Consider the following 57,671-nt stretch of genomic DNA (forward strand, 5'->3'; position numbering starts at 1 on the left):
CTTTGATTGTGATAGATTGTTTGAAATCTTTGGTCTTTATAGAGCCATTTATACGTCTATATGATTTAGACTGATAAGAACTTCTCTTTCTGTCCAATGTCTTTTATCAGTTGCCCAGTCCTAACAAGCCCTGATAGATAGCTGCAGTGAGCTGTGCTTCGTCAAGTGTGCTACCCCAAGCAACGGGTTGCATACCTTTCCACCGTTCGTTGATGAAGTCGTGGAGATCGGTTAATGTTTTCTCTGCCTCATCTCCTGCATCACACATTACACCAGCAGCACGACAAGCACAGAGTTCTCCTTGACAGGTTCCCATGCCCACTCGGGTACGGCGGCGCAGGTTGAGGAGGTCGTGGACGTGCAACTTTTCCATTGCATATTTTACTTCACCGACACTCACTTCCTCACATTCGCAAACTAAGGAGCGGTCTTCTACGCTTTGAGTGGATATCTCTTGAACACGATAGCCTTGTCTACCTTTAGCCGCATTGTGTGCTGTTGAATACGTATGATGTTTGCTGTCTGTGTCTTTTCCTTCGCTTCCCGGAAGAGGGCGGTTAGCTGTTTGACAAACAGCTTTTATATCTAATTTCTTGCAAGCCAAGTCGGTTGCTATTTCAGCCATGAGTCGGTAGGTCATCATCTTACCACCTGTAATCGTGATAAGTCCTGCCAATCCATCTCGTTTCTCATGGTCTAAGCAGATGATTCCACGGCTGATACTGCGCCCTGATGGGTCATTATCGGCTGCAACAAGTGGTCTAACGCCAGCATAAGCACGTAGGATACGAGTTGTCGCAAGGCTCGGAGCAAGTTTCTCTCCCTCCTTTATCAATATGTCTACCTCTTCTTGTGTAATCTTTAGGTCGTCAATTGTGTCATAAGCTACGCGGTCGCTGGTGGTTCCAATGACGCATACAGCATCGTCTGGAACGAGGATATCAGCGTTTGCAGGCTTACGGCAACGATTGATAACCATGTTGTTAACGCGATGACCGAAGATGAGAAGCGTACCTTTCGCAGGAAACATATTAACCTTGATACCTGCCATCTTGACAATGTCATGTCCCCAAATGCCAGCTGCATTGATAACGATACGACTGTGAACTTCGCTTTCTTCGCCGGTATGATTATTGCGGAGGCGAACGCCTTCCACACGACCATTGCTTAAAACGAGTCCTACCACCTGCTGATAGGTTAGAATATCAGCTCCATGACGACGAGCATCAAGGACATTAGCCGTCGTAAGATGGAAGGGATCAATGGAAGCATCTGGCACTCGCACAGCGCCAATCAAGTCGGGATTGACTGATGGCTCTATGCGACGCGCTTCTTCAGGTGAAATAATGTTAGCACTTATGCCTGCTTCTTGGCAGGACTCTACGAATGTTTTCTGGTATTGTATGTCGTCTTCTGGCAGCGTAATAAACAGTCCATCAGTTGCTTCTATGCAATGATGAGCAATCCGACGGAGTATCATATTCTCTTTGATGCACTCTGAAGCTGACTCTGGGTCGGTCACTGCATAGCGTGCTCCGCTGTGGAGTAAGCCATGATTGCGACCTGTAGCACCATTGCTGAAGTCATATTTCTCTACAAGAAGCACACGCAGCCCACGCATAGCACAGTCGCGTGCAGTGCCTGCGCCTGTAACACCTCCTCCGATGATAATCACATCGTAATCCTTGTTTAATACTCTGCTCATTGTATAGGTAGTTCTAATCGGTCAAAAGTTATTTGCGAAGTTTCGTAACGAAAGTTTGGTTAAGTGTGCAAGCTGTCGTTCAAAATCTTTTGTATTTCATTCCGCAGCAAAGTTATATAAAATAGATGAAAGTTCCAAAAAGTCTTAACAACTTTTATATCTTTTATTTCGTTTGGAAAGATAATCGCTTTCGTTTTATTATCTTTTAGTTTCTTTGTTATGATGTTTTTGCTAAAGCTAAACACTCTTTTCTTCTGATTAAGTTTGTAGATAATGTTTTGAAAAATCATTACATAATTTCGTGTAAAACATCTATAAGTAAGGATAAAAACACTTGTAAAAAGTGGGTTTGTAACCAACAGGGAATCAGTTAGTTATAAAGTAGTAAAAGAAAAGGTGCTTAATAAGACTTCAAAAGGGCGTTAGTTGGACTTCAAAAGGGCACCTTTTGCAAGCCTATCGGGCGTCTTTTAGAAGCCAAAAGAGCATGTATTCAAAATCATGATGTGAAAAAATAGGACAAAATAATAAGCAATTAGTCCAATTGGACCAATTAGCCTAATTAGCCTAATTAGGCTAATTAGGCTAATAGGAATAAGTTGTTTGTAGAGGATAATATCAATATAGTATCTATTTGCATTTCTTGTATAGCTTACAAATGTATTGTAAGCTCTTTTAAAACATTCTATAGGTACTACTTATACAATGTTTTGTTTGTCACATATTATATTTTTTATTATCTTTGCAGCATGAAGTTACGAAAAGAGTGTAATTTATTGGAAATGAGCATTGGGTAATCGCTCATAATAGTAATAGGTTACGAATTAGTTAGTTATCTACTGCATTATTCTTCTGTGCGTTGCGTAACCTTCAAAGAACTCTTCGTATGCAAAAGTAACAATAAAACGGGAGATTTAGAAATGAATCTCCTGATTTTTTCTTCTCACACAAGTTTTTCCGTAAAAGCGATTTTATCCGTCAGCACACCATCGCCCAAAAAGATTTTGAACGAACGTGTGCCGACTGCCGCATAAGCGGAGAAAAGGGCTTTGCCTCACGCCTAAACAATAGTTTAGACTGATGAGACAAGGCCCCTTTCTTTTGTGCTTATGCCAAAGAGGTGCTTTTACGGGGTTTTGACGATTTTTCTTTTTTCGTTGTCCTTTTGAGCCGGAAGCGGAAAGCCGTGTATGACCGCACATTCCATAAATGGAACAAGCCGTCACTCACGGCAGACAAACCGGGAAGAATGATTTTATCCATCCGACCAAACACGTTTGGCCAAACAGATAAAAACATACTTCCTTGCCGATGGTTTGCTCGGTTTCACGCTACCGGCTATGTTCTTTTCTGTTGGGGATGTCTTTTTCACGGATTTCTCTTTTGAAGTTTTCCTGTCTAATCTGCCTCCACTTCCGTTTACCTCCATTTTCGCGCCTTTCAGTGAGCCGCATCAGGCAGTCATTTTCGTGCTGGGTGCAAAGGTAACTCCGGGATTGTACGGGAAAGCAAGGTCAAGCCTCCTGTTTTCTGGAAAAATCTCCAGCCTTTCGGGTAGTATTTTTCCGAAAAACCTTGCATTCCCTAATCCCTACCTTTTTAAGCACCCGAAACGAAAACGACCGATGCGACAGAAAGACGCATTAAAAAAAATGTCGGATAAACGAGAAGCAGATAAGATAGTTTGAAACTCAACTCCCTCAGCTCTTGAATCCGCATTAAAAAACAAAAAATCAAAAACAAAACGGATATGAGAACGGCAATAGCAACAAAATTCGTGGCATGGGAAGTACCAAGTTTGGAGAACCTGCAAGGCAGCAAGGTGTACGGACTTCGCACCAAACTGAACAATGGTGAGAAATTGAGCCGAGAGGAAAAGGATTGGCTTACACGCAACGTGAACAGCAACACCTATTTCAAGAGCGCAGTACCCTTGCAAGGTTGGATGTTTGACTTTTCCGACATTCTCCGAACCTACATTGTAAAGCAGTATGGACATTGGGCGGAATACAAGGCTACCGACAAGACCGCACTCCGCAGTTTCCTATACGGCAGGATAGACAGCATCGTGGAACTTAACAAATGATACGGCTATGACAGCAACGGTAAATTTCAGACAAATGGCGCAATACATAGGGCTTGCGATATGCACCCTAATCATGCGCACCGCCTTTTGGGTGTCCGGCATCCTTTGGTACATCGTCAGAGAGATAATAAACGGAGTGTTCCGAGTGGCAATAGGGGTAATCGTGGCTATTCTTTCCGTTATCCTGTTCTTCGGCTTCATTCTTTGGTTATTCACCCTTTAATCCCTACCGACATGGCAAAGAGAAGAAGCAAGACAGTGGAGCAACAATGCAGATACTACGAGGTGGGCAACATCTTCGAGTACATGGTGGAAACATACCTCAACGGCAATATGTCCGTGTTCCGTGGACTCTACCACGAACTGAACAAGGACGCACGGAAGGACTTTATAGACTTCCTATTGAGCGAGGTTGAGCCGATTTATTGGAGGGAGATTTTGAAACATACTATTTGACAACTCATAAAAACGACAGCGATATGAAAGGAACAGACCATTTCAAGAGAACGATACAGATGTATTTGGAACAACGTGCGGAGGAAGACACGCTCTTTGCGAAGAACTACCGCAATCCAGCCAAGAACATTGACGATTGCGTAACCTACATTCTGAACTATGTGCAGAAAAGCGGTTGTAACGGCTTCACGGACGGAGAGATATACGGACAAGCAGTACACTACTATGACGAGAACGAGATTGAGGTGGGCAAGCCTATCCAATGCCAAGTGGCGGTGAACCACATTGTGGAACTCACGGCAGAGGAAAAAGCAGAAGCACGTCAGCAGGCAGTCCGCAGATACCAAGACGAGGAACTCCGCAAGTTGCAGAACCGCACCAAGCCGACAAAGGCGAAAACAGAAACCCAAGTTCAACCCTCATTATTTGATTTTGGCTTATGAAACCGAGAAACAAATTTGAAAAAGCAGTTCTTGCCCAAAGCAAGAAACTACGCCCGATAACCCCGATACAGATAAATTGGGCATTCCGTAATTGCGTGGAGCATTATGCACACCGCTTGCCGAAAGGTCGTACCACTTGTATGGATTGCGGTCATAGTTGGGTAATGACGGAGCAGACCGAGCATTGTACGTGTCCCGAATGTGGAGCAAGTTTGAAAGTCTGCCTCACCTATCAGCGCAAGGTAAGACAAAAGCAGTATTTCACAACCCTTACCACAAGCGGAGAATACCAAGTGCTACGAATGTTCTTGCTTGTCGTGGGTATGGAGAAAGGGGTTAATGCCAAGTCCTATGCCCTTGAAATCGGGCAGTATTGGTGGAATGAACAAGGGCGTAAGGCTGTTGTTGCCATTCCACGCACATTGGGATGCTACATCGACACGTTCTCATTCGCTTCTCCTTTTGCTATCCGCAATGACAATGAAGCGTACCGCCATATCTCATATTCCCCGATATATCCAAGATATAAGGTGTTGCCGACGCTCCGCAGAAACGGCTTTAACGGCAATTTCCACGACATTGTACCCACCAAACTAATACCGGCATTATTGTCGGACAGCCGTGCGGAAACGCTGTTGAAGGCAGGGCAATATCCCATGTTGCGCTACTATCTGTACCACTCTTTCAATATTGGAGAGTATTGGGCTTCAATCAAGATATGTATCCGCAACGGCTATACTATTGAGGACGGCTCAATGTGGCGTGACACCATAGACCTCCTGCGTCATTTCGGCAAGGACACAAACAGCCCGAAATACGTTTGCCCTGCCGACCTCAAAGTTGAACACGACAAGTTGGTGGCAAAGCGCAACCTGCAAAGGAAACATGAGCGGACTGAACAGCAACGCAGGAAAGCGATTGAGGACGAGAAACAATATCTGAAAGCTAAGGGCATATTCTTCGGACTTGCCTTTACCGACAGCCTTATTTGCGTCAAAGTCATAGAGAGCGTGGAAGAAATGGCAGAGGAAGGAAGGACGATGCACCATTGTGTGGGCGGTTACCACAAACGAAAAGACTCCCTTATCCTATCCGCCACCATTGACGGAAAACGAATTGAAACGATAGAGGTGTCACTAAAAACTTTTGAGGTGGTGCAGTGTCGTGGCGTATGCAACGAGAACTCCGAATACCACGACCGCATCATCGCCCTTGTGAACAAGAACGCCAACCTTATCCGCCAGCGGATGAAAGCGGCATAATATCGACATCTAACAACTAACATTATGGAAGTAAGATTTGAAAGCATGGTTTTCCTATGGGATGATAAAATCCCCACGATGTTCCTTGAATTTATGAACCTCCTCACTCTTTGTCAGAGTGAGGAGCAATTAAGGGCGAGCGTCAAGGACTTTGCCGAGAAACACGAACTTGACAAGTTCTTCCTTTACGGCTTCGGCTCTCATCATTTCTACCTGCACCAACGCTACACGAGCGACCCCGAAATGGTGATGCAACACAGAGTGCTGTCTGTACATTTCTAATCATCTAAATAACAACGACTATGGCAACAAAATGACAATTAACGGAGTAAGCACCTGCCAATCGGCAGGAACGGAGAACTACGAGAAATTCCAAACGGGTATCGACAGACGCAAACGCACCCTTGTGCAATACGACTACCGCCACACGGACGGGGAACTTTTCTCTTGTGTCAAACCCACATTAGACGAATGTCGAGCCGCACGGGACAAGTGGCTAACGGCAAAGGAAAGGAAGGAGGAGAAGCGATGAACGAAGCAGGCTACCAAACGCTGATAGTCAAATTCAGCGAACCCATTACGGCATTGGACGGCATCTTTGACGATGCCGAAGCGTGGGGAGTTGATACCCTAAAGGGGTGGATAGACAGCTATGAAAGCAGCCGTTTCACTGCCATTGACAGCCATACGGCAGTCATCACGAGCGAGTATAGCATGGAATGTCTGAAAGAGTGGCTGGAAAAATGCACACCCATAACCGAGAAAACAGAATTTTGAACATTGGGGCGGTGTCCGCACCGCCCGAACCATAAACCTAAAAGACAACGGATATGATAGCAAAGACAATTTTAGAGCAGATTGGCGGCAGACGCTTTGCCGCCATGACGGGAAGCAAAGACTTCACAGACATGGGCAACGGCTTGCGCATGAGCCTTGCGAGGAACAAGACCAGTGCCAACCGCCTTGACATCATCTATGACGGAGGGGCAGACCTATACAATATGCGTTTCTACCGCAAGACGTTCAGCAAAAAGACATTCGAGAGCAGGACGAAGGACATTGAAACGCACGAGGGGATATATTGCGATATGCTGGAGGAAATGTTCACGATGGTAACGGGACTTTACACCCGCTTTTGAGGGGTGGGCGGCAAAAGCCGCCTACTTTCTTTCATGAGCATGATGGCGGATAAGAAAGTAGGCAAAGAAACCTTTGTACCAATCTACGATAGTATTCACAAAAACAAGTTTTAATCATGGAAACAATCAGACAGAACGGAAAAACCATCTTGTACAGCAACGACGGCATAAGCATAAAGATGGTTTTCAAGAACCTTACGGGCAGGAATTTTCAAGGTCAGGAATATACAGACTATATCCGGCATATCGCAATCGGCAGCATGGGATTTTCACCCGGTATCATAGAGCATTGCAGGGACGGTGAGGTTGCAGGCAAAGGGACAATCCCGAATGTATGAAAACTGAAACTCCGATGAAGTTGGCGGCTTCATCGGAGTTTCTTTCGTCAGACACTTATTCTTTATGGTACATACAGCAGCGCAAACTCAGCCTTCCTTCGTTTGAGCAGCATGGCGTGGCGTTTCCCCTTATAGTTACAGAAAGCGATATACTCCCGGTAGATGTTCCTGTCACCCGCCTCCAGCTTTCGGATTAGCGTGCTTTTGGGTATCTTCCCACTCCCCAAAAGACGGTACGGACCGACATTGTAGGCGAGCGTGGCAAGCAGAAGCGAATCCTTCCCGAACTGCTGGAACATCGCGCAGAACTTCCGCAGGTCTTTTCGCAGAAGCGCGTCCGCCTGCCGCTTCGTCATGGTGCGTGCCGAATACCTTTCCCCCGGCTGCAACCGATGTCCATATCCTACATACGGGTGATGTTTTTCCGAATGCCAGCCCTCAAAATACTTCGTGCATCGCACCGCCCTCTCAAATGGTGGCAGCCGGTAGATAGCCGCCTGCCCGTCCGTTCCCTCATGGCGTCTGTTCCGTGCGGACACGGAACAGACCGCCAGAAGCGAACAGAGGATAGCCATGAATACACGCATCATCGTGTAAAGGGCTTGAAGTTCCCGATGGGGACAACAGTGATAACCCCGTCATCCTTCACGTTTCGGTTGTTGAAGTCAAATTCCAACTCATAGGAGTTGCCGAAATTGTCCTCCACTACCACGATGAAGTTGTGCGCCTCGTCACCTTGCGCCGTGTAGTACAGCCGGAACTTCTCGTTTTCGAGCAGGTAGCGGTCATTGGGCAGGAAAGTGATGCCGTTGTCCATTTTCAGTGTGCCCTCACCCTCGAACTGGAAATACCGGATGGTATAGAGGGTATTGGCGAAATCGCCCGTTTTCTTCAGCTCACAGCGGATTTCCACCGTCTGCCCCTTTGTGACCTTGTTCGGCACGGGCATGGTTTCCACCGTGAAGGGATAGGATTGCTGGATGTCCATATCGTCGTCGCACGATACGAATGTGAATGACACTGCGGCGAACAGGCAGAGTGCCAACGCCTTGAAGATTGATGTTCTCTTGTTCTTGTTGTTCAGTATGTTCATTATTCTTTGATTTTTAGATTGTTGTTCTTTTGTTGTTTTCTTGATACTTGTTGCAGGTACTCGTTCAAGTCCTTGCAGCCTTGATAGATGCCGGAACGGTCTGTCACCTTTCCTCCGTAGCGTGTCCGCAGGGCTTCCATTGCCCTGCGTCCGGCTTCGTCTCGGTCGAGGTAACAGTCGATGCGCTCGTACCCGTCCAGATGTTTCAAAGCCTTTTCCACGTTGGCGACGGAGTTCAGCACAAGGCAGTCACCCGTTGCCAAACCGAGCGTGACGGCGGACAGGAAGTCCATAAAGCCCTCGAACACGCTGCACACGTCCGCCGGGATGTCCCCCGCCTTGACCAGCGACACGTCCTTTGGTGGTACGCAACCCTTGAAACGGCGGCTTCGGGTTTCATAGCCGCCCGACACGTTCGGAAAGCCGACGGCAAAGTACCGCTTACCACGCACGCCGTAGTTCAGGCGGCAGCAGTGGCGGGATGCAACGGCATAAGGGATGCCTCTTTCCTTCAAATACTCCGTCAGCGGAGAGCGGAGCAGCGGGACGGCTTCCACTCCCTCAAAGGCAGGTTCGGACGGTTCCGGCAGGTACAACGGCTTTTCTGCTGCGGCAAGCGGCATACGGGCGGTTTCCGCTATGAATCTCGCCTGCGCCATGAAATCCCCGCTTCGGGTAAACTCCCCGACAAGCGTGAAGATGTCGCCGCCCTTGCCCAAGCCGAAGTCGTACCAGAGCTGTTTCGCCACGTTCACACGGAAGGAGGGCGTGCGTTCACTGCGGTATGGCGCACGATACCACAGCTCGTTTCCGCTCCTTCGGACAGGCTCATGTCCCAGCCGTGCGAGAAAGTCCGCAATGGGTATCTGCCTCATATTCTCAATGTCCGTCCGTTCCATGCGACGTGTCAGTTGATGATTATCTTGACGCCCGCCCCGAACTGCGTATGGAACTTCCGTGTGTCGCCACCCCACAGCAGGCGCTCCCGGAGGTTGGCGAGCAGGGCGATACGGTCAGCCACGTAAAACTCCACATCGAGCGTCAGCGCACCGCCGTAGATGAAGGCGTCCCGGTCATGGAGCGTGGAGCCGTCATGCAGCACTTTCTCGCCCCAATTCACCGACTCATATCCGGCGAGAGCCGAAGCCCCCGCATAGACGAACACTATTTTACGGGCGTCGGAGAGTATCTTGAAATAATAACCGCCCTCCGCCGTGAACTGCGCCACAGGTATGGCGGTATCCTTGTACGGGTTGTTCTTCAAGAGGTATTCGCCACCGAACACCCACTTGTTACCGTTCTTCGTGTAGGTGGAGAGAGCCGCCCCGAAACTGTAACCGCCATTGTTGCCACTTAAACGCATACCGTCCACAAGGTTAGCTCTCAATTCGATGCCCTGCATCTTCGGCAGGCATCGCTGGGCGTGCGCCTGCCCCGTGAACAGGGCAAGCGACACGATGATTATTGCGATGTACTTTCTCATGGTCAGCGCACTTGAAGTTCGTTGATGGTATTGGCACGTACCAAGTCCTCGTTTTCAATCACGAAAGACTGGTGACGCCCCCCGTTCTTCTCGTTGAGTTCCACCACGAGGCATTTGTCGTCGGGAATGGTGAACTTCGCCATCGTGAATACCGTGCGCTCGCTCTTCTTGCCCGGCACGAGTGTGGCGTAATTCTGCGCACGGAGCGGCAGGATAATCTGCTCCTGCACGGCGGTACGCTTCGCCACCTTCTTGTCCACGATTTTCCATGTGATGTAGTCCACATCGAAAGGCACGTTGCTCTGGTTCTTTATCTCCGTGTGGAAATAGAGTAACCCATTATGCGTGTAGATACCTTTCAGCAGGTACTGGATGCCGAATCGCTTGCAGCCGATGTGCTTCACCTCACGCTTGTTCTGCTTGTGGATGGACTTCATGATAAGGCGCACCAGCATCGGGCTTTCGCTGCCCAGTTCCTTCAGGTAGATTTCCTGCGCGTTGTTCGGGCGGTTCACCTTCTCGCCGTCATGGATGAAGTCGCACATCTCCACGTTGAGAAGCAGCGGTTCGGAGGCGTACTTCACGTTAAAAGTATAGAAACTCCCGTCCTCCGTGATTACCGACATATTGGTTTCGTTCGGGAAGTTACGCACGGTAGCTTTCACGCGGATGACGTTCTCCGCTCCGTCGGCTTTACCCGCAATCAGGTCGGGCGAGCCTAAATCGACGTAGCGCACCTCCGAGGGGAAAATGACGTGGACGGTCTTGTCGTAGGTCACTTCCAATCCGTGCGGGGGAACCATGCGGTCGAAGGTCAGCTTCTTTGTCAGCCCGTGATACAGATCGCCGTCCGCCTCCTTCTGCGGATAGACCTCCTTTGTCAAGGTCGGTTGTTGGCTTTGCCTTCCTCCTCCTTGCGAGGCATAGTCAAGCGAGCTTGTCTCTGCTCTCGCTTCGTTCGTCGGTTCACTTCCGTTGTTCTCTCCAACGGTTACGTTCTCCTGCGCGTTGGCAGTTATGATGCCCATAGCGAGGGCAAACATGATGATTACTTTTTTCATTCTACTTTGGATTTTAGTGGTAAATAAAAATTTGGTTGTTGTTTTTTTAGTCGTTGATTGTTATTGTTTTCAATCTCTGTCCTGATATAGCATGACCTTGTATCCGGATTTCAGATGCACCTTGACGGTACGCATCTTCTTGGCGATATACTGGCTCGTGCCTTGTATCAGCCCCTTGCCCAAGTCGGAGGCGAGCTGCGCCCCTGCGTTGGTGGAGATATTAATGCTGCTGCCCAGCGAGCCGCCCATGTTGGCGGCAACCTCCCTGACGGCGTTCATCTCCATCGAGTTTGGAATGAAGATGCCGGGCTGTCCGTCCGTGTCATACACCGCCAGTTCTACCGGGATAATCGTACCTGCGTACTCCAGCGAAGTAATTTCAATATCGAGTCGTTCGCCCTGAATCTTTGCCGTGCCTACCACCACTGCATTGCGGGGTATGATTTTGTCCGCCACTGCCATCGGCTCCAGCAGCCGTAATCTTACCGCCTGCCCGTCAGTCACACTCTGCGCCCCATAGACACACGCCGATATGGTGTTCCTGTCCGATACAGTCGTGACACCCACCGCCGTATTGAAACTGCGGTTGCGCTCCTGCGAGAAGGAGGCGACAAACTCAGCGTTGCTCATCGGCTGTGAGAGCGAAGATACCACCTGATGCGTTACCTGCCTGACAGGTGCAGCCGTGTTCTTTCCGGCTTTCTGCACGGGGTAAGGCTCTGCCGCCTGTCCGACAGGTGGCTGTGTGCCGTTCTGCCCGCCCATGTACTTCGCCGCCAGTTCATAGGACTTCTCCATGAGTGCCACTTGGTCATCCATAGCGGATGCCTTGCCTTTCTCGGTTTCCAGTTCCGATTCCAGCGAGGCGATACGCTCTAACAGTTCGTCCATTTCCGCGTTGTCGTTCTTCGGCTGCTCATAGAAGTTGCCGAGCGTGGTATTGAGGTCGCGGTAGGCAGCTGCGGAGGATTGGATGGTTTTCGGAGCGGATGATTTTGCTGTTGCATCTTCCGCATTTCCGGGATTAGCAAGGTCGAAGTCCCTGCCGCCGTCCGTTTCCGCCACCTCGCGGTCGAACATATCGCCCAGTTCCTGCATGGCGCGGCTGCGGTTCTCCTGCCGTTCCTCCATTGCTCCCTGTTCGTAGGCTTTCGCCTTGTCGCCGATGATCTGGCGGTTCGCCTTGTCAGCGTCGGGCATTTCGATGTTGTAACCACCCGTTCCCGGTTGCTGCTCCTTGTCGGAAGACGGGGCGAATATCAGCCACATAGCACCGATGAATACCAGCACTATAGCGGGCAGCACTATCATTTTCTGACGTTTCAGCCTTTGGGCTTCGGTCAGCGGCTTGCGCTCCTTCTTCGGTTTCCCGTTGTCGGGAGCCGCCTTGTTCTCGTTTTTAGGTTCATTCTTCGTCTGTTCCATATAAATAAGGTATTACATTATGATTGTTGTCCGGCTTTATGGACAGTTCCACCTGTCCGGCATGGTCTGTTACCATCCGGCTGCCGTCATTCCTGCCGATTTCATAGACGGCTTTGCCGAAGGTGTAGAGGGCAAGCACCGCAAAGGCGGCGAGCATCGCCAGCACGATGCGCCTGCGTGTCTTCGGGGGCAAACCGTCCAGATAGCCTTTGAGCCTTGCCACCAGCATTTTCTTTTTGTCGTGGAGCTTCCAGTACGCACGCCAAAATGATTTTTTGATTTTCTTCATGTCCGTTTACCTTTTGATGGTTTGTAAATCCTTGTTCTCGATGATGGTGAATCCCTCGATGGTGAAACCGTTGGGATTGTCGTCCGAACGGGACGAGTTCAAGAGGCGGCACGTAGTCACGAGGCTGCGCTCGGTGACGTTGCTCTGCCGGATGATCTTCTGCGTGGCGTAGGTCACGGCACGGTAGGGATAGCCGTTGAAATCGCACACCACGCTGTCCACCTTCAACACCTGATTGATGTTCCCGGCGATGATGCGGTTGTAGTACCCCTTCTCGGCAAAGTCCGAATAGTAGTTGTACACGCTTTTGTCCGCTAATAGCAGGGCGCGTTTCACGTTATGCTCTATCGCGCTCTTTTCGGGTGAGAGCGTGAAGAACAGCTCGTGGAAACGGCGCACGTGTTCCCTCGCTTCTGCCGGACGGTTCTGCGACAAGTCTTGCGAGAGAGCCAGCATCAGCGACTTGCCGTTGTCCAGCACGTAAATCTTTTCCCGTTGCCGCTCCGCGAAGCGGTAGGAACTCCACACGCTCCATACCGTTATTACGGCACACAACGAGAGGAAGACGATACCGAACAGGCGTATCTGCCTGAACGATGATTCGATGTTTTTAAGTGACTTAAATTCCATTGTTGTTTATTCGTTTTTAATTGTCAGTTGATTATTTCAGCAGCTTCCCGACACGTCCGACCACGTTTCCTGCGGCTGCGCCCGCCACGCTGCCCGCCATACTTCCGGCTCGTCCTGCCGTCTGGTTCACGTTGCGACCGTAGCTTCCCATGCCTCCGGCTTGGATAATCCAGCCTGCTACCGTGGGGATGGTGAAGTAACCAATGATGCCGATTATCATGAAGACGATGTACACCCCGTCGCTCGAATCCAGCGAGAAGTTCGGGTCAGCCTGCATCCGTTCGATGTCGCTTTGCAGCATCAGCACTTGTATCTTCGCCAGTATGGTGCTGAACATATCCGACACGGGCAGCCACAGATAGACCTGTATGTAGCGGCATATCCACTGTGTAAGCGTGCTTTGGAAGCCGTCCCACACCGATATGGCGAAGGCTATCGGACCGAGTATCGCCAGCACCACGAGGAAGAACGTGCGGATGGTGTCTATCACGAGGGCGGCGGCTTGGAACATCAGTTCCAGTATCTCGCGGAAGAAGTCGCGGATGCCCTTCTTCATGTTGTACATCCCGCGCTCGATGTACATCCCCGCCATCGTCACCATGTCGCCGGGCGACCAGCCCAGTTCTTCCAGTTGTTTGTCAAACTCCTCATTTGACACGAGGTAGGCGGTTTCGGGATTGCGCATCATCGCTTCGTACTCCAGTTTGTCCTTCTGCTCACGGTATCGGTTCATGTCCAGCGTTTCCGCCTCCAGCATCTTTGCCGTACCCTGCACGACGGGCGACATGATGCTGTTTATCGTACCCAGTACCACCGTCGGAAAGAACATGATGCACAGACCGATAGCGAACGGGCGGAGCATAGGGAACACGTCTATCGGTTCGGCTCTCGCCAGCGACTGCCATACCCGGTAGGCCACATAAAAGAGTGCGCCCAGCCCGGCGATGCCTTTCGCCACGCCCGCCATGTCCCCGCATAGCGGCATCATCTGTTCGTAGAGCGAGCGCAGAATTTGGTGAAGGTTGTCGAAATTCATAGGCTACCAATATCTTTCGTTCATGTTCCCGTACAGCCCCATGATGCGGTCAAGGTCGTTTTTCTTCTTCGCACGCAGGTAACTCACGCTAATGTTCTTGTTGGTGTAGTAGCTCACGAGGTTGCGGTAACGCTTCATTTTGGAGTAGCAGCGTTCCACCACGTCCATGCGCTCCTTGTCCGTCATGGAGAGCGTGGTGATATTCACCACATTCTTCAGTTCCGTCAGCACATCGTTGGATTCCTCCAATAACTTGGTGTAGCCAAAGGCGATGGCTCCCAGTTCCTCCACCGTGAAGTTGTCGTCACGCATCATCTTCTGGAAACTGGTCACATAGGTGTCGGTGATGTCACCCACCATCAGAATGGTCTGCTGCACCTTCCGGGCGTCCTTTACCAGATTGTTCACGGATTTGAGTGCGTCGTAATACTTCTTGCCCTGTTCGTAAATCTTCACGGTCTCTTGAAAATTTTTTATCATATTCTGGGCGGTCGTGGAAGTGTGTACCACGTTCTTCGAGGTGTTCACGATGCTCTGCGCGATGTTGGACGGGTCTATCACCGCCCACTGTGCGCTTGCCCTGCCGACTGCAAACAGGCACAGGCAGATAATAAGTGTTATTCTTGTTCTCATGTTACTTTGGATTTTAGTGGATTTCATTATTTATTGCTCGCCTATCGGATGGTCCGGTTTCGGGTTCACACGCACGTAGTCCCCGTTCGGCGAGAAGGTCAGGATGTCCGTCGCCTCGTTGTAGGACACGTCGATGCGGAATCCGGTGTTCATGAACAGATTGCCGTTCTCCTCCTGCAAGAGATAGGTTTCCGGCTTCAGCTTGCGGCGGATGCCGCTCCGCTTGAATACCGTCACCTTATAGGCTTCGCCCTCCTTGTAGATAAGCACGTCGGGCTTGCCCTCCACACTCTCCCAGTTTCCGCAAAGCAGGTCGCGTCGGTTGTCCGTTATGTCGCAGGATTGCAGCACCATGACCGCCAGCCCGATTAAACACTTGCTGACTTGCAGCATTTTCGTTCTTGATATACTCATACGCATTTTCTTTTTTAGTTGATGAATCTGTTTCTATTTATTCCTTTTTTCTCCGCCTTTCGGCAAGCTGCCGGATGACGGCTTCAATGTCGCCGCCCAACTGTTCCGCCAGACGGTAAACCTCTACTTTTTCCGTTTCTTCGGTGGTGTACGCCAGATACTCTTCAGCACTAACTTCGGTGGCATAGACTGCCGACTGCGTGCCGCCCAGTCCTATCCACACTTCCTTGTAGAGCCTTGACGGGTTGTTCGCCATGTTGATGGAGAGTATCTGCGACTTCTCTTTCTCCGTCAGACCCAACAGGGACTGTATGGCATCAAACTTGTTCATGTACTTCCGCTGGTCAAGGAGTATCTTGCAGTCGGAGTTGTTGATGATGCTCTCCTTGACGACGGGCGAGGAAATGATGTCGTCCACCTCCTGCGTCACCACGATTGCCTCCCCGTAATACTTGCGCACGGTCTTGTACATATAGCGCAGGTACTCAGCCATGTTCGCCGAAGATAGAGCCTTCCAAGCCTCTTCCACTATCAACTGTTTCCTTACGCCTTTCAATCGGCGCATCTTGTTGATGAAGGCTTCCATGATGATGATGGTCACCACAGGGAAAAGCTCGCGATTTTCCTTTATACTGTCAATCTCGAAGACGATGAACCGCTTGCCGAGCAGGTCGATGTTCTCCGTGGAGTTGAGCAGGAAGTCGTAGCGTCCGTCCCGGTAATACTGCCGCATGGTGGTGAGCATATTGTCGATGTTGAAGTCGGACTTCTCCACCTTTATCTCACGTTCCGCCAGTTCGCGGCGGTAGTCGTCGCGCATATACTCGTAGAAGGTGTTGAACGAGGGGACGATGCTCCGGTCAGCCCTGATACGCTCGATATAGGCGTTCACCGCACTGCCCAGTTCGCCGCTCTCCGTCTTCGTCACTTTGTCGTCCTCCGACTTCCAGAGCGTCAGCAGCAATGTCTTGATGCTGTCCTTTTTCTCCACGTCGAACACGTAATCATCGGTGTAGAACGGGTTGAACGAAATCGGTTTCTCCTCCGTGTAGGTGAAGTACACGCCGTCCGCCCCGTTTGTCTTGCACCGGATCATCTCGCACAAGCCCTGATAGGAGTTTCCCGTGTCCACCAGCACCACGTGCGTACCCTGCTCGTAGTATTGCCTCACGAGGTGGTTCATAAAAAAGGATTTGCCGCTGCCCGAAGGACCCAACACGAACTTGTTGCGGTTGGTCGTGATACCCCGCTTCATCGGCAGGTCGCTGATGTCGAGGTGCAACGGTTTTCCCGTAAGCCTGTCCACCATCTTGATGCCGAAGGGCGAGAGCGAACTGCGGTAGTTGGTTTCCTCCGTGAAGAGGCACACCGCCTGCTCGATGAATGTATGGAAACTCTCTTCCGCCGGGAAGTCCGCCGCGTTGCCGGGCATCGCCGCCCAGTAGAGCGTCGGGCAGTCGATGGTATTGTGGTGCGGCACGCACTCCATGCTTGCCAGCTGGCTGCCCACATCGTTCTTGATATGCTTCAGTTCCTCCGCGTCATCGCTCCACGCCATGACGTTGAAGTGCGCCCGTACCGAGGTCAGCCCGTAGGAATGGGCTTCGTTCAGGTACTGGTCTATCCACTCGCGGTTGATGCTGTTGCTCCGGCTGTATCGGGATAGCGACTGCATATTCCTTGCGGACTTCTCGAACTTCTGCAAATTTTCCTCGCTGTTGTCGATAATCACATACTGGTTATAGATGTGGTTGCAGGAAAGCAGCAGCCCCACGGGGGAGGCGAAGGAGAGGCGACAGTCCGAGCGGTCGGTGGAGAGTTTCTCGTAGCGGATGTCGGTAGCCACCTTTCCTGGCATATCCTCCGCGTCGGAGAGGGTGTGCAGGCACAGGCGGTTGTCACCGATACGCATTTCTTTTGCCGAGAGGTCGATGTCCTGCAAGGTCGTGTCGCCTTCGGGCATGAGCGAGAAGTAACGCTCTATCAGCCCGGCGGACTTCTCCGTCCCGACAATCTCGTCGGTGGAGAGGCGGCGCAGCCTCACAAAGCCGCTGTCGTTCATGATGCGCTCGAACTGTTCGGCGGCCTCCATGAACTTCCCGGCGGTTTCCTTGTCCAGCTCCTTCGGGATGATATGTCCCCGGCACAGCGTACTGAAGTTGCTCTGCATACGGTTACGTTCTTTCGTCGTCTTGGTCAAGTAGAGATAGCAGGAGTGTTTCAGGTACGGACGCTCGTTGAAGTGGCGTTCAAAGGAACGGCTCAAGAAACTCATGTCGTCCTTCTGTAACTCCGGCATATATTTCTCCTTGATGAACCAATCCTGCTTATGCACGACGCAGAAGTACGGCAGCACCTTGATAGCCTTGCACCAGCAGCCGTGTATCGCCTCGTACTCTGCGCCCGTCACGGTGTAAAGCTCCGGCAGTTCCACCTCAAAAGCCACCGTGATGTCGGCGTCTTTGGAGATGATGCAGCCATGCTCCACCGCCAGCAGGGGGAACTTGTTTTCCAGTGTTGTCATTTTGGATGTATTTCTCATGTCGTTTCTTCCTTTCGTTGCCGTTTGAGTAATCGGGTGATCCGCCGTCGGTTGATAAGGTATCGGGGATGGCTCCTTGCCGCTCCCAATTTCATCAGCCCGTGTTCGCCGTACCGGGCGTTCAGCGCGAAGGTCTGCCATACGAGGACGGAAGACGATGCCGCGCCGAAGCCGATACATATCCACTGGTCGATGCCGACCATATAGAGGATGACGAACAGGACGAAGAGAGCCAGCAGACCTCCGCAGAAGATGAAGAGGTACTGAGCCTTCAAACCCTTGAACTCGACCGGACGGCCGATACCCTTGTTTATCGGGTATTCAGCCATACATTGTTTATTAAAGGAAGAATGAGCGCAGGATAGTGGCGGCGACAATCAAGAAGATACAAGCCCCGAACCACGAGGCGGCGGTCTTCGAGGTGTCCGGGTCTCCGGACGAGAATTTTCCGTACACTTTCACGCCACCGATAAGCCCGACTACCGCGCCGATGGCGTAGATTAATTTCGTGCCGGGGTCGAAATACGAACTCACCATAGAGGTGGCTTCGTTGATGCCAGCCAGACCGTTTCCCTGTGCGAAAGCGGAGGCGGTTGCGGCAATCATAAGTGCCGCAGCGATGATTAACTTTTGTCTGATGTTCTTGTTCATAAACTGTTCTTTTTTGTGCCGTCCAAAGGGTGGATAGTCCTTTTTCGGGCGGTTGATACTTGATTACTTTACTTTGGTTTTAGTGGTTGCCCGTTTGTTTCTACGGACTTGGGGCTGTCCGTTGCGGGTTGGCTGTACCTTGTACCGCCGTGCGCGTGGGTGTCGTCATTTTACGTTTTCATTTCCATTCTTTTTTAGTTGTTATACATAGTTTCGGAAGTCGAACTCCTCGATGTTGTCGGGAATCACGAACACCTTTTCCTTTTGTTGTGTCACGGTCATGTTCACCGTGTCCACGAAAACTGCCATCGCCTTTGCAATCCTCTCGCTCATTGCTTCATCGGTCAGGCGTTCCGTTATTCTTGTGAAAAGCTCTGTCCCGTCCAGTTCCGTCATGACCTTTCCGGCGTGTCGCATTTCCTCATCGGATGGTGATTCCTTCCGTATGGTGTGTACTGCCATGTCAATATCCTCGAAGCTACTTCCCGAAGCCTGCTTTTTGTCTGGTTCTTCATCCTCCGGTTCATCTTCTCCGTACTCCAGTTCCGAGGGCGGGATGCTCGTGAAGGTTTCATCGAGTTTGTCCTCCGGTACTTGTGTCGGGCGTGAGACGGTTTCCGTGTTTCCGTCGTCAAAAGTAGCCTCTTCCTCCGACAGCTCAATGCCTTTTTCCGAAGTGGCGGCTTCTTGCGTCGGTATGGCAGCGGTTGTCCGGGTCGATGCCATCTTGAAACGGCTCTTGCCAATGATGTCCGAGGTGTCTGCGTGAGGTATTTCCTTATCCTTTCCTTGCTCTGCCACCGTACTGTCCAATGACCGCCACAGCCCGGCAATATGTCTGAAGAAACGGATGAGCTTCATGTCCATGATGCGGTCATAGAACAGCAGAAACAGAAACCACACGTTGCAAGCAACCGATACGATTAAAAACGCCTTTGTCATAATCTTACTTTTTGGGCGTTTTCAATCTGTTCCATGTACTGCTGCCCGTATTGTCGGAAATGGTCGCGGAGGATGTTATCCACAAACTTGCCGATGCTCAAACCGTTTCCCATCCGACTGGTAACGATAGCGACTTTCTCATGAATTTCTCGGCTGATGTATATACATTGCCGCGTTTTGATTTCCGATGCTTGCAGGAAAGTCGAGAGCGGTTTGTCTCTGCCTTTATCCTTGCGGAAGTCAACGTCGGTATTTTCATGCCCGTAGTCGGTTACACACTTTGCTGCACGGACAGCGGTTCTTTCACTCTTTCCTGTTTGCAGATACTCAGCCTGACGGTTCTTATTTGTTCTTTTCATACTTCTTTGTTGTTTTTGAGTGTTTATAAATTATAGGATTCCATGTGCCGTTTGAACGATTCGGCTATCTCGTCTTGGAACAGCGTGAAATGGTGTGTCAGCACGTTGTCAAGAAATGCCGCGATAGTCACTTCGTTGCCTCCGATTACATGAAGCATCTTCTGTATGCGGTCGTGGTACTCCTTGCGGATATAGACCTGCTTGCCGAGCCTTGCCGTGATATTGGAACCGCATATGAATACTGTGTCATAATCCAATTTTTCCGGCTTGCTGTTCCTGCGCCTGCGTTCCGGCTCCTCTTTGGAGTGCGAGGCGGGTGGAGAAACGGCTTCTTGTATCGCTTCTTTCGGAGGTGGGACAGGAGCGTTCCCGTCCGTGCTTCTCGCTTCCGGCGGAATGCTTGTATCGTCCAGTCGAAATGAGTTGATTACGGCTTCGCTGTCGATGTCCTCGATTCTTGTTTTCTTTGCCATGCCGTTCAGTTTTTGATGATGCCGAGAATCTCATCGACGAGTTTGTCGAGGTTGCTGCCGCGTACCAGTATTTTGTCCGCCGGAAACGCCGTGGAGCGGAATACCGCCTTGCGTTCTGCCGCCGTCTCCTTGCGGAAGCGCTTACTGTCCGGTAGATGTGTTTCCAGAATGGGCAGGGCGAACTCGGCACAGACCTTGTCGTATGCCTTGTAAAGTTCAGTCTTTTCGCGTCCGTCCACCATGTTCCACACGAGGTAAATCCCTTTGATGCCGGACTTGCCCGTGCTTATCATCTGTTCGTTGATGACAGTGGCGAACTTGATGGAACTCTCCATCACCACACGGTCGGCGATGATGGGCGTGAAGATATAGTCCATTTGGGAAATGGTCTGCACCACATCGGCATTGTTGATTGTTCCCGGCAGGTCGAAGAACACGAAATCGAGGTCGGGCTGCGCTGCCACCAGATTTTCGGCGGTCTTTACCGCATCTTCCGCACGGCTGCATCTGATGGTGTACGGGTTCTTCTTCAGTCGTTTGAGCTGCTCATACGCCAGCACCTTGTAATGCCCGTCCTCCATGACGGCTTTCATGTCACGCTTGCGCATGTCATGGATACTGTACTGCGGGAAATCGCAGTCCACCACGGCTACGTTGTAGCCTTTCACATAGTGCAGATAGCTTGCTACAAGCACTGTCAGGGTTGTCTTACCCGCTCCACCTTTCTGCGTGGAGATTGCCACATAAGTTGCTTCTTTCATTTTTTTGATAATTTATTTGGTTATACATCTGTCCGGTGGCGGTAGCGTATTGTCATTAGTACGTACGCACGCACTCCCATTCATTTATTTATTCACTCCTTAATCCGGCTGTGCCTGCGGGTATTCATCGGTTTGTCCAACCGTCCATGCTTTTATCCGTCCGCACGGACGTGTGCTTGGAAAACTATCTGAATACATACACCTGTTTTCAACCGTTTGGATTGATGCCCGGATTGCTGTCCGAACATCCGGCGGAAGGAGTGTATTTTCAGTCCCACATCCGAATCACACTGCAAATAAACAAGGATATTTTGGAACTTGTATCACTTCTCCGGCAAGTGGCAGCACGTTGCGCCGGTTGGCACTGATTGTCCGGGTCAAGCCTCTGTCGGACATCGCCTTAAGGGCGTAACTTTGCACCCGAACGGCAGGGTACGCCGCAGGTAGCGCAGCCCGGAGTTTGAAAGGAATCATCCCCAATCCGTCCCCGACGGATTTTTATGTTCACCTGAACATAGCAAGATGTCTTTTCAGCCGCTCAAAATATTTTGAGCAGCCACGAAAAGCACTTGCCCTTGCAGGGGGCGGGCTTTCCCTCCGAAGTCGGGAAGCCTTTCAGAACTGCGGTGCTGTAATCCGAAGCGGCGGCTTATGCCGTCAATCCGCTAAATCCAAAGTAATATGAAAGAGAAAAGGAAAAGCAAATCAGGGAGAAATCCCAAACTTGATCCGGCGGTGTACCGGTACACCGTCCGTTTCAACGAGGAGGAACACAACCGTTTCCTCGCCATGTTCGGAAAATCGGGTGTCTATGCACGGTCTGTTTTCCTCAAAGCGCACTTCTTCGGGCAACCGTTCAAGGTGCTGAAGGTGGACAAGACGTTGGTGGACTATTACACCAAACTGTCGGATTTTCATGCACAATTCCGTGCCGTGGGTACGAATTACAACCAAGTCGTGAAGGAACTGAGGCTGCATTTTTCAGAGAAAAAGGCGATGGCGTTGCTCTACAAATTAGAGCAACACACCGTCGAACTCGTGAAACTGAGCCGCCGGATTGTGGAACTTTCAAGGGAAATGGAGGCAAAATGGTCGCAAAAATCAGTGTAGGAAGTTCGTTGTACGGCGCGATTGCCTACAACGGGGAGAAGATTAACGAGGCGCAGGGGCGGCTTCTCACCACCAACCGCATCTACAATGACGGTTCGGGAACGGTGGACATAGGCAAGGCGATGGAGGGTTTTCTCACCTTCCTGCCACCGCAGATGAAGATCGAGAAGCCGGTGGTGCATATCTCTCTCAACCCGCACCCGGAGGATGTGCTGACCGATATTGAGTTGCAGAATATCGCCCGCGAGTATCTGGAAAAACTCGGTTTCGGAAACCAGCCTTATCTTGTATTCAAGCACGAGGACATCGACCGCCACCACCTGCACATCGTGACGGTCAACGTGGACGAGAACGGGAAAAGGCTCAACCGGGATTTTCTCTACCGCCGCAGCGACCGTATCCGCAGGGAACTGGAACAGAAGTACGGATTGCATCCGGCAGAACGTAAAAATCAGAGATTGGATAATCCGTTGCGCAAGGTGGCCGCATCGGCAGGTGATGTGAAGAAGCAGGTAGGCAACACCGTGAAGGCTCTGAATGGGCAGTACCGTTTCCAGACGATGGGCGAATACCGTGCGCTCCTTTCCTTATATAATATGACGGTGGAGGAAGCGAGGGGCAACGTGCGCGGACGGGAGTATCACGGGCTGGTCTATTCCGTCACGGACGACAAGGGTAACAAGGTGGGCAACCCGTTCAAATCCTCGCTTTTCGGGAAGTCCGCAGGCTATGAAGCCGTACAGAAGAAGTTTGTCCGTTCCAAATCGGAAATCAAGGATAGGAAACTGGCAGACATGACGAAACGCACCGTCCTTTCCGTGCTGCAAGGCACTTATGACAAGGACAAATTTGTATCCCAACTCAAAGAGAAGGGCATCGACACCGTACTGCGCTACACAGAGGAAGGGCGCATCTATGGGGCTACCTTCATCGACCACCGCACGGGATGCGTGCTGAACGGTTCGCGCATGGGTAAGGAGCTTTCGGCGAATGCCTTGCAGGAACACTTCACCCTGCCATACGCCGGACAACCGCCGATACCGCTATCCATCCCTGTGGATGCTGCGGACAAGGCACACGGGCAGACCGCCTACGACAGTGAAGATATATCGGGCGGTATGGGCTTGCTCACTCCCGAAGGTCCGGCGGTAGATGCCGAGGAAGAGGCTTTCATCCGGGCGATGAAGCGCAAAAAGAAGAAAAAACGCAAGGGCTTGGGTATGTAATCAGAGTATCAACAATTAAAAAATCAATGTATGTCACAACAAGAAGACGATTTGAGGGCATTGGCGAAAATCATGGATTTTCTGCGTGCCGTGAGTATCATTTTAGTGGTCATGAACGTGTACTGGTTCTGCTACGAAGCCATCCGGCTGTGGGGCGTGAACATCGGCGTGGTGGACAAAATCCTTCTGAACTTCGACCGCACGGCGGGGCTGTTCCATTCCATTCTCTACACGAAGCTGTTTTCCGTCCTTTTGCTTGCCTTGTCCTGTCTGGGTACGAAGGGTGTCAAGGGTGAGAAAATCACTTGGGGGAGAATCTGGACAGCATTTGCCGTCGGGTTCGTGCTGTTTTTCCTGAACTGGTGGTTGCTGCCCCTGCCGCTGCCGCTTGAAGCGGTGACGGGACTGTATGTCCTTACCATTGGAACGGGCTATGTCTGCCTGTTGATGGGTGGTCTGTGGATGAGCCGCCTGTTGAAACACAATTTGATGGAGGATGTTTTCAACAACGAGAACGAGAGTTTCATGCAGGAAACGAGGCTTATCGAAAGCGAGTATTCGGTCAATCTGCCGACACGTTTCTATTACAGGAAACGCTGGAACAACGGTTGGATCAATGTAGTTAATCCCTTCCGTGCGTCCATCGTGTTGGGTACGCCGGGCAGCGGCAAGTCCTATGCCGTGGTAAACAATTTTATCAAGCAACAGATTGAAAAGGGCTTTAGTCAATACATCTACGATTTCAAGTATCCCGACCTATCTACTATTGCCTACAACCATTTGCTGAACCACCCGGACGGCTACAAGGTAAAGCCGAAGTTCTATGTGATCAACTTCGACGACCCGCGACGCTCTCATCGGTGCAATCCCATTCACCCGGATTTTATGGAAGATATTACGGATGCCTATGAGAGTGCCTACACAATAATGCTCAACCTCAATAAAACGTGGGTGCAAAAGCAGGGCGACTTCTTCGTGGAGTCACCTATCATTCTGTTTGCCAGTATTATCTGGTATCTCAAAATCTATCAGAACGGGAAGTTTTGCACGTTTCCCCATGCTATCGAGTTTCTGAACCGCCGTTACGAGGATATATTTCCGATACTGACCTCTTATCCGGAGCTGGAGAACTACCTTTCGCCGTTCATGGATGCGTGGCTTGGAGGGGCTGCGGAGCAGCTCATGGGTCAGATAGCGTCGGCAAAAATCCCGCTTTCGAGGATGATTTCACCGCAGCTCTACTGGGTGATGTCAGACAGCGAGTTTACGCTGGACATCAACAATCCCGAAGAGCCGAAAATCCTCTGCGTGGGTAACAATCCCGACCGTCAGAATATCTACGGTGCGGCACTCGGTCTGTATAATTCCCGTATCGTGAAGCTCATCAACAAGAAGGGGATGCTGAAGTCATCGGTCATCATCGACGAGTTGCCCACAATATACTTCAAAGGGTTGGACAATCTTATAGCTACCGCCCGAAGCAACAAGGTTGCCGTGTGTCTGGGCTTTCAGGATTTCAGCCAGTTAGTGCGTGACTACGGGGACAAAGAGGCGAAAGTGGTGATGAACACTGTCGGCAATATTTTCTCCGGTCAGGTGGTGGGGGAAACAGCCAAGACGCTCTCCGAGCGGTTCGGTAAGGTGTTGCAGAAACGGCAGTCCATCTCCATCAACCGGCAGGATGTTTCCACCTCCATCAACACGCAGATGGACGCGCTCATTCCACCGAGTAAGATTTCCGGGCTTACGCAGGGAATGTTTGTCGGTTCTGTATCCGACAACTTCAACGAGCGTATCGAGCAGAAGATTTTTCATTGCGAGATTGTGGTGGATGCCGAAAAGGTGAAACGGGAAGAAAGTGCCTACAAGAAAATTCCCGTCATTACAAACTTCACGGACGAGGACGGCAACGACCGCATGAAGGAAACGGTGCAGGCGAACTACCGGCGCATCAAGGAAGAGGTGAAGCAGATTGTGCAGGAGGAACTGGAGCGTATCAAAAACGATCCGGTGCTGTGTAAACTGCTACCAGATAATGAGACTGTCTAACAAGTCCCCAAAATTGAAAATTATCCCTATCGAAGTTTGAAGTGACCCCCAAAAGTTGGATACAATTTTTTTGGGGGGCACTTCAGTTCTGACGGGTAAAATCGTAAAATTCGGACTTGTTAGACAAATACTTACGCGGTTTCAACCTCAGGTACTGAATCTATCGAATTGACAAATTTAACCAATTGCGGATCTGAATCTTTTTGTATGAGGTTTCGGAGACTCTTTTTCAATTCATAAGCATCATCCCCTGCTGTATTTATTAAATCCATATAAAAATCTTTGTTTTGCAGAATCAATGAACGGCATGCCCCATCGGAAATTACAGGTTTCACTATTTTATCAATAACGTCTCCAGCTTGACTTTTCAAATTACCATGCGATCTAAGCCATGTTTCGAAAAATTGAAACTTTATTGCATTGATAGTCTTTTTACCGATGCAGAAATCATTTCTTATATCGGTAACTGTCGATTTAATTTTTCGTTTATCCAATCTTTCAACTATATTCTTGAAACAATTAGGGAAAGGATTCAAACTTTGAGTTCCAGAAGCAATATCCATCAGAATCTTTTTGCCAAATTCAGTCAAGTTATCTGGCAAGGATTTGATTTTAGCCAGTAAATGTTTTATTGCGACAAACCAATAATATGATGTATGTGCTGTTCTTTGGGCGTATAATGTATCAACACTTATTTCAGACAACGCTTCGAACGCTATTTTATTGATATGATCGGTCAGGACATTGCTTATTTTAGTGGTCAAATCGTAAAAAGATGCGTCAGGAATTACATCTTTAATATTGTTCTTAGTGATATACTTATCCAAATCGGTATTCCACTCTGCTAAATGCTCGATAAATACCTCATCCGTTACACCTATTCTGTTCTTAATATCTTCAAATTGGGGCAATATGTCTGAGAGCAATAATTTATAGCCAAGTTTATGATTTACCATGTATTGTAGTGTTTCATTTAATAGCGGTATATTCCATCCCACACTATTTACTAATAAGTCTCCATGATCCACATAATAGTCCATGAGTTCTGCAACATATTTTATATCTCCACCCTCTATTAAGGAAACGGAATGACCATGTGCCAATTGCATGGCGACTAAATCGTAATATCCAGACTCTTTAATGTTTCGGCCATCAGTTTCTAATTCAGAATGCAACTGATTTATGTAGGTTGAATCTAACGTTACAGGTAAAGGTCTTTCTTCGTCAGATGCCAATAAACGATAGGTTGTAAATATAGCCCCTATATTATCTTTATTTACATTCTGTTCATCAATGCAATTCGTGATCGCTTGCAAAAGCGTTGGAAACGTATAGGTAGAATTATCTTTTAACGTTTTTACAATATCTGCATGGTCGAAATTATCGGGTAGTAAGTTTGCCAAATAATTATCGAGCGCCTCCGAATTTGTTGCTACTTGATAATATTTATATGCTTTAGTTGTCGCGTTATCCCGATAGGCAGCATCTGTTGCATTTGCAGCTTGAATATAATCGATAAATGTATTTGGCTTGACTGTTTTTGCTTCAATCAATGACGTAAAATCGCACGCCAACTTATTTTGCGCAATAAACCTGTCTATTGCATCTAACGTTTTGAAATAGTCGCCGCCATTGAAGTCATTGAACCGAACTATCTTCTTATATAATTGAGCAATCACATGGTTTTGGCTTTCCGTGTCTAAATGCAACAGCAGTTCTTGGTATTCGACAGGGAACACCTGCTTCTCTATGGATTCTTTTAATTTCAATTGTGCTATTCTTTGCCATACACGCAGAATAACATCGCTCTTTCGAGTTAATTTATGCAAACAATGTATAATCTTATCGATAAGCGCATTGTCCATACATTGTATAACTTCTTCTAATACAGTGTCAAATTGTTTATTAGTCTCTGCATATTGATTTATGTCGTGGTCTTCTTCTCCGTTGATGCAGCCTTCAATATATTTTTTCAATGGAATTTGTCGAGCATCTTCAACATCGACACCATATACCAAAGCTGCAATTTCGCGTTGTGTTTGCAGATCATTGTTAATTATTGTTTGAATGCCATTCAGATAGTCGCCGGACAATATTTGTTCTACTGGATTTGCCAGAATATCCGTCTTCTTCAAACAGAACAATGCTATGTTTATCATCAAAATTTCGTTACACCACTCTTGTTTAAGAGCGACCATCTCATTGATATATGATATAATTTCCCTAACATTGGCATTAGGATTTACCAATCTGAATATCCGATTTATAGTTTCTTTCGCTTCATTTTCTGTTTCTCCAAATGCTTCAACAAACAGTTTGTTGAATATACTTCGATAGTCGGTAATAACAGGAGGAGCAACACGATAAACAATAGGGAAAGTTTTATTGATAAAATACTTGGTCAGTTGTTTCGTTTGTTCGTCGGTCTCATCTCCGAATGCACAAGCTAAATGTGTTTCATCGAAAGGAATAACAGCCCAAACATTTTCAAAACCGCTATCGGCGAAGAACGTATGGATAGAAGACCATAATTCTTTTACTTTTTCAGCGGGGAGACGATCCATGTTGTCAAAAACAAGGACTAATTTACGTTGTCCTTTTTCCTTGATAAAATCAGAAATGTCTTGCATCCATGTTTTGAACTCGTAAACCGTTGGTTCGTCTTCGCTCAAAGTCTCATAGCAAACGTCCTTTTCGACTTTATCTTGATAAATAGCTAACATATAACTCCATCCATATTTATGATCTTTGCTATATGCCCATTTCCAAACGCACAATGCAATAAGAACTGGCAGTGCAGCTATGATAATAGACAATAAAGAAAACCACCATGTTGTGGGTGTAGGTTTTACTGCATACGCAATAAATGTAAATATCGGAGTTAAAACTGCAACCAAAAATGCCGCAACCATACCATTACTGATAAGGGGATATTTTTCGGTTACGGTCTCCGTTTTACGGGCTAATAAATATTTCAGCTTTTCAGACCATGATACGGTTTTCGTACCTCCACCTTTGACTTTTATTGTTGCATTTCCAGATAGGATACCATCATCAATAAGTTTGCTTGTAAGCAATTCCAATATAGAGCGGCGTTGCAAGTCCTCTTGATGTCCCCATGCGTCATACTCAAAAAAGTAATAGTCGTCTGATAATTCACGTTCCAACATTTTAACCACGTTGGATTTTCCAGATCCCCAAATACCTTCGATGCCGATAATTCGAGGTAAAGTACATTCCTCATCCAATGAATCATTCTGACAAAAATGGCGAGCAATAGTTTTTGCCAACCTTTCTTGCGAACCTCCATCGAATTTGTCAATACCACACGGTTTATTTTGGATAAACCGCGGATATTGCTGTTTGGATTGTAGTTTTGTTTCCATATACGTAATTTATTGATTATACGAACTCCAAATAATTCTCCCGATTTACCACATGAAACTCGGCATAGGGATAGGCTTCTTGGAAGGCTTTCGGTGCGGCCGGCATTTTATTTCCCCACTTGAACTCCAAGGCGGTAAGACTGTCGGCACTCTCCTCAATCAGGTCGATTTCCTGTTTGTCGTAGGTGCGCCAGAAATAGAACTCCCTGTGCAGTCCCTCATTGAAGTTCGCTTTGCGCCGCTCTCCGATGATGTAGTTCTCCCACAGCGCACCGACATCCTGCCGAATGGCCAGCGGTGAGAAAGCCCCGATAATGGCATTGCGAATGCCGTTGTCGTAGAAGTACCACTTGCCAGCTTTTGTAACCTCCTTGCGTAGGTTACGCGAATAAGCCCCCAGACGATAGATAACGAAGACCTTTTCCAATAGGTCGAGGTATTTTTCAACGGTCGTCTTGCTCATGCCGAGTTGTTTACCTAACTCTTCGTAAGAAACTTCGCTGCCCAACTGAAAAGCTATCAATCGCAGTAGATCGCGCATCTTGCTCGAATTTTTTAAGCCGTCAATTGCTAAGATATCTTTAAGCAGGTATGCACCGACAATATCACGTAGGTAGTCTGTTTTACGTTCATAGTTCTCCATCATTACTACTTCGGGATAGGAACCGTAAATCAAGCGCGCTTCGAGGTTCTGGCGGGTTTCAAGTGCCGTTTCCGTCTGTGCGATTTCCCGTTGCGAGAATGGTGTAAGGAGAAATTGCGTACTGCGGCCGACCAACGGTTCACCAGTCTTATTCAGCAAATCGAATGACGAAGAACCACTTGCCAAGACACTTATTCCCGGTATTTCATCAACTATCAACTTCAGAATACTACCGATTTGTGGTATGTTCTGTGCCTCATCAATAGCCAGCAAATCAATACCATCCAATAAATGCCGATAATTGGCTATTGAGCGATTCTCCAATAGTGCTAATGTGTCGTAGTCTTCGCCGTTGAGCATCATCGTCCTACCTGAATAGTTGTCCACAATTTTACGCATCATTACCGTTTTACCAACACGGCGAGCACCAAAAATCAGTACTGCTTTATTGGGCGCGATTCGTGCTGTAATCTTCTCTTGAAGTATTCTATTTACTGTTTCCATACCTTATAAAATATAATGCAAAGATAATCATATTTTTTTAATTGGCGAATTTTACAAAAAAAACGGGCTATTAAATGGCGATTTTTACAACCACAATCTTATGGAAGTTGTTTCATTGTTTTTAGTAATGATATATGTTCATACTATGATGACTCAATAATTTACCAGACATACGTTTCTGAAATTTGTCCTTATAGGAATGAAAAACTCACATATATTGTGCTAATTAATATATAATTAAATGAAAATAAAAAGACAGGATACGAGTATTCCTGTCTTCTCATATGTAATGGATATTTTTTTATTTTCTCATCCGCTCCAACTCCTCATCACGCAACATTCTCTCGTTCAGTTTTTCCTGCATCCTGTCAATGAAATAGGTGCGGCTTTCGTTCTTCCGGCGTTTGATATCAGTGTAGAAGCGGTAGCAGTCTTTAGAATCAACCCCGAATATCTTATAGAGAAGTGGGGCGAGCTGTTTGAGCGGCATATTGCCGTTGTTGATGCAGCCCATCACGTCTATGCCGTAGATAAGTTCCACGAGGTCGATGGCATTGCCCGTCCATTGAAGAAGGCTGGCGGTGGTTTCTGTTGCGTTGTTGGCGGATATTAGTGGTGGCACTTGGGGCGTGGCAAGGAATTTCTGCATCTTTCTTACGAAAGACAGAGCCTTGCTGACGTAGGCGGCAATCTCTCTTTTTTCTTCTGACAGATTACGTACGGGATGGTGCTGCAACTCGATTTCGATGTAGGCAAGCGCGATGACGGTAAGGTTCATGTCCATGCCGCCGTTGCACAGTTCGATCACTTGGGTGGCGAAAGCCGTGTATGCCGTTTCCATATTGCAGTCGCCGGCTTCGTTTATCAGGCGGAAAAAGTCGGTTTCCGCCAGCAAGAAATAATTCATGGTTCTGTCAATTTTGAAAATTACACTTTGTTTTCTGCGTGCGCACATGAATATAATTGGCAAAAAACGCGGCAGAAAATAAAAAATCCAACACTCAATTTTACAAAGTGCTGGATTTCAGAGGTATAAAATTCAGTATTTTTTCACAAGGACAAATTATCTCCGACTTAAATTGTTTGTAATCGGAACATTTATTCTATTCCTGAAAATAGAAATGTATGCTTGCCGCACATTTTGGCTATCTTGCTTTTTTATCAAGGATATAGATAATGCGACATACACCGTTGGGATAGCTTTTCAAAGAGGAAAGCGTCCAGTGTTGCTCTGGCAGAGCCGACTTAAAAAAATGTCGTCCGCTTCCGGATATGAAAGGAACGGTGTATAGTATGATTTCATCCACAGCGTGCATCCGCAGCAGTCCGTTTATATAGTCTGCCGTGTCCGGTGTGGCTTCCGCGAGGTAACGGATGTTTGTGCAGTCTTTTCTCCATTCGTGCAGCATTGAAATGGAATAGTCCGGTGTCACACGGTAAAAGGCTTTCTTCCTGATTTCATCAAGACCGCAACGGTCAAGGCACAAATCCTGATGTGCTTTATCATATAACTCTGAAGAAAGACATCCGTCCATCGTCAGTACGGCGAGAATCTGAACTTTACCCATAATCGTTTCCTTTCGTTAGGCAAGGGTAAAAAAGTAGCGTGCAATTCACACTACCTTCAAGCGATGGCTCTGGTAAAGCCTTTACGGAGAGTACGTGAATGCACGCTATGCGTAAGCATAGCATAAGCATCACGCAATCGTCTCCGTAGTTCCAATTTACCAGATTTTCGCTTGAAACGCCTTGCGGTCTTATCCTATATGTTGGCGGCGAAAAGCTCCTGCCAATCGCCGTTTTTCTCAAATGTTATGCAAAGATAGCCAAATTCAGTGAATTACGGGCTATGATTGCTTGAATTTATATTTAAGTCCATACTCTTCAAGTTTGCTGTATAGTGTTGTCCTGCCTATGCCGAGCAGTTCTGCGGCGACACTCCGGTTGCCGTTTGCCTGTTTCAACGCACGCAATATCCGCTCCTTATCCTCCGCGTCATTGCGCAAGGCGAAGCTGACAGTAGAGGTCGGTTTCGTCACGGCAAGTTCCAGATGCTCTTTCATGACAACACCTTCCTGCGCCTGCAATACAGCACCCATAACTTTCTGCCGAAGTTCCCGCACGTTGCCCGGCCATGCGTGTGTCAGCAACGCTTTACGTGCTTCGGAACTGAACCCGCTCACGCTACACTCCAGCTCTCTGTTTGCCATATCACGGAAGAACTCTGCCAGCGGCATAATGTCTTCTTGACAGTCACGCAACGGAGGAACGGTTATCCCGAAGTCGTGCAGGCGGTACAGAAGATCCTGCCGAAAACGCTTTTCATTCACCGATACCTCCAAATCTTCATTGGTAGCAGCGATGATGCGGACATTGAAATTCCGGTCTGCCTTGTCTCCGACCGGGCGATACCGCCTCTCCTGTATGGCACGGAGCAACATCTGTTGGGTTTCCAACGCGAGGTTTCCTACCTCGTCCAGAAACAACGTGCCGCCTTCCGCCTCATGGAAATATCCTTTCTTGGCATTGTCCGCACCTGTAAATGCACCTTTGACGTGTCCGAAGAAAGCCGACGGTGCAAGCTCTTTGGAGAGTGAACCGCAGTCCACCGCCACAAATGGCTTGCCTGCACGTTTGCTCTTGTCATGCAACAGGTGGGCAATATGCTCCTTGCCCGTGCCGTTCTCACCAAATATCATCACGCTCATATCGGTGGCGGCTACCAGCCTTATGCGGTGCATGATTTTCTGAAAGGCGGAACCTTCACGGGCGAATATAGGCATACGGCGTTGTCCTGCCTGACGTTCTTTCAGTATGGAACGGATCAGGGGGACAAGTTTATCCTCCACAAGCTGTTTGGGAATATAGTCTATCGAGCCGAGTTTCATGCTTTCCACGGCGGTATTAACTTCGGCGTAGTCGGTCATAATGATGAAGGGCTGCATCTTTCCCTCCTTTCGCATCCAGCACAAAAGGTCTATGCCACTGCCGTCAGGCAGACGCAGGTCGGCAACCACGATATCATTATCTGTTGCCTGTTGCAGATGTTTCTTCGCGGTTGAGAGGTGGTAAGCCTTCATATTGCGGTAGCCCTCCCGTGACAGCATATTGCAGACATATTCGCAATACACGATGTTGTCTTCCACCACAATTATTTTTGTCTTATTCATCTTCGTATTTTCTCCTTTCCTCTTCTGCCAACCGTATTATTTCCACTCCCTTATCCAGCACGGCAGTCACGGCATGGCTTAACGCTTCACCATCCGGGAGAGCATCGCCACGAAGCAATCCGTAAAGTACATTCAGCGGTTGGTCGGCACGGAGCACCTCCCACGAACTGCGCAGGTGGTGGATCAGGGAATCCAGCTTTTGCAGGTCTTTTTCTTTTGCTGCATCCCGTACCGCCTGCATTTCCTTTTCTGTTTCAGTTATCAACTTTTCCAGCATGACGGCTTCATTGCCATAGGACAATAAGGCGGAAAAGTCCGGTTTCCCGTCCGGTGTCGCTTTTATGGCACACCTGTCGGAAACCTCCATCAGTTCCGATATGGAGAACGGTTTGAACAGGCATCCGGCAAAGCCTTTTGCCAATAGTTCCCCTTTGTTACAACTGCCCGAAGCGGTTGCCACAACCACCGGGATTGTTGGTGAATTGCCCACGTTGGACGAACGCAACAGTTCCAGCAATTCGAAACCGTTTATATCGGGCATATTCAAGTCTGTCAGCAACAGGCTGTATTCTTTCTGGCGTATCATTTCCATCAGTGCCGCAGCATCGGTGCAAGTGTCGCAGTGTATTCCTTCTTGGGAATACATCTCTTTCAGCATCAGAAGTAATACCTCATCATTGTCAATGGCGACAACATCATGGAATTTATTGTTATGATAAACAGGTGTATTGCTTGTATATCCAAGCTGTTCTTCAGCTTCCTGCATAGAAATTTCAACTGTGAAACGACTGCCTTTCCCTTTCTTGCTGTCTAAACGGATTGTTCCGCCAAGCATCGACACAATATTACGCATTATGGCAAGCCCAAGCCCGAAACCCTCCTTTGCGGCGGCATTTGATAGACGTTCAAACGCACCGAACGCTTGTTTCTGTTCCTCTTCTGTCATGCCTGTACCTGTATCTTCAACGACCAGTGTCAGAACTCCATTATCATATTCAGTAATCAAAGAAACACCGCCTTCTTCTGTGAACTTGACAGCGTTTGACAGCAGGTTATTCCCGATTTGTATTATTCGCTCTTTGTCGGTCAATACAATGGCATCGTGTCCAGTCTTCACGGACAAGGACAGCCCTTTGTTCACGGCAACAGGCATGAACTCCGTTTCAAGTGTGTGCGTGATTGCTGAAATCCGGCAGGGTGACAGACGGGGCTGTTCCTTGCCGTTGTCCAGGCGGAAGAAGTCAAGCAAAGTGTTAAGCATATCCCGCATACGGTCGGAGGATTGCAGTATGTTTTGGATATACTGCCCGGACTTATCCTCACACTGTTCTTTCCGTATCAGTCCGGCATAGCCTGTTATTGCTGTCAGCGGTGTGCGCAGTTCATGGGTGATAGTATGTACCGCCTTCTTCCTTGACGTTATCAGTGCCTCGTTCCGTTGTACGGATTGTTCCAGTTGCCTTATCAAATCAGTTGTCTTGTGCTTGTATTGTTTAATGCTTTTTGCATCACGATGTATGATGATGTAGGAAATTAACAACAATAGAAGAACGAATCCCATTAAACCGCCTACTTGCATAAATGACTTTTCACGCATGGCAACTATTTCGTTTTCCCGGCTTTGCAGTTCGGTTTGTACCTTTTCTTCTATTTGGCAAATCAATTCTTGCAGTTGTCTGTTAAGTTCTGCATTACGAGCTGCAAGGCTGTCGGCTTGTTCCGACAATTGGCGATCCTGCACTTTCTGTTCGCTGATTACGTTTCTATTGACCGAATGAAGGATAGTGGTTGATACTGCTGGAGTTACTTCCTTTTTTTTGCCGAATATGCCTAAGAAACCTTTTCGTTTTGGCTTTTTGGACTGTTCCTGCACACTTTTCTGTACAATAACCGGAATTTGATTGGCTATCTTCTTGTTAATAGATTGTTGTTCATCCATTAACCGGACTATCTGGAACATCTGTCGTTCCTTATCCTCTAAAAGACTGCGCACACTATCGATGCGCTCTGCTGGATAGGTGGCCTTGAAACGGCAGAGCATACTGTCCATTGCCATACGCCGTGCATGGTAATGCTCGATATCTTTATCGTTCCATTCCAGTATTGTTTCACCCAATAGAGAAAATTTTATCATTTGAATATTGATATTGTTTATTTCTTTTCGGAGCTCGTCTATTTTTTTATTGCCAAGTTCTAATGCTTCTATCTCCTGCCATTCATAGAGGCTATTATATGCCATACATCCGATAAGAATGGAGATAAGTATATATCCCAACCGTATTGCCTTATAGAAATTTCCTGACCGCTCCATTATTTTAATGACATTGATTTTTGGAACATGAATAAAAGTTTATCTTTTTCGTTCATGCGGATATTATCAGAATAACCGTCTTTTGTTATTTGATACCCACATGGCTTAACCATAAAAATGCCTAAGCCCTTAGTGTACGAACTTACTTCTGAGGCATAGTCTTTACTTGTATTTAATGGAACTTTCCCTTTAATATGACACCACTCATTATTACAACTGATGTCTTCAATCTCAGACATCAGTTTTTGCAAATCTGTAATAGCTTTGGAACTCGCTACTTGGGGTATCTGCAACTCAAAACAGAGCATCGGTTCGAGAATGTCCACACCTGACTGTTGCAAAGCCAGCCTGAAGACATAAGGGGTCAGCTGTCTGAAATCAGCAGGTGTACTTACCGGGCTATAATACTCGGCTTGAGTAAAAGTTACTTTCAGATCTGTCACTTCCCATCCATGTAAACCAGATTGGCAAGACATACGAATCCCTTCAAAAACGGCATTTTGAAAAGAATGGTTCAGATAACCATAGGAGATGTCACTTTCGATTTGCAACCCTGCCCCTAACGGTAAGGGTTCAAGAGTCAGCCCTATTGTGGCCCAGTAAGGGTTGGGTGGTACTTCGATCTGAATAATCTTATTGACCTTTTTTATAGGTCGTTCTTTGTAGATAGTCTTGATCTCATCAAAATGGACCTTTACGGAAAATCGTTCTTCCAGCAATGTCTGTATGATTTCCTTTTGGGTCAAACCATATAACGAGATTTCCAATTCATCACTATATGAGTTTATGGAAAAGGACAAAGACGGGTCTTCAATCCACAATGTATTCAGAGCGGATATCACCTTGCTTCTCTCTTCGGGCTTATTTGGCCGGACGGAGGATTTGAGAGCGGGATGCTGATGAGATAATCCTTGAATCAAACAAGGTTTAGCACCTAAATAATCTCCGATTCGAAAATCTTCTATATCTTCTACAATCGCGATATCATTGGCACCCACTTCATCAACATTTATCTCTCTGCCCTGATAAATAGTCTTTAGATTTTTAATCTTGATGAATTTTTCCGAATCGTTGATTCTTACAACGTCTCGAAGTCTCAGACTTCCGTCAATTATTTTAAGAAAACTTCTTTTATGCCCTTTGGGGTCATGCTCTATCTTATAGAGATAAGCTGAAAGTCTGTTTGAGACTGATGCCGGAGGAAGTATAAAAGAAGAAATGGCGTCCAACAACTCATTGATACCGATATTGAACATTGCTGATCCATGTAGCACCGGATAGACTTTGGCTTTTGCCACAAGAGCGATTATCGTATTCCAATAATCAGCCGGTGAAATTTCGCTATCCGCCAAATATCGTTCTAATATATCGTCGTCATGGTTGCATACAAATTCTTTGTATTCTTCCTTTATATATGTTTGGGAGCAAACCGGATAAACCGATCCATCGACAACAGTTTGCATAAACAGGACATCTTGCGACAGATTTGTTTTTATATCCATATACAAACGCTCCAAATTCACACCGGCACGGTCAATCTTATTGATAAATATAATTGTCGGGATTTGCAGCTTTTGTAAAGTACTGAACAGCAACTTTGTCTGCGCTTGTATGCCTTCCTTTGCGGATAAGATGAGGACTGCTCCATCAAGCATTTTGAATGTCCGCTCCACTTCCGCAATAAAATCCATGTGTCCCGGAGTGTCAATGATATTGCATTTCACTCCATTCCAGATAATAGATGTCGTAGAAGCCCGGACAGTAATTCCTCTACGTTTCTCTATATCCATAGAGTCCGTTATGGTGTCACCATTATCCACACGGCCGCACTTTTCCGTTGCTCCACTGGCAAACAGCAGATTCTCGGTTACGGAAGTTTTTCCTGCATCAATGTGAGCAAGAATTCCTAAATTTATAATATTCATTTGGATTAAGCAATAATATACTACAGTAGATGCATTGTCGAAACGCACCTTTTAATACCTCCTCGTAGCATATGAGAACTACAGGATTACTAACTCGTATTAATATGTATATTATTACTGCCGCATAACGATTACAAAATTACACAAAAAAATATATCTAACAAAAGTGGGAGGATTTTTTAACTTTTTACCATAGACATTTTATTAGGGAAGCGTAGGTTCAACTGGCAAGTACAAATAAGTAGAAATGTTTGAACAACACCGTTTTAGGAAGTTGAAAAATCAAGTTTCTCTCTCGGTATAGCGTTTATTTTGGCCAATATCTTCTTTAGTTTAGCATTTGTGTATTTCCCATTCGTGTTCTATTTAGCTCCTTATTATGAGTATGTAGCAAGTTACTTATCAAATTCAGCCTCTTTGAGGGTCAAATATGGTTTTGCAAATGGTGACTGACAAGACATAAACAAGGTCAGCAGGAATTTTTTACATAAATGGACATGAATGTATATAACCTAAAATAAGAATAAATTTTAATAAGGGCTGCCCAAAAAGAAAAAAATGCAGTTGCCATCCTATAGATACTTGCAGAAAGGATAAAATTTACTTTTAGACCTTTTGGGATAGCCCTTATTAATACTTCAGATAAAATTCCTTAGGTTATATTTTCAATCCTTTGGACCGGGTTTCCTCCTTGGCATACAGTCCCGGACGCCCGATTATGACATGGTTGGCAACGATACTATCCGCCGGACTGCGTATCTGCGGCGGTGCATTTTCGGGATATTGCGCCTGCCTGTTCCTCACATCTTCCGCTTCCGGCTTGAGCTGTTGCCCTTCATTCTCCTTTTCTGCGACTTCGGGCGTGGGTGGCGCAAGCTCCAGCTGAATTTTTCGGTCAAGGGCGGCAAGTTCGGACTTCAACTGCTTCAGCTCGTCCTCCTTCTTCCACACCTTACCCGCTATCTCCTGTAACTGCGGTATCTCCATCTCCAGCACCTCGTTCTTCGCCTTGTACTGGTCGATGATGGAGGGTATCCTCTCCATCGCGTTGAGGAAGTTGCGGGCGGCGGCCAACGGGTCAGCCATCGCCAGATGCCCGTTGTTGTAGGTGTACTTGTAGTTCCCCTCGACCACGAAGCGGTTGTCGGTGAACTCCAATCCCTCTTTGAGTATCCTTTCGCTCACCACCTTTATCGGAAAACCGTAAAGTTCACCGACCTGCGTGTACAACCCTCCGGTCGTGGCATTCTTGGCTATCTCCTGCAAACGCTTTCCGATGACCTTCTCATCGGCGGAATCCACTCCGTCCACCTTTATTATATTAAGGCGGTTGCCCTCCTTGTCGGTCTGCACCACCGACAGGAAGCGGTTCCAGTCCTCCGTCATGGCATCTATGAAAGCCGTGTTGTTGCGCAACTCGCCGGTCTTTGACTCCAGCTTGAACTCCGAATCACGCTTGCCCTTGTTGAACGACTTGCGTTCCCCTTCGAGCGATGCGATCCGCTTTTCCAGTTTCGCCTTGTCCAACAGGTCGGTATTGCCGGAGAGCAACGCCATGTATTCCGAGAAATTCATGCCCGATTTTTCGTCCATTGCCCCCTCGTCGATGGTACGCGCACCCATCGCACCGCTTTTGAGCTGGCTTATGAAAGTCTGCTTGCAGTGCAGGAGGTTGAACTTGTAGCTGTCCAGTGACTTCTCCACCGCGTAGATGATTACATCCACGTTGTTCCCGGCGAAATGTTTGGCAATCTCATTACCTGCCCTAACTCCGCGTCCGTCACGCTGTTGCAAGTCGGACGGTCGCCACGGCGTATCGAGATGATGGATAGCCACACACCGTTTCTGGGCGTTCACACCCGTTCCGAGCATAGAGGTAGAGCCGAACAGCACACGCACCGTCCCGGCGTTCATGGCGTCTATCACCGCCTTCCGCGCCTTGTCGGTCTTGCACTCCTGAATGAAGCGCACCTCGCTTGGCGGTATACCGTAGTCCTCCGTCAGTTTGCGCTTGATTTCCGAATAGACGTTCCACCCGTCGCCCGGCTGGTATGTCCCCAAATCAGAGAAAACGAACTGCGTGCCTTTCTGGGCGTCGTATTTTTGATAATACTCCGCGATCATCTTGGCACAGTGACTCGCTTTGTTGTCGGGATGATCTTCGTAATTCGGGTCTATCATGCGCATGTCGAGTGCCATTTTCCGGGCATAGTCCGTGGCGATGAGCATCTTCGCCTTTTCTTCCGTTTCCGAAAGCGGCAGCCTGCCCAACAAGGTGGCATCGCCCGTCTTGGCGAACTGCATCAGTTTCTGTATGAAGTCCTCCTGTTCCGGCGTGGGCGGTATATGGTGCAGTATCTCGTTCTTGGCAGGACGGTCAACGCCCACATCCTCCGCCGTGCGGTAGTCCGTGATTTCATTATAGAAGGCGGCAAGCTCCGGCACTTTGATGAAGTAGCGGAAACGCTCCTTCTGGACCACATTGTTCGTCACGTTAAATTCAAAATCCGTCGTCTTCTTGGCAAATATCGCCGCCCAAGCGTCGAAACACCTTATGTCCTGCCGTTCCAGCTCCTTCGGGCGCAGGTACTTGAACAGCAGGTACAATTCAGTCAGTGAGTTGCTGATAGTCGTGCCGGAGAGGAAGGTCGCACCCAAGTCTTTTCCTGTGCGCTCCTGTATGGTGCGTATGGCAAAGAGCATGTTAAGTGCCTTCTGGCTTCCCTCGCTGTTTCCCAATCCCGCCACACGGTCGTGGCGCGTGTTGAAAGTCAGATTCTTGAACTGGTGGCTCTCATCTATGAAGATGTGGTCGATGCCCATCTGCTTGAAATCCACCACGTCGTCCGTGCGTGACTTTATGGCGTGTTCCACCTTCTCCAGCTTCGCTTCAAGGTTGTGCTTGCGCTTCTCCAATCCTTTCAGCATCGCCCGCGACACGTTCTTTCCCTGCTGCCGTAGCACTTCGAGGTTTTCCTCCACCGTGTCAAGCTCTGCTTGCAGGATGCGCTGCTGCAATTCCGGCGACTGCGGTATCTTGCCGAACTGGTCGTGCGACATGATGACGCAATCGTAGTCGTTGTTCTTTATATTATTGAAGAAGCGCACACGGTTGGCGGTCGAAAAGTCCTTCTCCGAAGCGTACAGAATACGTGCGTTGGGATATGCCGCCTGATAGGTGGCTGCAATCTCCGCAACGTTGGCTTTCAGCCCGATAATCATCGGCTTGTGTGCCAAATTCAGACGCTTCATCTCATGCGCGGCGATGCACATTATCAGCGTCTTACCGGTTCCCACCTCGTGGTCGCAAATTCCGCCGCCGTTCTGTTTCAACATCCAGACGCAATCCATCTGTGAGGGATAGACGCTCTTGATACCCCGGCTTGCCAGCCCTTTCAGGTTGAGGTCGGGAAAGGTCTGATGGGAGCCGTCGTAGCGCGGGCGCACGAAACAGTTGAACTTGCGGTTATACATCGTCACAAGCCGCTCCTTGAACTGCGGCGACTGCTCTTCGAGCCATTCGGAGAAGCCGTTTCGTATCTCGTCAATCTTGGCGTTGGCGAGTTGTATTCCCTCGCTGTCGCGCATCTTGATGTCGTTGCCATGCTCGTCCTTGCCGATGGACTTCATCATGTCAGGGCAGGTGTTGTGCAGGGCGTGTTTTAGGAGGTGCATACCGTCATAGTTCCGGTAATACCCCTTCACCAGAAACTCGTCCGTGATTTTCATGGTGCGGTAGCCGCACACCACCGAAAACTCGTCCATGCTTGCGGAATAGGCGATTTTCACCTCCGTGTCGAACAGCCGGCTCATGTAGGCGGCATAGACACCCGTCGGAATCCAGCGTTCCCCGAAATTGAAGTCCAGATCCTCGAAGGCGATGCGCTGCGGCTCGGCATCTTTCAGAGCCTCCAACGCCTGCTTCACCTCCGGCATACGCTCATTTTCGGGATTGTCACCCATCCATGCCTCTATGCGTTCCGCTTTCTCTATGACATTTCCGGCGATGAAACGGTCTTTGATTTCGTAACCGGTCACGAGCGGATTGTAGTAGATGCGCCCTTGCAGGGCAGTGAGCAAATCCTCCGCCGTGCTGTCGGTTATCTCCCGCATATAGTCGAGATTGACCGTACCATATTTGTTGAGCGACGCAGACAGGGCTTCTTCGGGAGAGCCTACGTTGGCATGGCTCTCCACCGCGAAGGAAACAGGATGCTCGAAGATGTCCGCCTTGACGAACTTTCCGTTTTCCATCCGTTCCAGCGAAAGGATGTCGCGCCCGCCCGCATCCATCATCACTAACTTCACGTTCTGCTTGGCGTTGAGGTTGCCGTAGCGCATGACAAACTCATCGTAACAGGTATTCAGATGCTCTCGCCACGGAACATTTGCCTCGCGCCGGAGCGATTCATAACGGTACAGACGCTCGTAGGCGTCACGCAGCGACACATACAACAACGCCTTTTCCTTCTGGTATCCTTTCAGGTCGAGCGGCTGGAATGTCGCCCCGTATGGCGTGATGTCTTTCAGGTAGCCGATGTTATGACGCCCCCGGTCAGCCACCAGCGACCCTTCGCGCAGGTGCATCTCCGGCGTGCGGTGGTAGGCACGCGGAGAAAGGTCCACGACTTCCTCCTTCGGCTTTTCCGCTTCGATGTCGGGGAAAAGGAAAGTCCCCACCGCTTCCGATGGGGTATCTGTAACGGCAGGTGCGGCGACTGCCTCCGGCTGTGTTTCCTCCTGTCGTGGCTGCTCACGGGAAGTTTCCGGCACGGCTTTCACTTCCGTCTTTTCCGCCACTTGTTTCTCGTTATGCTGCCTTGCCAGTTCCCGAAGTTCTTTCCTACGCTCCGGCGTCAAACCCATCATCATTTCATAGAAACCGTTGATGGGAGGATTGGTATCCCAGTCCAGTGTGGCATAGATGTCGTCCGGGTCGGCAGGCTTGGCGGTGTTCTCCGCTTTCACCTCCTTATTCTCCATTGCGGGTTTTGCAGTTGGAGCTGTCGGTGTAACCGTGACTTTCGGTTTGGGCGGAGTGGACTTTGCCGTAACTGCCTTTTTCACCGTCTTTTTCTTTTTGGAGGTTTTCGGTTGGCTGACCTCTTCCGTCATCCCCCAGAGGTCAAGCAGGGTGAGCTGCACGCCTGCGGAATATTGCGGGCGCGGTTCTATCTCCGGCTTTTCATCTGCGGGTTGCGGCTTTTCTGTCGGAGTTTCCACCGTCTGCGCCGAGGATACTGTTTCCAATTTTATGGCAGGACGCTCTACTTTATTTTGAACGGCAACTTTTTCTTCCGTTCCTGCCTGCCGGATTGAACCCGAATACAAGCGCATGGCAAGCCTGTAATGGAAATCCTCGTCGAGCATACGGCGCAAATCCCCGGCGATGCCTGCTGCCTTGCCCTCGTGCAGATAAACCATAGCGGGCTTCCCGTAGGGGTCTGTGTCAAGTTTCGCCATCGTATGCACGATGCGTTCCGGGTGGTGGATGAAATAGGCGTTGTCGGTCAGGGCGGTTTTCGTGTCCGTCTGTATCACGGTCATCAGCCGCTCGTCCTGCGACATTTCCTTCTTGCTGAGGTTCTTTTGCAGGACAATCAGGTCACTGCCCACCTCCGTGCCCGCGTTGTCCGTGAACAGGTTGTTGGGCAGGCGTATCGCGGATACCAGATTGGCCTGACTGAACAGCTCGTTACGCACGGAGGTCTTGGTGCTATTCAATACCCCTTGCGAGGTGATGAACGCCACGATACCGCCGTCACGCACGGCATCCAGTCCTTTGAGAAAGAAATAGTTGTGGATGGTTTTCTGGGCGGAGCGTCTGCCGAAAGAGTCGCTCCGCTGAAACTCCGCGTCGAACACGGCAATGTCACCGAACGGAATGTTGGACACCGCCAAGTCGAAATAATTGTTGAACGGTCTTTCGATTTTCTCAAAACCGCAGGTGCGCATTTTCTGGTCGGGATAGAGATGCCTCAAGATTGTACCCGTGAGCAGATCCTTCTCGAAAGCCATCACATCCGCATTGGGGCTGTGCCGCAGCATGGAATCCACGAACACGCCGACACCTGCCGACGGTTCGAGCATACGGGCGGGGCGGACGCTGTAATCTGCCAGCACGTCCGCGATGGTGTCGGTTATCTCTTTGGGGGTGTAGAAAGCGGTCAGCACGGACGCTTTCAGCGAATCCACAAACCGCTTGTACTCTGTTTCGTCCTTGCTGTTCTCACGGATAAGCCTGTGCAGCTCCACCGTCGGGGCGAACAGTTCGAGGTCGGATTTCGCCCACCGGACGGCATCCGTCAGTTCCTTTGCAGGGTTGAGGATACATTTCAGACCGCCGAAACCGCAGTACCTTTGAAGTATGGCACGCTCTTCGGTTGTCGCTGTCCTATTTTCCCTGTCAAGGATGAATGCCGTCCGTATCGCCTCGATGTTGTCCCGCAGTTTCTGTTTGCGGTTAAACGCCATATTCGTCTAAGTAAAGGACGGTTGCTCCCGTCAGCTCCGTGTAGAGCAGGTCGTAATCGGAAGACAGGGCGAAATTGTCATCCGAGAGGTCATAGACGGAGAACACGTTGCCGACAAGCGGCAGCAGTTTCAGGACAAAGGCTTCACGCTTCTCTTCCGGCACTTCATCGGCAAACTCGTTTTCCACGACTTCGCGGAGGATGGCGTAACGGGAATAATGCAGCCCGCGCAGCAGCGTGTCCATCGCCAGTTCCTGCGCACCATCGGCGGGATAGCCTTCAAGCCGTGCCCTCTCATACGTTTCGGCGGCACGGTCGGCCCGTTCCCGTATGAAAGCGGTGTCGTCAGCCTGTTCAAACTTGTTCGTGCGGAGATAGTCCAGCAGGTACAGACCGTAATAGGAAAAGTCGGTCTGACCCTCGTTTTTCTTCTTGTTGTTCATTACTTTGGATTTAGCGGATTGATAATTAACGGGATAATCGGTTGGAAAAAGGAAGAAAAAGGCACTCGGTATCCCTCCGAGTGCCACCACTAAATCCAAAGTATGAGTGTAATCCGGTATCGAAGAACAATTCATTACTCTGAACAAGTGGCAAAGTTAATACTATTTCTTCCGTCCTGAAAATTTCTTGTCCTTTTTAGCCTCCGGGAACACAAAAGTCGTGTTATATTCCCCGTCAAAGGCGACAACAGCATCGAAACTCTTGCCCTGTTTGCTCTTGAACCCTTTGAGCAGCTTGGTATGCCCTTCGGTGAGCAGGTCTTTGATTTCATCGTCGGACAGGGTGCGTCCCGCTTTCAGCCGGAACACGGGCAGTCCGCACTCCGTGTTGTCGCAGCGTACCACCTTGCCGTAGAACCGCATCCTGCCCGTGCCACACTTGGGACACGCGCAGCCGGAGTCACGGCTGCCGAAGAGCTTGTCGCACGAGATCAGTTCGGAGGTTATCTCACGTGTGTACGCCTCTATCTCCTTGCGGAAGGTGTCGTCGGACAGTTCCCCGCGCTCGATACGCGCCAGCTCCTTTTCCCATTCGCCCGTCATGGCAACATCGGCGATGCGCATCGTCTTGACGACGGAATTGAGGGCAAGTCCTTTTTCGGTGGGAACAAGCGACTTCTTGCAGCGTTCCATGTAACCGCGCTTGAAAAGCGTTTCGATGATGGAGGCGCGTGTGGCGGGAGTACCGATGCCACAGTCCTTCATCGCCTGCCGCAGTGCGTCGTCCTCAATTTCCTTGCCCGCCGTTTCCATTGCCGAGAGCAGGGTGGCTTCGGTATGCAGCGGCTTGGGTTTGGTCTTTCCTTCGGTAATGGACGAGCCTTTCGGTGTCAGCGTGTCGCCTTCCTGCCAGCCGGGGATGGTAATTTCCTCTTTTTCCTCGCCATAGACGGCACGCCATCCGGTTTGCTTCACGACGCTGCCTTTTACGGTAAACTCCACTCCGGCACATTCCGCCGTGACAGTGGTCACATCCTTGACGCATTTCTCAGAGAATGCCTCGACCATGCGCCCGGCAATCATCTGATAGATGGTATTGTCCTCTTTGGAGAGGAAGAGCGGTTTCTCACCCGTGACGAGCAGGGCATGGTGGTCTGTCACCTTGCCGTCGTCCACGCTGCGGCGTGTCGGGGCGGCTTTTGCCCGCACCTTGTCTTTCCATTCGGGCTGTGTGCCGATGAAAGCGAGCAGTTTGGGAATTTCGGCAAACACGTCTTCGGGGATGTAGCGGCTTCCCGTTCTCGGATAGGTTATCAACTTCTTTTCGTAGAGTTTCTGCGCGATTTCAAGCGTCTGTTCCGCCGTGAAGCCGTGCTTGGCGTTGGCTTCTTTCTGGAGCGTGGTCAGGTCGTAGAGCAAGGGAGTTTCCTCCGTCTTCTCCTTGCGCTCGGCTTTCGTGACAGTGGCGCAACCTGCCGCCTTTACCTTATTATATAGTTCCATCGCCGGTTCTTTCTCTTTCCATTTCTCGGAGGATGAGAATTTCACGACTTCGCCGTCGCAACCGTCCGTTGCGATATGGAGCTGCCAGAATGCTTCGGACGTAAAGCGGCGGTTCTCCCAGTAGCGTTCACATACCATAGCCAACGTTGGTGTCTGCACCCGCCCCACGGAATACGTGCCGTGTCCGGCGGCGATGGATAACGCCTGTGTGCCGTTGATGCCCACGAGCCAGTCGGATTCGCTCCGCGCTTTGGCGGCGAGGTAGAGGTTGTCGTATTTGCTGCCGTCTTCGAGTTTCCGCAGTCCCTCGCGGATAGCTTTGTCGGTGAGAGAGCTGATCCACAGGCGCACGAAAGGAGTGGTGCAACCCGTATAGTGGTAGAGGTAGCGGAAGATAAGCTCTCCCTCGCGTCCGGCATCGGTCGCCACGATGATATGTTCGCTTGTGTCGAACAGTCTTTTGATGACTTTTATCTGCGACACCACGCCGCTGTCGGGCTTGTAACCTTTCTCCGTCCTGACCTGACGGGGGACGAGCGTGAATGTGTCGGGAATAATCGGGAGGTTGTCACGGACAAATCCGCGCACGCCGTAGCCGTCGGGCATGGCAAGCTGAACGAGGTGTCCGAATGCCCATGTCACGGCATAACCGCCTCCCTCGAAATATCCTTCCTCTCTCTTTGTCGCGCCCACGATGCGGGCGATTTCACGTGCCACGGAGGGCTTTTCTGCAATGATTGTCTTCATGTCTTCTTCTTTTTTGTTGATACTTTGGATTTTATTTTGGATTCAGTGGCGGACACGGGATTACATTTTCATGCCCTTGCCCGTTTTCTTCTGCGGCTTCTCCTGCTGCTGTTGCTGGCGGGCGTCCTTCGGGTTGGTCTGACCTTTCTGCAACGGCTCTCTCAGATTCTTTGTAGCCTCGTTGGTCTTGCCATCGTTGTTCACCGCCACCTGCGTGCGGCTCTCGTTGGACGGAGCAACCTGCTGTGCATTGTCAGGGTTCGTGTCGTAGCGGTACGGGCGTCCCTTCTCCGGGTTGAACTTGATATACATCGTGGCATGGAAGCCCTGCTTGTCGGTCACGTTCTCCAGCTTCACGGCTTTACCCGCCACATAGTCGGCTTTCTGCTGGTCGGTGAAGCTCACGCCGCTCCATTTGCTGATGGGGCGGATGCTGCCGTCCTCGTTCGTCCACGTGTTGCGGCGTTGCTCCTTCTTGGTCTGTGCGGCATTTTCCCCGCCCTGCGCCTGACTTTTCGATGTGTCGCCTTTGGTTTCCTGTGTCTGTGCGGTACGGGGCGACTTGCCGGTTCCCGGCACGAACTCCACGCCGCGCTGCTCCACGTTCACTTGCAGGGTGGTGACGAACTTTCTGCCGTCGTTGCGCTCGATGAGCTTGTCGCGTACGGGCAGTCCGGCGCGGAGCATGTCCCGCTCCTGCGTGGTGATTTCCGTCTTGCCGATGCGCTCCGGGATGCGCACCCTGCTTGCCGGAATGTCCGTGATTTCATTCGTCTTGCGGTCGATGCTGATGTAGGAGGGGATGATCTCGCCCGTTTCCCTGTCCACAATGTCCACGACCCTACCGAGATTGCCCGTTTCGCGGAGGTTCTTCCGGTCATTGTCGGAGAATTTGTGTTCCTTGTACTCATCCAGCTTCTGCTCCTTGCGGATGAAGTGCGGCACGAGGCTGATGTTTCCCTCACCGTCCTTCTTGAAGGAGAGGCGGGCGTCCAGCTCGAATGATTCGCCGCCGAAGGTCGGTTTGACCTTTACCAAGTCGGACTTGCCATAGTTGAGCATCTTCGTAAGGTCGCCGGACTTTTCAAGGTTGTCCCGCTTTACGCCCCATCTGTCCTCCAGCTCCTGCCAGTTGATTTTACTCTCGTCGATGGGCTGGTAGCCACGTTTGCCCTGCATCTGTTCGGATTTGTCCTGTTGCTGTTCTTTCCGTTGTTCCATGTTCTCCTGTTTTTGAGGTTCTTGTTTCTCTGTCTGTTGTGCTGCCATCTCTTCCTGCACCTTCTTCTCATAGTCGGAGGTGTCCACCTTGTGAGGGGCGAGCAGCTCCTTGTTCGCTTCGGGGTCTTTCAGCAGTTGCTTCATCACCTCTAAGAGATTTTCAGCTTGGTCTGCCGCAATGCGGTAGAAACCGAAGCGGCTGGGTTCCTTGCACTGCCGGAAGAAGTTCTTGAAGAAGTTGTCCAGCACGTCGCCATGTCGGTCGAATTGCAGGAAACTCTGCGCGTTCTCCGCTTTTGCGGGGGTGCGCTTGGGTGTGCCGTCCGCGTTCAGCCCGGCTACCACGCTGATCTCGCCTGTCTTCTCGTCACGGACTACCAGCACGTCCTTTTCGTCTTTTTTCTTTGCCATCTGAAAAATGTTTTAATGGGTTATTTATGAAAGAAATTATGGATACGAGCCTTGTAGAAGGCTATATCTTCCTTTTTGAAGTCCTTGATATGGTTGGAAAGGAATGTCAGCACGTCCTCCTCGCTGTAATAGGTCTTCTTGCCCAGCGTCTTGTAGGGCAATGCGCCTACGCTGCGGTAGCGTTGGAGGGTGCGTTTGCTTATCTGGAGCAACATGCACAAATCCTGATTGTCGAAAAGGCGGATGCTTTCCGTGATAGTGGGCTGTTTCCCCTCAGCCTTCATCGCCAGCAGCAGTTCGTCCTGACGGTCGAGCCGTTCCATCAGCTTCTGCATCCAGCCCTCGAAGTTGTTTCGTGTGAGCAGTTCCATGACCTATGTCCTCCTTCCTTTTGGTTTGCCGCCCGTGCGCAGCGTGTGGTTGTGGAACAGGGTGTCTATTGTCCCTTCCTCGTTCCTTACTGTGTTGTCCTCCAATAGCCGCAGTATCTCGGAAAGGCGGTAGCGGCAGCTTCCGCGTACCACCACATACTCGATACGGTGGTCGGTGCGCATACGCTGCATGGTGCGCTTGCTCACGTTGAGCATCTTCGCCGCCTGTGCCGTGTCAAGCAGCTTGTCTTCGGTTTCCCGCTTCCGTTTCTTCTCGTCCCTTGCCTCGCGGATGTACCCTGCGATGTTCGCAATCTGCGCCATCATCTCCTTGTAGGCGGAACTTTCCATTGTTATCACTTTCATGTTCAGTCCTTTCTTTTTGTTTCTGCGACAAAATTCGGCAATAAACAAAAGGGGCTTTAACAACTCACTACGTGACTCACGTAAGATTTTTGCGGAAGATGGCTCCGTAACCCGGTCAAACGGCGCAACAGGCAGCCTTTCAGCGGAAAACGATACGTCTTGTATGCCGTTTCGTTACCTTTGCGGCAAACTCTAAATGACATGAATATGGAAATAGTATCTATCGAGAAAAAGACTTTCGAGATGATGGTGGCGGCATTCGGCGCACTCTCGGAGAAGGTCGCCGCCCTGAGGCGCAAAAGCGACACGGGGCGCATGGAAAGATGGCTCACGGGCGAGGAGGTCTGCGGGCAGTTGAGAATAAGCCCGCGCACGTTGCAGACGCTGCGTGACAGGCGGCTTATCGGCTACTCGCAGATAAACCGCAGGTTCTATTACAAGCCAGAGGAGGTGAAGCGGCTGATACCGCTTGTCGGCACGCTCTATCCGCACGGCAGATGATTTGATTTATTCACCCACTGAATCCGAAGTTATGATGAACGAGAACAACGATGTTTTTACGATGGAAGACGAGCCGATAGCCTCTGTGGTGCAGGATATGCGCAAAGGCTCGAAATGGCTGTCCGCATTTCTGGAAAGCTACCGTCCTCCGCTGGACGGGGAACGTTACCTGACGGACGGCGAGGTGTCGGAACTGCTCCGTGTGAGCCGGCGCACCTTGCAGGAATACCGCAACAACCGCGTGTTGCCCTTCATACTTTTGGGAGGGAAGGTGCTTTACCCGGAAACGGGGCTGCGCGGGGTACTGGAAGCGAACTACCGCAAGCCGCTGGAGTGAGGCGGTTTCATGAAAAAGTAAACGGGTGACACCTTTTGTGGTGCTACCCGTTTACTTGTCTTATGGGGTATGTGCAATCAGCAATACCCGGCTTTTCCGTTCTGTATGAACATCACGTATGTCTGCCGTTTCTCTTGTGAGAGTGCCTTTCCCACCAGCCATGTGCGGAACAGGTGGGTGTTGTAGGTATTCACCCTGAAAGCGACCGGGATGATGATTTCAAGGGCGTACACGTCCGCGTGCAGCCCGTTTTCAAGCTGCATGTAGCGGCACACCTCGTAGTCGTTCAGCACGTCCGACTTGCGGACGGCTCTGATGGCGGCGTTCACTGCCGGGACGGTCGTATGGAACAATCCGGCTATTTCGGTGGCGGTCATCCACACGTCGTTACCGGTTACGCTGACTGCCTTGTCCTCGATGATGATTGTGTCACGTTTCATGGCTTTTCTTTTTAGATGGTGCAACCTGCAAATTCCTCGACGCCGTTCAATCTTGCGGCAAGGTTCTCCATGTCCTGATTGAGCTTCTCTTTGGTTATCTTTGCGTAAATCTGCGTCGTCTTTATGCTCTTGTGTCCGAGCATGGAGCTGACCGTTTCGATGGGAACACCGTTGGAGAGGAATATCGTCGTGGCTGCCGTGTGGCGGCTCTGATGCCACGTGATATGCTTGGTGATGCCGCAACGCTTGGCGACGGCACGGATACCGGCAAGGCACGTGTTATAATGCGGAACGGGAAATATCCTGCCGTCCCCGCACAGTCCCCGGTATTTGCCGATTATGCGGTTGGCGATGTCGAGCAGGCGGATGTTGGACACCACGCCCGTTTTCTGGCGGTTGATGTTTATCCACTCGTGTTCGTCGAAGTAGGTGCGGATATTCTCTTCCGTAAGGTTGCGCATATCCGCGAACGACAGCCCCGTGAAGGCGCAGAACAGGTAGAGGTCGCGGTACAATTCCTGTTTGGCGTTTTTCAGTTTCCCCTCCATCAGCAGGCGGATCTCATCTTTGGTCAGGAAACTGCGTGTTGTTTCCTCCTTCTTGATTTCATACTCGCGGAACGGGTCGCGCGTCAGCCACTCGTTGTTGATGGCGATGAATACCATCGTCCGTAACGGGCAGACGTACAGCCACACGGTATTGGTGCAGCAGTGCTTGTCCGTGCGCAGGAACATCTCGAAGTCGGAGATGAAAGCCGGGGTAAGCTCTTTTAGGGCGATGTCCTTCACATGGTAGCGGATGTCGAGGAACTCTTGCATGTGCTTGTAAACGGTGCGGTACTTCAGCAGCGTGCCTTTGGCTTTCATGCCTGCCTCCACCTGCTTCTCGTAGTCCTCGTTGTGCTGGCGGAACACCTGCATCAGCGTGTGGTAGCGGTGTTCCAGTCCGAGAAAGGCGTTCTTCACCTTCTCCGCCGTGACGAAGTTGTCACGCTCCATGATTTCCTGATAATGCCTGTTGATGCGTACCCGCATCTTGTCAAGCATACGGTTCGTTTCGAGTGCCGCCGTGCTTCTGCCCGTGACACGTCCACCTTTGGTGTCCCACAGTTTCGGATCGACAGTCAGTTTGCAGCTGAACTGTGTCTGGCTGCCGTCCACCGTGATGCGTCCCATGACGGGAACTGTCCCGTCCTTTTTCACTACCTGACGCTTGAGGTAGTAGATTACTGAAAATGTACTCTTCATTGTCCTTAATTTTTGGGTTTCAAAATTAGTTGGTGAAGAGTCCGGTGTTGGTACGCAAAACGGGGAGGAACGGCGCAATCTTTTTCCGTAACCTGATTTTTCGCATGAGTTATGGATAACTCACTATTCCTTAGAGCCTTGTTTCGCTATTCGTACCCGTTTGTCGCATTTTCGGGCATGGTTACGAACAAGTAACGTAGCGGCGTCAGGATTTGGCTTCGGCAGGGATTGTAATGGCTTCACGGATTATCGCCACTTCAACCAAAACCCTTGTAACTCAATTCTATCACTATATCTTTCCGCATTTCACTTTTTTGTAGTAACTTTGCAATGATAAGATACCTATTTTAGCATATACAATTATAACCTCATTTGATATGAAATTCAATTCAAGACAAGCTAACCAACAGTATTCAAGTTTTAATCTTAAAGATTTCTTTGGTATGAATAATCCTAAAAAATATTGCTTCCAGTAGCTCTTGTAGTCACTTTTTGTGTTATTGGTCTTGCTTTCTTCTCGTTTGTAAATCCTTCTTACGACCAAGAAGCGGCATTAAAGATGAAGCCTATCTTCTTTGGTAGTACGCGTGTTGCTGATGAACCAGTAAATTCAATTACACTGATTGCACCAACAACGACCGCTGTCTACTTTAATATCCTGCCACAGAAGATGCAGTTCCAATTTGATGATTTGCTTTCAAACGACAATACTCCACTTGATGTGAATATGTATATGATCATTCAAGTGAAGAAAGGACAGACTCCTGACTTGCTGAGGAACTATGGAGAGAACTGGTTTGAGAACTTTATTGAACCTTACTTCCGCAATAAAGTGCGTGAGTATGTATCCTCTTGTTCACCATTCGACTTGATGAGTAATCGTGAGGTTCTTGCAAAGTTCGATGACCGTATTAAGCAGTCTATGCGCCAGTATGTAGCCTCTTTGTCACGAAAGGCAAACTTTCCTATTGATATTCAGCAGGTAATTACCGACCGTGTGATGCCTAACAAGGAGCAGTTGGAAGAGATGAACAAGACTGCTGCAAGTATTCAGGCAAAGCAAACACAAGAGAAGCGTGCCGAAATGGAACTTGCACGTGCTAAGGCTGAGCGTAATAAGGCGGTGGCTGATAAGGCTTATATGACCGAACTAAACCTCTCTCCAGCACAGTTCATACAGTTGCGTGCATGGGATGTTATCGAAAAGAAGAATGGTGCTAACATAGATGTTCTCTTTGGAGGAGGCGAAACACCGATGTGGAATATTCGTCGATAAGTAGAGAACCGGAAAGAAATAAATATTCATCTATTCGTGTGTTTGAAGATAATAGTAGGCTAAGTCGGTAATGATAGTATTGCTGTAAAGGCTTGTATTTCTTTCTTTTATAAGAAAAGTGTGCTTTATGTGCGAATTATTTTCATGAAAATAATTCTCCAAAGGAAGCAAAGTGCGCATCTGAGGGAACATGTTTTGTTTGGTTGTTGGGTGATGAATATTGGTTGATGATGAAATGTTCGTCTAAGAGAAGATGTTTTGTTTGGGTGTCGAGTACTGGGTGTTGAATGTTGACTGATGAAGAAGTGCGCATCCGAGGGAACATGTTTGATAAATAAAAAGAGGTGATTGCCATGCTGGCAATCACCTCTTTATTTCTTTATACCATGTAGATTATAGCCTGATAGAGTAGTTTTATACGTACTATATTCAAGCTTACGCTAATCTATCTCTTGTTTTGTAGACTTATTTTAGCTTAGCCTCAAGATTCTTCAGCATGTCAACAGTCATAGCGTCGAGGTCATACTGAGGGCTCCAATCCCATTCAGCGCGTGCGCAACTGTCGTCAAGACTGTCTGGCCAACTGTCAGCAATACCCTGCTTGAGTGGGTCTACGTCGTATTCCATCTCAAAGTCAGGCTTGTAACGCTTGATAGCATTGAAGATTTCGTCAGGGTCGAAGCTCATAGATGCAATGTTGAAACCATTGCGATGAACCAAACGAGTTGGGTCAGCTTCCATCAATGAGATAGCTGCGTGCAAGCCATCTGGCATGTACATCATGTCCATCAGTGTTCCCTTCTTGATAGGACACACGAACTTCTCACCACGAACAGCAGCGTAATAGATGTCAACTGCATAGTCAGTAGTACCACCACCTGGAGGAGTTACGTAGGAAATCAAACCTGGGAAACGTACTGAACGGGTATCAACACCATACTTCTTAAAGTAGTAGTCGCTGAGCAACTCTGTGGTAACCTTTGACACACCATAGATTGTACCAGGGCGTTGAACAGTGTCCTGTGGCGTCTGTGTGTGAGGTGTACTCAAACCGAATGATCCGATAGAACTTGGAGTAAAGACCGCACAGTTGTTCTCACGTGCTACTTCCAAGATGTTCCACAGACCGTCAATACCGATTTTCCAAGCTAATTGCGGCTTCTTTTCTGCTACTACAGAGAGTAATGCGGCAAGGTTGTAAATGGTGTCAATGTTGTATTTCTTAACAACATCGGCAATCATCTCTGGGTTAGTAACGTCGGCCTCTGCTGATGGACCGCTTTCTTTCAGTTCACCTTTAGGTTCTGCTCCTTTAATGTAACCAGCAACAATGCTGTCGTTTCCATAACGTTTTCTAAGTTCTCGGGTAAGCTCTGAGCCGATTTGACCTGTAGAGCCTATGACCAATACATTTTTCATAAATATTGTTAAGCTTAAATATAACTGGTTGCAAAGTAAGCATATTTTTTGTTGATAACACACTATTAGGTATTAAAATTATTAAAAAATTAAGTCATCACGTAAAAAAAAACTCCTTAACGTCCTTTTTCTCGTTTTTTATAAGTTACTTTGCCTACTAATAAATAAAATCTAATGTTATGTACGGTAAGATGAAAGAACATCTCAGTAATGCACTTGCTGAGATTAAAGAAGCAGGACTTTACAAAGAAGAAAGAATCATTGAGAGTCCTCAAAGTGCAGCAATCGAAGTAAAAGGTAAGGAAGTTTTGAACTTCTGTGCAAACAATTATCTTGGTCTTTCTAATCATCCACGTTTGATAGAAGGTGCTAAGAAGATGATGGACAAGCGAGGATTCGGTATGTCCTCTGTTCGTTTTATCTGTGGAACACAGGACAGCCACAAGGAACTTGAGGCTGCCATCTCTGATTACTTCAAGACAGAAGACACTATTCTCTATGCTGCTTGCTTTGACGCTAATGGTGGAGTCTTTGAACCATTGCTCACCGATCAGGATGCTATTATCTCTGACGCACTCAACCACGCCTCTATTATTGATGGTGTACGCCTTTGTAAAGCGAAGCGTTATCGCTATGCAAATGCTGACATGGCAGACCTTGAACGTTGTCTACAAGAGTCACAGGAACAGCGTTTCCGTATCATCGTTACGGATGGTGTGTTCTCTATGGACGGTAACGTTGCTCCAGTTGACAAGATTTGCGACCTCGCTGAGAAGTATAACGCTCTCGTGATGGTTGATGAGTCTCACTCTGCCGGTGTCGTTGGTGCTACTGGTCATGGTGTAAGCGAACTCTGCAAGACCTATGATCGTGTGGATATCTACACTGGTACACTCGGTAAGGCATTTGGTGGTGCGCTCGGTGGCTTCACAACTGGTCGTAAGGAAATCATTGACATGCTTCGTCAGCGCAGTCGCCCATACCTCTTCTCTAACTCACTTGCACCTTGTATTATCGGTGCCAGCCTTGAAGTGTTCAAGATGTTGAAGGAGAGTAATGAACTTCATGACAAGCTTGTTGAGAACGTAAACTACTTCCGCGATAAGATGATGGCTGCTGGTTTTGATATTAAACCAACCCAGAGTGCTATCTGTGCGGTAATGCTTTACGATGCAAAGTTGTCTCAGGTATATGCAGCTAAGCTCCTTGAAGAGGGTATCTATGTAACTGGTTTCTATTATCCAGTAGTACCAAAGGGCGAGGCTCGTATTCGTGTTCAGCTCTCAGCTGGTCATAATCGTGAGCAACTTGACAAGTGTATCAACGCTTTCATCAAGATTGGTAAGGAACTTGGTGTGTTGAAATAGTCTACTTGTAGACACTGATTAGTAGTCAGCACCATTGGTGCTCGGCGTCAGTACGTGTGGTGCTGTTGGTAAGCACCATATGTGCGGAGTACGAATAGATTATTAAAAGATAGAAAAAGAGCGAGTGCCGGGATAGGTACTCGCTCTTTATTATAGGATAGTTGCTTAGCGGATAACGCTTGTGTAACGACCACTTTGTGAGATGATGCGTACCACGTAGGTTCCCTTTGGAACGGAGAGGGTAAGATTGTCTGTGCCATTCGCAGCACTGCTTGCTACTAACATACCATTCATACCATATAGCTCTACACGTTTCAAGCCCTGCTGTTGTACGTGTAAGCGTCCGTCAACGAATTGTAATGTCGGTTTGATGCTCACTTCCTCTACACCATTTGTCACATCCTCAGGATATTTGTCATACGGTCCATTGATGAGGGAAAGGTAAGGTGACGTTGTCGAATTTGGTAATAAGTCGACATTCCTACCATCCACCACACCAAACAATGCCACTCGATAGCGTCGGTTATTGATGAGTTTCTCGGTCTTTGGATTAATCCAGTCGCTGGTTATTATTGCCTCATCATCAGCCTGTGTGAGGTCTACCTGTAGTGGCTTCTTTGTCACTTGGATAGACATACCTGTCACAGTGTCGATAAGATAGAGTGTCAGACCACCCTTATATTGTACGTTCTTTGCAAGAGTGGCAATACATGCGACTCTGAATGTTGGACTTTTTGATACATCAAAGTTCTCCATTGGGACACTTCCTTCCTCGTTATCTTGCGTATAAACAGTCGCTCTTGAGAAGATACCAGCCTGACCCTTTTCCTCAATCGTGAGCGTATAAGGTTCTTGTGAAGCACTTTCACGTACCTGACAGCTTACATTGTTGGCATTGGTGATTGTCGTGCGCAAGTGATAAGTACCCGAAGCAATGTCGTAAGGAAGGTTGAATGGCAGTCTAACACGCTTGGTTGTGAAGACATCAAAGTCAACCACCTCATCCGTCTCTGTGGTATATACCACCTTATTCTCACTGTTGAGGAGTTCTACTTTTACGTTTCCGTTGAAGAAATTAGCATCCAGTTTGCGGATGTTCAGACGGAGTACATTCGGCTCACCTAACATCACTTTGTTGTCTAACTTAGGCTCGGTTGTGAGCAGAAAGGCCGGTTCTTTCGTTGGTAGCTCTAAGTAGGTTATCTTACTGTTCTCCACCTTCATCTCGATACGAGGGGCAGTCTTCATTCTTGCCCAAGCGCCTAACGTGCCATCTTCCAGCATTCGTGCAGCAATAGGATAGAGTGAATAGGTGCCATTAGTCAATGACTTAAAGTCGAGTGTGAAGGTCACCTTATCATTAATCACACCTCCAGAAACCCACTCACCATCGTTAAAGACAAATCGCTCTTTGCTGAATATCTTCCTTCCGTCCTGTCCGTAAGGTGTTACCTTTACCAGTTTGCCCTCTTGGTCATAGATACCTAAACCGATGTCGCCCACAAGAACAGCATTAGCCTGGTTGATAAATCCTGTATACATCACCTTTGATGCATCGGATGTTGTGGTAGGAGCATCCCCTACGAACGCCATCATACCATCGTTGTTAAACTTGATATTAGGCGACTGATACGCTATATCATCATCAATCTTAGGCGTATTAGGTTTGTTGGGATGTATTGCAATGACATGAAGTCTAAGGTTGAAGCTATGCTGTGCGCCGTTAAACTCACTACCTGTAGACGTTACACTCAAGGTAGCAAGTGAGTAATAGCCATTTGCTTGACCATTCCATCCAAAGTTCATGTGGAACCTATCCTCCTCATCAAAGCCATCGCAAACCCACGCATGACCACCTCCAGTCTTCGAATCACCAGATATGTAGAGTGGAAACCCATTGCGGAGCTCATTCTTTACAATCTCGATAAAGTTATCAACACCCTCGTTTGCTCTTGTTACCATTGAGGCATCATAGTCGAAGTAATTGCGCAAAGCACGCTCAGC

General features: G+C 48.8%; 55 protein-coding genes (1 of these 55 only partly in view). 19 read left to right on the forward strand and 36 right to left on the reverse strand.

All coding sequences use genetic code 11. The features are described from left to right. Window positions 1–106: 106 nt before the first annotated feature. The gene (gene glpA, locus J4861_RS12885; protein ID WP_211817147.1) at window positions 107–1,705 is read right to left on the reverse strand and encodes an anaerobic glycerol-3-phosphate dehydrogenase subunit A; all 1,599 of its coding nucleotides are present in this window, start codon (window positions 1,703–1,705) and stop codon (window positions 107–109) included. Between the two features lie 1,277 nt (window positions 1,706–2,982). On the opposite strand from glpA, the gene J4861_RS12890 reads away from it, so the two are divergent. The 11 genes from J4861_RS12890 to J4861_RS12940 all read left to right on the forward strand — a co-directional run bounded on the left by J4861_RS12890 (window position 2,983) and on the right by J4861_RS12940 (window position 7,429). Next, complete coding sequence (locus J4861_RS12890) at window positions 2,983–3,393, forward strand: hypothetical protein (RefSeq protein WP_032588465.1); 411 nt, start codon at window positions 2,983–2,985, stop codon at window positions 3,391–3,393. 62 nt (window positions 3,394–3,455) lie between these two features. Next, a complete protein-coding gene (locus J4861_RS12895) occupies window positions 3,456–3,791 on the forward strand; it encodes a hypothetical protein (protein WP_004310306.1) in 336 nt (111 codons plus the stop codon). 7 nt (window positions 3,792–3,798) lie between these two features. Beyond that, the gene (locus J4861_RS12900) at window positions 3,799–4,014 is read left to right on the forward strand and encodes a hypothetical protein (RefSeq protein ID WP_005643957.1); all 216 of its coding nucleotides are present in this window, start codon (window positions 3,799–3,801) and stop codon (window positions 4,012–4,014) included. A gap of 11 nt (window positions 4,015–4,025) precedes the next feature. Further along, the gene (locus J4861_RS12905) at window positions 4,026–4,247 is read left to right on the forward strand and encodes a hypothetical protein (protein WP_008019901.1); all 222 of its coding nucleotides are present in this window, start codon (window positions 4,026–4,028) and stop codon (window positions 4,245–4,247) included. A 23-nt stretch (window positions 4,248–4,270) separates the two neighbouring features. Next, window positions 4,271–4,690 carry a PcfK-like family protein gene (locus tag J4861_RS12910; RefSeq protein WP_004310304.1) on the forward strand — a complete coding sequence of 140 codons (420 nt, stop codon included), beginning with the start codon at window positions 4,271–4,273 and terminating at the stop codon, window positions 4,688–4,690. After that, the gene (locus J4861_RS12915) at window positions 4,687–5,952 is read left to right on the forward strand and encodes a PcfJ domain-containing protein (protein WP_004310303.1); all 1,266 of its coding nucleotides are present in this window, start codon (window positions 4,687–4,689) and stop codon (window positions 5,950–5,952) included. Before J4861_RS12910 ends, J4861_RS12915 begins: the two co-directional genes overlap by 4 nt. Before the next feature lie 24 nt (window positions 5,953–5,976). After that, complete coding sequence (locus tag J4861_RS12920; RefSeq protein ID WP_005827305.1) at window positions 5,977–6,234, forward strand: hypothetical protein; 258 nt, start codon at window positions 5,977–5,979, stop codon at window positions 6,232–6,234. 31 nt (window positions 6,235–6,265) lie between these two features. Further along, on the forward strand, window positions 6,266–6,484 hold the full coding sequence (locus tag J4861_RS12925) for a DUF3873 domain-containing protein (RefSeq protein WP_008770680.1): 219 nt from the start codon (window positions 6,266–6,268) through the stop codon (window positions 6,482–6,484). Beyond that, a complete protein-coding gene (locus J4861_RS12930; RefSeq protein WP_004310302.1) occupies window positions 6,424–6,729 on the forward strand; it encodes a DUF6956 domain-containing protein in 306 nt (101 codons plus the stop codon). The genes J4861_RS12925 and J4861_RS12930 overlap by 61 nt, the downstream gene beginning before the upstream one ends. Window positions 6,730–6,782: 53 nt before the next feature. After that, window positions 6,783–7,091 carry a hypothetical protein gene (locus tag J4861_RS12935; protein WP_004310301.1) on the forward strand — a complete coding sequence of 103 codons (309 nt, stop codon included), beginning with the start codon at window positions 6,783–6,785 and terminating at the stop codon, window positions 7,089–7,091. 116 nt (window positions 7,092–7,207) lie between these two features. Beyond that, a complete protein-coding gene (locus J4861_RS12940) occupies window positions 7,208–7,429 on the forward strand; it encodes a DUF7688 family protein (RefSeq protein ID WP_004310300.1) in 222 nt (73 codons plus the stop codon). 62 nt (window positions 7,430–7,491) lie between these two features. Here J4861_RS12940 and J4861_RS12945 read toward each other — a convergent pair whose 3' ends face one another. The 18 genes from J4861_RS12945 to J4861_RS13030 all read right to left on the reverse strand — a co-directional run bounded on the left by J4861_RS12945 (window position 7,492) and on the right by J4861_RS13030 (window position 21,221). Continuing rightward, window positions 7,492–8,019 (reverse strand): glycoside hydrolase family protein, encoded by a 528-nt coding sequence (locus tag J4861_RS12945; protein ID WP_005827312.1) that lies wholly within the window; start codon window positions 8,017–8,019, stop codon window positions 7,492–7,494. Further along, a complete protein-coding gene (locus J4861_RS12950; RefSeq protein WP_032595742.1) occupies window positions 8,016–8,522 on the reverse strand; it encodes a DUF3872 domain-containing protein in 507 nt (168 codons plus the stop codon). Before J4861_RS12950 ends, J4861_RS12945 begins: the two co-directional genes overlap by 4 nt. Continuing rightward, a complete protein-coding gene (locus J4861_RS12955; RefSeq protein ID WP_004310298.1) occupies window positions 8,522–9,421 on the reverse strand; it encodes a toprim domain-containing protein in 900 nt (299 codons plus the stop codon). The genes J4861_RS12950 and J4861_RS12955 overlap by 1 nt, the downstream gene beginning before the upstream one ends. Window positions 9,422–9,429: 8 nt before the next feature. Then, window positions 9,430–10,005, reverse strand: a complete 576-nt coding sequence (locus J4861_RS12960) for a conjugal transfer protein TraO (RefSeq protein WP_032588474.1) — start codon at window positions 10,003–10,005, stop codon at window positions 9,430–9,432. 2 nt (window positions 10,006–10,007) lie between these two features. Then, window positions 10,008–11,066, reverse strand: a complete 1,059-nt coding sequence (traN, locus tag J4861_RS12965) for a conjugative transposon protein TraN (protein WP_032588475.1) — start codon at window positions 11,064–11,066, stop codon at window positions 10,008–10,010. 69 nt (window positions 11,067–11,135) lie between these two features. Continuing rightward, a complete protein-coding gene (gene traM, locus J4861_RS12970) occupies window positions 11,136–12,491 on the reverse strand; it encodes a conjugative transposon protein TraM (RefSeq protein ID WP_032595739.1) in 1,356 nt (451 codons plus the stop codon). Then, complete coding sequence (locus tag J4861_RS12975; RefSeq protein WP_004308924.1) at window positions 12,472–12,780, reverse strand: TraL conjugative transposon family protein; 309 nt, start codon at window positions 12,778–12,780, stop codon at window positions 12,472–12,474. The genes traM and J4861_RS12975 overlap by 20 nt, the downstream gene beginning before the upstream one ends. Window positions 12,781–12,786: 6 nt before the next feature. Next, a complete protein-coding gene (gene traK / locus J4861_RS12980) occupies window positions 12,787–13,410 on the reverse strand; it encodes a conjugative transposon protein TraK (protein ID WP_004308925.1) in 624 nt (207 codons plus the stop codon). 31 nt (window positions 13,411–13,441) lie between these two features. Then, complete coding sequence (traJ, locus tag J4861_RS12985; RefSeq protein ID WP_004308926.1) at window positions 13,442–14,446, reverse strand: conjugative transposon protein TraJ; 1,005 nt, start codon at window positions 14,444–14,446, stop codon at window positions 13,442–13,444. A gap of 3 nt (window positions 14,447–14,449) precedes the next feature. After that, window positions 14,450–15,079 (reverse strand): DUF4141 domain-containing protein, encoded by a 630-nt coding sequence (locus J4861_RS12990; protein WP_004308927.1) that lies wholly within the window; start codon window positions 15,077–15,079, stop codon window positions 14,450–14,452. 30 nt (window positions 15,080–15,109) lie between these two features. After that, the gene (locus J4861_RS12995; protein WP_004308928.1) at window positions 15,110–15,493 is read right to left on the reverse strand and encodes a DUF3876 domain-containing protein; all 384 of its coding nucleotides are present in this window, start codon (window positions 15,491–15,493) and stop codon (window positions 15,110–15,112) included. 37 nt (window positions 15,494–15,530) lie between these two features. Further along, entirely contained in the window at window positions 15,531–18,035 is a 2,505-nt protein-coding gene (locus J4861_RS13000; protein WP_005827325.1) for a TraG family conjugative transposon ATPase, read from the reverse strand. Further along, window positions 18,032–18,364 (reverse strand): DUF4133 domain-containing protein, encoded by a 333-nt coding sequence (locus J4861_RS13005; RefSeq protein WP_004311206.1) that lies wholly within the window; start codon window positions 18,362–18,364, stop codon window positions 18,032–18,034. The genes J4861_RS13000 and J4861_RS13005 overlap by 4 nt, the downstream gene beginning before the upstream one ends. 10 nt (window positions 18,365–18,374) lie before the next feature. Beyond that, entirely contained in the window at window positions 18,375–18,686 is a 312-nt protein-coding gene (locus J4861_RS13010; protein ID WP_004311205.1) for a DUF4134 domain-containing protein, read from the reverse strand. A gap of 201 nt (window positions 18,687–18,887) precedes the next feature. Next, the gene (locus J4861_RS13015) at window positions 18,888–19,628 is read right to left on the reverse strand and encodes a hypothetical protein (RefSeq protein ID WP_032595736.1); all 741 of its coding nucleotides are present in this window, start codon (window positions 19,626–19,628) and stop codon (window positions 18,888–18,890) included. Then, entirely contained in the window at window positions 19,625–20,014 is a 390-nt protein-coding gene (locus J4861_RS13020; protein WP_299338276.1) for a DUF3408 domain-containing protein, read from the reverse strand. Before J4861_RS13020 ends, J4861_RS13015 begins: the two co-directional genes overlap by 4 nt. Beyond that, a complete protein-coding gene (locus J4861_RS13025; protein ID WP_004311202.1) occupies window positions 20,011–20,460 on the reverse strand; it encodes a DUF3408 domain-containing protein in 450 nt (149 codons plus the stop codon). The genes J4861_RS13020 and J4861_RS13025 overlap by 4 nt, the downstream gene beginning before the upstream one ends. 5 nt (window positions 20,461–20,465) lie before the next feature. Next, the gene (locus J4861_RS13030; RefSeq protein WP_005643916.1) at window positions 20,466–21,221 is read right to left on the reverse strand and encodes a ParA family protein; all 756 of its coding nucleotides are present in this window, start codon (window positions 21,219–21,221) and stop codon (window positions 20,466–20,468) included. Between the two features lie 146 nt (window positions 21,222–21,367). On the opposite strand from J4861_RS13030, the gene J4861_RS13580 reads away from it, so the two are divergent. From J4861_RS13580 to mobC, 4 genes are all read left to right on the forward strand, one after another. Beyond that, entirely contained in the window at window positions 21,368–21,589 is a 222-nt protein-coding gene (locus J4861_RS13580; RefSeq protein WP_032595732.1) for a hypothetical protein, read from the forward strand. Window positions 21,590–21,902: 313 nt separating this feature from the next. Further along, entirely contained in the window at window positions 21,903–22,331 is a 429-nt protein-coding gene (gene mobA / locus J4861_RS13035) for a conjugal transfer protein MobA (RefSeq protein WP_004291488.1), read from the forward strand. Beyond that, window positions 22,310–23,557, forward strand: coding sequence for a conjugal transfer protein MobB (gene mobB / locus J4861_RS13040; protein WP_004291483.1), 1,248 nt, complete (start codon window positions 22,310–22,312; stop codon window positions 23,555–23,557). The genes mobA and mobB overlap by 22 nt, the downstream gene beginning before the upstream one ends. A gap of 30 nt (window positions 23,558–23,587) precedes the next feature. Then, entirely contained in the window at window positions 23,588–25,606 is a 2,019-nt protein-coding gene (gene mobC, locus J4861_RS13045) for a conjugal transfer protein MobC (protein ID WP_004291482.1), read from the forward strand. A 131-nt stretch (window positions 25,607–25,737) separates the two neighbouring features. On the opposite strand, the gene J4861_RS13050 is transcribed toward mobC, so the two are convergent. The 13 genes from J4861_RS13050 to J4861_RS13110 form a co-directional block, all read right to left on the reverse strand. Next, the gene (locus tag J4861_RS13050) at window positions 25,738–28,992 is read right to left on the reverse strand and encodes a P-loop NTPase fold protein (protein ID WP_004291481.1); all 3,255 of its coding nucleotides are present in this window, start codon (window positions 28,990–28,992) and stop codon (window positions 25,738–25,740) included. Between the two features lie 16 nt (window positions 28,993–29,008). After that, a complete protein-coding gene (locus tag J4861_RS13055) occupies window positions 29,009–30,139 on the reverse strand; it encodes an ATP-binding protein (protein WP_004291480.1) in 1,131 nt (376 codons plus the stop codon). Window positions 30,140–30,440: 301 nt separating this feature from the next. After that, window positions 30,441–31,046, reverse strand: coding sequence for an RteC domain-containing protein (locus tag J4861_RS13060; RefSeq protein ID WP_004304269.1), 606 nt, complete (start codon window positions 31,044–31,046; stop codon window positions 30,441–30,443). 238 nt (window positions 31,047–31,284) lie between these two features. Further along, window positions 31,285–31,707 carry a dihydrofolate reductase family protein gene (locus J4861_RS13065; RefSeq protein WP_004291474.1) on the reverse strand — a complete coding sequence of 141 codons (423 nt, stop codon included), beginning with the start codon at window positions 31,705–31,707 and terminating at the stop codon, window positions 31,285–31,287. A 279-nt stretch (window positions 31,708–31,986) separates the two neighbouring features. Then, window positions 31,987–33,309: a sigma-54-dependent transcriptional regulator gene (locus tag J4861_RS13070; RefSeq protein ID WP_004291471.1), complete on the reverse strand. Its 1,323-nt coding sequence runs from the start codon at window positions 33,307–33,309 to the stop codon at window positions 31,987–31,989. After that, entirely contained in the window at window positions 33,302–35,620 is a 2,319-nt protein-coding gene (locus tag J4861_RS13075) for a hybrid sensor histidine kinase/response regulator (protein ID WP_004291467.1), read from the reverse strand. Before J4861_RS13075 ends, J4861_RS13070 begins: the two co-directional genes overlap by 8 nt. Continuing rightward, window positions 35,620–37,545, reverse strand: a complete 1,926-nt coding sequence (gene tet(Q) / locus J4861_RS13080) for a tetracycline resistance ribosomal protection protein Tet(Q) (protein WP_004291466.1) — start codon at window positions 37,543–37,545, stop codon at window positions 35,620–35,622. The genes J4861_RS13075 and tet(Q) overlap by 1 nt, the downstream gene beginning before the upstream one ends. Window positions 37,546–38,202: 657 nt before the next feature. Beyond that, complete coding sequence (locus J4861_RS13085) at window positions 38,203–44,019, reverse strand: N-6 DNA methylase (RefSeq protein ID WP_004291462.1); 5,817 nt, start codon at window positions 44,017–44,019, stop codon at window positions 38,203–38,205. After that, on the reverse strand, window positions 44,009–44,461 hold the full coding sequence (locus J4861_RS13090; protein WP_004304266.1) for a DUF1896 domain-containing protein: 453 nt from the start codon (window positions 44,459–44,461) through the stop codon (window positions 44,009–44,011). Before J4861_RS13090 ends, J4861_RS13085 begins: the two co-directional genes overlap by 11 nt. 162 nt (window positions 44,462–44,623) lie before the next feature. After that, entirely contained in the window at window positions 44,624–46,711 is a 2,088-nt protein-coding gene (locus J4861_RS13095; protein ID WP_004291456.1) for a type IA DNA topoisomerase, read from the reverse strand. 60 nt (window positions 46,712–46,771) lie between these two features. Next, the gene (locus J4861_RS13100; protein WP_004291455.1) at window positions 46,772–48,343 is read right to left on the reverse strand and encodes a DUF3945 domain-containing protein; all 1,572 of its coding nucleotides are present in this window, start codon (window positions 48,341–48,343) and stop codon (window positions 46,772–46,774) included. Between the two features lie 20 nt (window positions 48,344–48,363). After that, on the reverse strand, window positions 48,364–48,714 hold the full coding sequence (locus J4861_RS13105; protein WP_004291454.1) for a helix-turn-helix domain-containing protein: 351 nt from the start codon (window positions 48,712–48,714) through the stop codon (window positions 48,364–48,366). Between the two features lie 3 nt (window positions 48,715–48,717). Next, window positions 48,718–49,143 (reverse strand): helix-turn-helix domain-containing protein, encoded by a 426-nt coding sequence (locus J4861_RS13110; RefSeq protein ID WP_004291432.1) that lies wholly within the window; start codon window positions 49,141–49,143, stop codon window positions 48,718–48,720. A 138-nt stretch (window positions 49,144–49,281) separates the two neighbouring features. Here J4861_RS13110 and J4861_RS13115 point away from each other — a divergent pair, with 138 nt between their 5' ends. Both J4861_RS13115 and J4861_RS13120 read left to right on the forward strand, forming a co-directional pair. Continuing rightward, window positions 49,282–49,581 (forward strand): helix-turn-helix domain-containing protein, encoded by a 300-nt coding sequence (locus tag J4861_RS13115; protein WP_004291426.1) that lies wholly within the window; start codon window positions 49,282–49,284, stop codon window positions 49,579–49,581. 31 nt (window positions 49,582–49,612) lie between these two features. After that, the gene (locus J4861_RS13120; protein ID WP_004291424.1) at window positions 49,613–49,918 is read left to right on the forward strand and encodes a helix-turn-helix domain-containing protein; all 306 of its coding nucleotides are present in this window, start codon (window positions 49,613–49,615) and stop codon (window positions 49,916–49,918) included. 77 nt (window positions 49,919–49,995) lie between these two features. Here the strand turns inward: J4861_RS13120 and J4861_RS13125 are convergent, their stop codons facing one another. Both J4861_RS13125 and J4861_RS13130 read right to left on the reverse strand, forming a co-directional pair. Beyond that, the gene (locus J4861_RS13125) at window positions 49,996–50,358 is read right to left on the reverse strand and encodes a hypothetical protein (protein ID WP_004291423.1); all 363 of its coding nucleotides are present in this window, start codon (window positions 50,356–50,358) and stop codon (window positions 49,996–49,998) included. Between the two features lie 11 nt (window positions 50,359–50,369). Next, the gene (locus J4861_RS13130; protein ID WP_004291422.1) at window positions 50,370–51,605 is read right to left on the reverse strand and encodes a site-specific integrase; all 1,236 of its coding nucleotides are present in this window, start codon (window positions 51,603–51,605) and stop codon (window positions 50,370–50,372) included. Window positions 51,606–52,068: 463 nt separating this feature from the next. Here J4861_RS13130 and J4861_RS13135 point away from each other — a divergent pair, with 463 nt between their 5' ends. Further along, the gene (locus tag J4861_RS13135; RefSeq protein ID WP_428842172.1) at window positions 52,069–52,881 is read left to right on the forward strand and encodes an SPFH domain-containing protein; all 813 of its coding nucleotides are present in this window, start codon (window positions 52,069–52,071) and stop codon (window positions 52,879–52,881) included. Window positions 52,882–53,346: 465 nt separating this feature from the next. Here J4861_RS13135 and J4861_RS13140 read toward each other — a convergent pair whose 3' ends face one another. After that, a complete protein-coding gene (locus tag J4861_RS13140; protein ID WP_211817148.1) occupies window positions 53,347–54,300 on the reverse strand; it encodes an NAD-dependent epimerase/dehydratase family protein in 954 nt (317 codons plus the stop codon). Between the two features lie 179 nt (window positions 54,301–54,479). Between J4861_RS13140 and kbl the strand changes: the two genes are divergently transcribed. Beyond that, window positions 54,480–55,667 carry a glycine C-acetyltransferase gene (kbl, locus tag J4861_RS13145; RefSeq protein ID WP_013264183.1) on the forward strand — a complete coding sequence of 396 codons (1,188 nt, stop codon included), beginning with the start codon at window positions 54,480–54,482 and terminating at the stop codon, window positions 55,665–55,667. A 165-nt stretch (window positions 55,668–55,832) separates the two neighbouring features. Here kbl and J4861_RS13150 read toward each other — a convergent pair whose 3' ends face one another. Next, window positions 55,833–57,671, reverse strand: partial view of a C10 family peptidase gene (locus J4861_RS13150; protein ID WP_211817149.1) — the 3' portion only. 804 nt of this gene lie beyond the right edge of the window; the window shows 1,839 of its 2,643 coding nt (coding positions 805–2,643); its start codon lies beyond the right edge, outside the window; the stop codon is at window positions 55,833–55,835.

Origin of the sequence: Prevotella melaninogenica (genome assembly GCF_018127925.1) — a bacterium.
Taxonomy (GTDB): Bacteria; Bacteroidota; Bacteroidia; order Bacteroidales; family Bacteroidaceae; genus Prevotella; species Prevotella melaninogenica_C.

What these genes read in the sequence shown, in the direction of transcription:
- glpA (WP_211817147.1), bottom strand. Translation starts at nt 1,705, where the DNA reads ATGAGCAGAGTATTAAACAAGGATTACGATGTGATTATCATCGGAGGA.
- J4861_RS12895 (WP_004310306.1), top strand. Translation starts at nt 3,456, where the DNA reads ATGAGAACGGCAATAGCAACAAAATTCGTGGCATGGGAAGTACCAAGT.
- J4861_RS12900 (WP_005643957.1), top strand. Translation starts at nt 3,799, where the DNA reads ATGACAGCAACGGTAAATTTCAGACAAATGGCGCAATACATAGGGCTT.
- J4861_RS12905 (WP_008019901.1), top strand. Translation starts at nt 4,026, where the DNA reads ATGGCAAAGAGAAGAAGCAAGACAGTGGAGCAACAATGCAGATACTAC.
- J4861_RS12910 (WP_004310304.1), top strand. Translation starts at nt 4,271, where the DNA reads ATGAAAGGAACAGACCATTTCAAGAGAACGATACAGATGTATTTGGAA.
- J4861_RS12915 (WP_004310303.1), top strand. Translation starts at nt 4,687, where the DNA reads ATGAAACCGAGAAACAAATTTGAAAAAGCAGTTCTTGCCCAAAGCAAG.
- J4861_RS12920 (WP_005827305.1), top strand. Translation starts at nt 5,977, where the DNA reads ATGGAAGTAAGATTTGAAAGCATGGTTTTCCTATGGGATGATAAAATC.
- J4861_RS12925 (WP_008770680.1), top strand. Translation starts at nt 6,266, where the DNA reads ATGACAATTAACGGAGTAAGCACCTGCCAATCGGCAGGAACGGAGAAC.
- J4861_RS12930 (WP_004310302.1), top strand. Translation starts at nt 6,424, where the DNA reads ATGTCGAGCCGCACGGGACAAGTGGCTAACGGCAAAGGAAAGGAAGGA.
- J4861_RS12935 (WP_004310301.1), top strand. Translation starts at nt 6,783, where the DNA reads ATGATAGCAAAGACAATTTTAGAGCAGATTGGCGGCAGACGCTTTGCC.
- J4861_RS12940 (WP_004310300.1), top strand. Translation starts at nt 7,208, where the DNA reads ATGGAAACAATCAGACAGAACGGAAAAACCATCTTGTACAGCAACGAC.
- J4861_RS12945 (WP_005827312.1), bottom strand. Translation starts at nt 8,019, where the DNA reads ATGATGCGTGTATTCATGGCTATCCTCTGTTCGCTTCTGGCGGTCTGT.
- J4861_RS12950 (WP_032595742.1), bottom strand. Translation starts at nt 8,522, where the DNA reads ATGAACATACTGAACAACAAGAACAAGAGAACATCAATCTTCAAGGCG.
- J4861_RS12955 (WP_004310298.1), bottom strand. Translation starts at nt 9,421, where the DNA reads ATGGAACGGACGGACATTGAGAATATGAGGCAGATACCCATTGCGGAC.
- J4861_RS12960 (WP_032588474.1), bottom strand. Translation starts at nt 10,005, where the DNA reads ATGAGAAAGTACATCGCAATAATCATCGTGTCGCTTGCCCTGTTCACG.
- traN (WP_032588475.1), bottom strand. Translation starts at nt 11,066, where the DNA reads ATGAAAAAAGTAATCATCATGTTTGCCCTCGCTATGGGCATCATAACT.
- traM (WP_032595739.1), bottom strand. Translation starts at nt 12,491, where the DNA reads ATGGAACAGACGAAGAATGAACCTAAAAACGAGAACAAGGCGGCTCCC.
- J4861_RS12975 (WP_004308924.1), bottom strand. Translation starts at nt 12,780, where the DNA reads ATGAAGAAAATCAAAAAATCATTTTGGCGTGCGTACTGGAAGCTCCAC.
- traK (WP_004308925.1), bottom strand. Translation starts at nt 13,410, where the DNA reads ATGGAATTTAAGTCACTTAAAAACATCGAATCATCGTTCAGGCAGATA.
- traJ (WP_004308926.1), bottom strand. Translation starts at nt 14,446, where the DNA reads ATGAATTTCGACAACCTTCACCAAATTCTGCGCTCGCTCTACGAACAG.
- J4861_RS12990 (WP_004308927.1), bottom strand. Translation starts at nt 15,079, where the DNA reads ATGAGAACAAGAATAACACTTATTATCTGCCTGTGCCTGTTTGCAGTC.
- J4861_RS12995 (WP_004308928.1), bottom strand. Translation starts at nt 15,493, where the DNA reads ATGAGTATATCAAGAACGAAAATGCTGCAAGTCAGCAAGTGTTTAATC.
- J4861_RS13000 (WP_005827325.1), bottom strand. Translation starts at nt 18,035, where the DNA reads ATGAGAAATACATCCAAAATGACAACACTGGAAAACAAGTTCCCCCTG.
- J4861_RS13005 (WP_004311206.1), bottom strand. Translation starts at nt 18,364, where the DNA reads ATGGCTGAATACCCGATAAACAAGGGTATCGGCCGTCCGGTCGAGTTC.
- J4861_RS13010 (WP_004311205.1), bottom strand. Translation starts at nt 18,686, where the DNA reads ATGAACAAGAACATCAGACAAAAGTTAATCATCGCTGCGGCACTTATG.
- J4861_RS13015 (WP_032595736.1), bottom strand. Translation starts at nt 19,628, where the DNA reads ATGACAAAGGCGTTTTTAATCGTATCGGTTGCTTGCAACGTGTGGTTT.
- J4861_RS13025 (WP_004311202.1), bottom strand. Translation starts at nt 20,460, where the DNA reads ATGGCAAAGAAAACAAGAATCGAGGACATCGACAGCGAAGCCGTAATC.
- J4861_RS13030 (WP_005643916.1), bottom strand. Translation starts at nt 21,221, where the DNA reads ATGAAAGAAGCAACTTATGTGGCAATCTCCACGCAGAAAGGTGGAGCG.
- J4861_RS13580 (WP_032595732.1), top strand. Translation starts at nt 21,368, where the DNA reads ATGCTTTTATCCGTCCGCACGGACGTGTGCTTGGAAAACTATCTGAAT.
- mobA (WP_004291488.1), top strand. Translation starts at nt 21,903, where the DNA reads ATGAAAGAGAAAAGGAAAAGCAAATCAGGGAGAAATCCCAAACTTGAT.
- mobB (WP_004291483.1), top strand. Translation starts at nt 22,310, where the DNA reads ATGGTCGCAAAAATCAGTGTAGGAAGTTCGTTGTACGGCGCGATTGCC.
- mobC (WP_004291482.1), top strand. Translation starts at nt 23,588, where the DNA reads ATGTCACAACAAGAAGACGATTTGAGGGCATTGGCGAAAATCATGGAT.
- J4861_RS13050 (WP_004291481.1), bottom strand. Translation starts at nt 28,992, where the DNA reads ATGGAAACAAAACTACAATCCAAACAGCAATATCCGCGGTTTATCCAA.
- J4861_RS13055 (WP_004291480.1), bottom strand. Translation starts at nt 30,139, where the DNA reads ATGGAAACAGTAAATAGAATACTTCAAGAGAAGATTACAGCACGAATC.
- J4861_RS13060 (WP_004304269.1), bottom strand. Translation starts at nt 31,046, where the DNA reads ATGAATTATTTCTTGCTGGCGGAAACCGACTTTTTCCGCCTGATAAAC.
- J4861_RS13065 (WP_004291474.1), bottom strand. Translation starts at nt 31,707, where the DNA reads ATGGGTAAAGTTCAGATTCTCGCCGTACTGACGATGGACGGATGTCTT.
- J4861_RS13070 (WP_004291471.1), bottom strand. Translation starts at nt 33,309, where the DNA reads ATGAATAAGACAAAAATAATTGTGGTGGAAGACAACATCGTGTATTGC.
- J4861_RS13075 (WP_004291467.1), bottom strand. Translation starts at nt 35,620, where the DNA reads ATGGAGCGGTCAGGAAATTTCTATAAGGCAATACGGTTGGGATATATA.
- J4861_RS13085 (WP_004291462.1), bottom strand. Translation starts at nt 44,019, where the DNA reads ATGGCGTTTAACCGCAAACAGAAACTGCGGGACAACATCGAGGCGATA.
- J4861_RS13090 (WP_004304266.1), bottom strand. Translation starts at nt 44,461, where the DNA reads ATGAACAACAAGAAGAAAAACGAGGGTCAGACCGACTTTTCCTATTAC.
- J4861_RS13095 (WP_004291456.1), bottom strand. Translation starts at nt 46,711, where the DNA reads ATGAAGACAATCATTGCAGAAAAGCCCTCCGTGGCACGTGAAATCGCC.
- J4861_RS13100 (WP_004291455.1), bottom strand. Translation starts at nt 48,343, where the DNA reads ATGGCAAAGAAAAAAGACGAAAAGGACGTGCTGGTAGTCCGTGACGAG.
- J4861_RS13105 (WP_004291454.1), bottom strand. Translation starts at nt 48,714, where the DNA reads ATGGAACTGCTCACACGAAACAACTTCGAGGGCTGGATGCAGAAGCTG.
- J4861_RS13115 (WP_004291426.1), top strand. Translation starts at nt 49,282, where the DNA reads ATGAATATGGAAATAGTATCTATCGAGAAAAAGACTTTCGAGATGATG.
- J4861_RS13120 (WP_004291424.1), top strand. Translation starts at nt 49,613, where the DNA reads ATGATGAACGAGAACAACGATGTTTTTACGATGGAAGACGAGCCGATA.
- J4861_RS13125 (WP_004291423.1), bottom strand. Translation starts at nt 50,358, where the DNA reads ATGAAACGTGACACAATCATCATCGAGGACAAGGCAGTCAGCGTAACC.
- J4861_RS13130 (WP_004291422.1), bottom strand. Translation starts at nt 51,605, where the DNA reads ATGAAGAGTACATTTTCAGTAATCTACTACCTCAAGCGTCAGGTAGTG.
- J4861_RS13140 (WP_211817148.1), bottom strand. Translation starts at nt 54,300, where the DNA reads ATGAAAAATGTATTGGTCATAGGCTCTACAGGTCAAATCGGCTCAGAG.
- kbl (WP_013264183.1), top strand. Translation starts at nt 54,480, where the DNA reads ATGTACGGTAAGATGAAAGAACATCTCAGTAATGCACTTGCTGAGATT.